This is a genomic window from Humibacillus xanthopallidus (genome assembly GCF_006716675.1).
Lineage (GTDB): Bacteria > Actinomycetota > Actinomycetes > Actinomycetales > Dermatophilaceae > Humibacillus > Humibacillus xanthopallidus_B.
Window position 1 is genome coordinate 1 of sequence record NZ_VFPM01000006.1, and the last position, 57235, is coordinate 57235.

51 protein-coding genes and 1 riboswitch (1 of these 52 cut by a window edge) are annotated in these 57235 nt (G+C 72.9%); of the genes, 20 read left to right on the forward strand and 31 right to left on the reverse strand.

Annotated elements, in window-relative coordinates; all coding sequences use genetic code 11:
• Positions 1 to 1005 (reverse strand): DUF429 domain-containing protein (locus tag FBY41_RS22615; protein ID WP_141847494.1); only part of this gene is annotated, 1005 nt, incomplete at its 3' end.
• 234 nt (positions 1006 to 1239) lie between these two features.
• Between FBY41_RS22615 and FBY41_RS22620 the strand changes: the two genes are divergently transcribed.
• From FBY41_RS22620 to FBY41_RS22630, 3 genes are read left to right on the forward strand one after another with little or no spacing between them, the layout of a single operon-like run.
• The gene (locus tag FBY41_RS22620) at positions 1240 to 2658 is read left to right on the forward strand and encodes a sigma 54-interacting transcriptional regulator (RefSeq protein ID WP_141847496.1); all 1419 of its coding nucleotides are present in this window, start codon (positions 1240 to 1242) and stop codon (positions 2656 to 2658) included.
• A 4-nt stretch (positions 2659 to 2662) separates the two neighbouring features.
• Positions 2663 to 4750, forward strand: coding sequence for a hypothetical protein (locus FBY41_RS22625; protein ID WP_141847498.1), 2088 nt, complete (start codon positions 2663 to 2665; stop codon positions 4748 to 4750).
• A 51-nt stretch (positions 4751 to 4801) separates the two neighbouring features.
• Positions 4802 to 5566: a GNAT family N-acetyltransferase gene (locus FBY41_RS22630; RefSeq protein ID WP_141847500.1), complete on the forward strand. Its 765-nt coding sequence runs from the start codon at positions 4802 to 4804 to the stop codon at positions 5564 to 5566.
• A 30-nt stretch (positions 5567 to 5596) separates the two neighbouring features.
• Here FBY41_RS22630 and FBY41_RS22635 read toward each other — a convergent pair whose 3' ends face one another.
• Together FBY41_RS22635 and FBY41_RS22640 are read right to left on the reverse strand one after the other, a co-directional pair.
• Positions 5597 to 6541, reverse strand: a complete 945-nt coding sequence (locus tag FBY41_RS22635; protein ID WP_141847502.1) for a phosphotransferase family protein — start codon at positions 6539 to 6541, stop codon at positions 5597 to 5599.
• A gap of 63 nt (positions 6542 to 6604) precedes the next feature.
• Entirely contained in the window at positions 6605 to 7537 is a 933-nt protein-coding gene (locus FBY41_RS22640) for a thermonuclease family protein (protein ID WP_141847504.1), read from the reverse strand.
• Positions 7538 to 7618: 81 nt separating this feature from the next.
• Between FBY41_RS22640 and FBY41_RS22645 the strand changes: the two genes are divergently transcribed.
• Positions 7619 to 7969, forward strand: coding sequence for an iron chaperone (locus FBY41_RS22645; protein ID WP_141847506.1), 351 nt, complete (start codon positions 7619 to 7621; stop codon positions 7967 to 7969).
• A gap of 4 nt (positions 7970 to 7973) precedes the next feature.
• On the opposite strand, the gene FBY41_RS22650 is transcribed toward FBY41_RS22645, so the two are convergent.
• The 7 genes from FBY41_RS22650 to FBY41_RS22680 form a co-directional block, all read right to left on the reverse strand.
• On the reverse strand, positions 7974 to 8255 hold the full coding sequence (locus FBY41_RS22650; protein WP_141847508.1) for a DUF427 domain-containing protein: 282 nt from the start codon (positions 8253 to 8255) through the stop codon (positions 7974 to 7976).
• Between the two features lie 106 nt (positions 8256 to 8361).
• Positions 8362 to 9405, reverse strand: coding sequence for an NAD(P)/FAD-dependent oxidoreductase (locus tag FBY41_RS22655; RefSeq protein ID WP_141847510.1), 1044 nt, complete (start codon positions 9403 to 9405; stop codon positions 8362 to 8364).
• A 228-nt stretch (positions 9406 to 9633) separates the two neighbouring features.
• Positions 9634 to 10767: a semialdehyde dehydrogenase gene (locus FBY41_RS22660; protein WP_260439983.1), complete on the reverse strand. Its 1134-nt coding sequence runs from the start codon at positions 10765 to 10767 to the stop codon at positions 9634 to 9636.
• Between the two features lie 196 nt (positions 10768 to 10963).
• Entirely contained in the window at positions 10964 to 11542 is a 579-nt protein-coding gene (locus FBY41_RS22665; RefSeq protein ID WP_141847512.1) for a dihydrofolate reductase family protein, read from the reverse strand.
• A 22-nt stretch (positions 11543 to 11564) separates the two neighbouring features.
• The gene (locus FBY41_RS22670; protein ID WP_141847514.1) at positions 11565 to 12665 is read right to left on the reverse strand and encodes a DNA glycosylase AlkZ-like family protein; all 1101 of its coding nucleotides are present in this window, start codon (positions 12663 to 12665) and stop codon (positions 11565 to 11567) included.
• A gap of 106 nt (positions 12666 to 12771) precedes the next feature.
• Positions 12772 to 13302: a YceI family protein gene (locus tag FBY41_RS22675; protein WP_141847516.1), complete on the reverse strand. Its 531-nt coding sequence runs from the start codon at positions 13300 to 13302 to the stop codon at positions 12772 to 12774.
• Positions 13299 to 13634 carry a hypothetical protein gene (locus tag FBY41_RS22680; protein ID WP_141847518.1) on the reverse strand — a complete coding sequence of 112 codons (336 nt, stop codon included), beginning with the start codon at positions 13632 to 13634 and terminating at the stop codon, positions 13299 to 13301. The genes FBY41_RS22675 and FBY41_RS22680 overlap by 4 nt, the downstream gene beginning before the upstream one ends.
• A gap of 162 nt (positions 13635 to 13796) precedes the next feature.
• On the opposite strand from FBY41_RS22680, the gene FBY41_RS24200 reads away from it, so the two are divergent.
• Both FBY41_RS24200 and FBY41_RS22690 read left to right on the forward strand, forming a co-directional pair.
• A complete protein-coding gene (locus tag FBY41_RS24200) occupies positions 13797 to 16685 on the forward strand; it encodes a helix-turn-helix transcriptional regulator (RefSeq protein ID WP_141847520.1) in 2889 nt (962 codons plus the stop codon).
• Positions 16686 to 16806: 121 nt separating this feature from the next.
• A complete protein-coding gene (locus tag FBY41_RS22690) occupies positions 16807 to 17181 on the forward strand; it encodes a YciI family protein (protein ID WP_141847522.1) in 375 nt (124 codons plus the stop codon).
• A gap of 20 nt (positions 17182 to 17201) precedes the next feature.
• On the opposite strand, the gene FBY41_RS22695 is transcribed toward FBY41_RS22690, so the two are convergent.
• Together FBY41_RS22695 and FBY41_RS22700 are read right to left on the reverse strand one after the other, a co-directional pair.
• Entirely contained in the window at positions 17202 to 18287 is a 1086-nt protein-coding gene (locus FBY41_RS22695) for a helix-turn-helix domain-containing protein (RefSeq protein WP_141847524.1), read from the reverse strand.
• 106 nt (positions 18288 to 18393) lie between these two features.
• Complete coding sequence (locus FBY41_RS22700; RefSeq protein ID WP_260439984.1) at positions 18394 to 19380, reverse strand: alpha/beta hydrolase; 987 nt, start codon at positions 19378 to 19380, stop codon at positions 18394 to 18396.
• Positions 19381 to 19536: 156 nt separating this feature from the next.
• Here FBY41_RS22700 and FBY41_RS22705 point away from each other — a divergent pair, with 156 nt between their 5' ends.
• Complete coding sequence (locus tag FBY41_RS22705) at positions 19537 to 20478, forward strand: TIGR03619 family F420-dependent LLM class oxidoreductase (protein ID WP_141847526.1); 942 nt, start codon at positions 19537 to 19539, stop codon at positions 20476 to 20478.
• A gap of 21 nt (positions 20479 to 20499) precedes the next feature.
• Here the strand turns inward: FBY41_RS22705 and FBY41_RS22710 are convergent, their stop codons facing one another.
• Positions 20500 to 20922 carry a hypothetical protein gene (locus FBY41_RS22710; RefSeq protein WP_141847528.1) on the reverse strand — a complete coding sequence of 141 codons (423 nt, stop codon included), beginning with the start codon at positions 20920 to 20922 and terminating at the stop codon, positions 20500 to 20502.
• Positions 20923 to 21129: 207 nt separating this feature from the next.
• Here FBY41_RS22710 and FBY41_RS22715 point away from each other — a divergent pair, with 207 nt between their 5' ends.
• The 3 genes from FBY41_RS22715 to FBY41_RS22725 all read left to right on the forward strand — a co-directional run bounded on the left by FBY41_RS22715 (position 21130) and on the right by FBY41_RS22725 (position 24060).
• On the forward strand, positions 21130 to 22692 hold the full coding sequence (locus tag FBY41_RS22715; protein ID WP_141847530.1) for an AMP-binding protein: 1563 nt from the start codon (positions 21130 to 21132) through the stop codon (positions 22690 to 22692).
• Positions 22693 to 22816: 124 nt separating this feature from the next.
• On the forward strand, positions 22817 to 23809 hold the full coding sequence (locus tag FBY41_RS22720; RefSeq protein WP_141847532.1) for an LLM class flavin-dependent oxidoreductase: 993 nt from the start codon (positions 22817 to 22819) through the stop codon (positions 23807 to 23809).
• A gap of 47 nt (positions 23810 to 23856) precedes the next feature.
• Positions 23857 to 24060, forward strand: coding sequence for a hypothetical protein (locus tag FBY41_RS22725; RefSeq protein WP_141847534.1), 204 nt, complete (start codon positions 23857 to 23859; stop codon positions 24058 to 24060).
• A 24-nt stretch (positions 24061 to 24084) separates the two neighbouring features.
• On the opposite strand, the gene FBY41_RS22730 is transcribed toward FBY41_RS22725, so the two are convergent.
• The 5 genes from FBY41_RS22730 to FBY41_RS22750 form a co-directional block, all read right to left on the reverse strand.
• A complete protein-coding gene (locus tag FBY41_RS22730) occupies positions 24085 to 25221 on the reverse strand; it encodes a VWA domain-containing protein (RefSeq protein ID WP_141847536.1) in 1137 nt (378 codons plus the stop codon).
• Positions 25222 to 26211 (reverse strand): VWA domain-containing protein, encoded by a 990-nt coding sequence (locus FBY41_RS22735; RefSeq protein WP_141847537.1) that lies wholly within the window; start codon positions 26209 to 26211, stop codon positions 25222 to 25224.
• A gap of 38 nt (positions 26212 to 26249) precedes the next feature.
• Positions 26250 to 27164 carry a DUF58 domain-containing protein gene (locus FBY41_RS22740; protein WP_141847539.1) on the reverse strand — a complete coding sequence of 305 codons (915 nt, stop codon included), beginning with the start codon at positions 27162 to 27164 and terminating at the stop codon, positions 26250 to 26252.
• A complete protein-coding gene (locus FBY41_RS22745; RefSeq protein WP_141847541.1) occupies positions 27143 to 28273 on the reverse strand; it encodes an AAA family ATPase in 1131 nt (376 codons plus the stop codon). Before FBY41_RS22745 ends, FBY41_RS22740 begins: the two co-directional genes overlap by 22 nt.
• Before the next feature lie 79 nt (positions 28274 to 28352).
• Positions 28353 to 29198, reverse strand: a complete 846-nt coding sequence (locus FBY41_RS22750; protein WP_141847543.1) for a S1C family serine protease — start codon at positions 29196 to 29198, stop codon at positions 28353 to 28355.
• Positions 29199 to 29502: 304 nt separating this feature from the next.
• Between FBY41_RS22750 and FBY41_RS22755 the strand changes: the two genes are divergently transcribed.
• Positions 29503 to 30381, forward strand: coding sequence for a CHAD domain-containing protein (locus FBY41_RS22755; RefSeq protein ID WP_141847546.1), 879 nt, complete (start codon positions 29503 to 29505; stop codon positions 30379 to 30381).
• Positions 30382 to 30427: 46 nt separating this feature from the next.
• On the opposite strand, the gene FBY41_RS22760 is transcribed toward FBY41_RS22755, so the two are convergent.
• The gene (locus FBY41_RS22760) at positions 30428 to 31927 is read right to left on the reverse strand and encodes a sulfatase family protein (protein WP_141847548.1); all 1500 of its coding nucleotides are present in this window, start codon (positions 31925 to 31927) and stop codon (positions 30428 to 30430) included.
• Between the two features lie 231 nt (positions 31928 to 32158).
• Here FBY41_RS22760 and FBY41_RS22765 point away from each other — a divergent pair, with 231 nt between their 5' ends.
• Entirely contained in the window at positions 32159 to 33142 is a 984-nt protein-coding gene (locus FBY41_RS22765; RefSeq protein ID WP_141847550.1) for a potassium channel family protein, read from the forward strand.
• A 3-nt stretch (positions 33143 to 33145) separates the two neighbouring features.
• On the opposite strand, the gene FBY41_RS22770 is transcribed toward FBY41_RS22765, so the two are convergent.
• On the reverse strand, positions 33146 to 34144 hold the full coding sequence (locus FBY41_RS22770) for a DUF389 domain-containing protein (protein WP_141847552.1): 999 nt from the start codon (positions 34142 to 34144) through the stop codon (positions 33146 to 33148).
• 76 nt (positions 34145 to 34220) lie between these two features.
• Between FBY41_RS22770 and FBY41_RS22775 the strand changes: the two genes are divergently transcribed.
• Positions 34221 to 34751 carry a GNAT family N-acetyltransferase gene (locus FBY41_RS22775; RefSeq protein WP_141847554.1) on the forward strand — a complete coding sequence of 177 codons (531 nt, stop codon included), beginning with the start codon at positions 34221 to 34223 and terminating at the stop codon, positions 34749 to 34751.
• A 144-nt stretch (positions 34752 to 34895) separates the two neighbouring features.
• On the opposite strand, the gene FBY41_RS22780 is transcribed toward FBY41_RS22775, so the two are convergent.
• Both FBY41_RS22780 and FBY41_RS22785 read right to left on the reverse strand, forming a co-directional pair.
• Complete coding sequence (locus tag FBY41_RS22780) at positions 34896 to 35966, reverse strand: alkene reductase (RefSeq protein WP_141847556.1); 1071 nt, start codon at positions 35964 to 35966, stop codon at positions 34896 to 34898.
• Between the two features lie 206 nt (positions 35967 to 36172).
• On the reverse strand, positions 36173 to 36493 hold the full coding sequence (locus FBY41_RS22785; protein ID WP_141847558.1) for a putative quinol monooxygenase: 321 nt from the start codon (positions 36491 to 36493) through the stop codon (positions 36173 to 36175).
• Between the two features lie 48 nt (positions 36494 to 36541).
• On the opposite strand from FBY41_RS22785, the gene FBY41_RS22790 reads away from it, so the two are divergent.
• Positions 36542 to 37678, forward strand: coding sequence for a DUF3500 domain-containing protein (locus FBY41_RS22790; protein WP_221629409.1), 1137 nt, complete (start codon positions 36542 to 36544; stop codon positions 37676 to 37678).
• Between the two features lie 72 nt (positions 37679 to 37750).
• On the opposite strand, the gene FBY41_RS22795 is transcribed toward FBY41_RS22790, so the two are convergent.
• The 4 genes from FBY41_RS22795 to FBY41_RS22810 all read right to left on the reverse strand — a co-directional run bounded on the left by FBY41_RS22795 (position 37751) and on the right by FBY41_RS22810 (position 41847).
• Complete coding sequence (locus FBY41_RS22795) at positions 37751 to 38647, reverse strand: CHAP domain-containing protein (RefSeq protein WP_141847560.1); 897 nt, start codon at positions 38645 to 38647, stop codon at positions 37751 to 37753.
• 3 nt (positions 38648 to 38650) lie between these two features.
• Positions 38651 to 38842: riboswitch (cyclic di-AMP (ydaO/yuaA leader) on the reverse strand.
• A gap of 374 nt (positions 38843 to 39216) precedes the next feature.
• A complete protein-coding gene (locus FBY41_RS22800; RefSeq protein WP_141847562.1) occupies positions 39217 to 39975 on the reverse strand; it encodes a class F sortase in 759 nt (252 codons plus the stop codon).
• Complete coding sequence (locus FBY41_RS22805) at positions 39975 to 40739, reverse strand: CHRD domain-containing protein (RefSeq protein WP_141847564.1); 765 nt, start codon at positions 40737 to 40739, stop codon at positions 39975 to 39977. Before FBY41_RS22805 ends, FBY41_RS22800 begins: the two co-directional genes overlap by 1 nt.
• Before the next feature lie 127 nt (positions 40740 to 40866).
• Positions 40867 to 41847, reverse strand: coding sequence for a pirin family protein (locus FBY41_RS22810; RefSeq protein ID WP_141847566.1), 981 nt, complete (start codon positions 41845 to 41847; stop codon positions 40867 to 40869).
• 217 nt (positions 41848 to 42064) lie between these two features.
• Here FBY41_RS22810 and FBY41_RS22815 point away from each other — a divergent pair, with 217 nt between their 5' ends.
• Positions 42065 to 45040: a S8 family peptidase gene (locus FBY41_RS22815; protein ID WP_221629410.1), complete on the forward strand. Its 2976-nt coding sequence runs from the start codon at positions 42065 to 42067 to the stop codon at positions 45038 to 45040.
• 174 nt (positions 45041 to 45214) lie between these two features.
• Complete coding sequence (locus tag FBY41_RS22820) at positions 45215 to 46525, forward strand: MFS transporter (RefSeq protein WP_221629411.1); 1311 nt, start codon at positions 45215 to 45217, stop codon at positions 46523 to 46525.
• 89 nt (positions 46526 to 46614) lie between these two features.
• Here FBY41_RS22820 and FBY41_RS22825 read toward each other — a convergent pair whose 3' ends face one another.
• The 3 genes from FBY41_RS22825 to FBY41_RS22835 form a co-directional block, all read right to left on the reverse strand.
• Positions 46615 to 48150, reverse strand: a complete 1536-nt coding sequence (locus FBY41_RS22825; protein WP_141847568.1) for a S8 family peptidase — start codon at positions 48148 to 48150, stop codon at positions 46615 to 46617.
• Positions 48151 to 48330: 180 nt separating this feature from the next.
• Complete coding sequence (locus FBY41_RS22830) at positions 48331 to 48948, reverse strand: hypothetical protein (RefSeq protein ID WP_141847570.1); 618 nt, start codon at positions 48946 to 48948, stop codon at positions 48331 to 48333.
• An 85-nt stretch (positions 48949 to 49033) separates the two neighbouring features.
• The gene (locus FBY41_RS22835; RefSeq protein ID WP_141847572.1) at positions 49034 to 49789 is read right to left on the reverse strand and encodes a hypothetical protein; all 756 of its coding nucleotides are present in this window, start codon (positions 49787 to 49789) and stop codon (positions 49034 to 49036) included.
• A gap of 241 nt (positions 49790 to 50030) precedes the next feature.
• On the opposite strand from FBY41_RS22835, the gene FBY41_RS22840 reads away from it, so the two are divergent.
• From FBY41_RS22840 to FBY41_RS22850, 3 genes are all read left to right on the forward strand, one after another.
• Entirely contained in the window at positions 50031 to 51296 is a 1266-nt protein-coding gene (locus FBY41_RS22840) for a transposase (protein WP_185749227.1), read from the forward strand.
• On the forward strand, positions 51293 to 53266 hold the full coding sequence (locus tag FBY41_RS22845; protein ID WP_141847576.1) for a bifunctional copper resistance protein CopD/cytochrome c oxidase assembly protein: 1974 nt from the start codon (positions 51293 to 51295) through the stop codon (positions 53264 to 53266). The genes FBY41_RS22840 and FBY41_RS22845 overlap by 4 nt, the downstream gene beginning before the upstream one ends.
• Before the next feature lie 250 nt (positions 53267 to 53516).
• Positions 53517 to 55268, forward strand: coding sequence for a hypothetical protein (locus FBY41_RS22850; protein WP_141847582.1), 1752 nt, complete (start codon positions 53517 to 53519; stop codon positions 55266 to 55268).
• A gap of 40 nt (positions 55269 to 55308) precedes the next feature.
• Here the strand turns inward: FBY41_RS22850 and FBY41_RS22855 are convergent, their stop codons facing one another.
• The gene (locus FBY41_RS22855) at positions 55309 to 55803 is read right to left on the reverse strand and encodes an SRPBCC family protein (RefSeq protein WP_141847584.1); all 495 of its coding nucleotides are present in this window, start codon (positions 55801 to 55803) and stop codon (positions 55309 to 55311) included.
• Between the two features lie 3 nt (positions 55804 to 55806).
• On the reverse strand, positions 55807 to 56208 hold the full coding sequence (locus tag FBY41_RS22860) for a cupin domain-containing protein (protein ID WP_141847586.1): 402 nt from the start codon (positions 56206 to 56208) through the stop codon (positions 55807 to 55809).
• Positions 56209 to 56416: 208 nt separating this feature from the next.
• Between FBY41_RS22860 and FBY41_RS22865 the strand changes: the two genes are divergently transcribed.
• Positions 56417 to 57235, forward strand: partial view of an FAD-dependent oxidoreductase gene (locus tag FBY41_RS22865; RefSeq protein ID WP_141847588.1) — the 5' portion only. 546 nt of this gene lie beyond the right edge of the window; only the first 819 of its 1365 coding nucleotides appear in the window; its start codon is at positions 56417 to 56419; its stop codon lies off the right edge, out of view.

Below are 57235 nucleotides of genomic sequence, written 5' to 3' on the forward strand. Positions count from 1 at the left end.
GCCGAGCGTGTGGCGGGCAGCCGTCCACGCGACTGCGCAGGCGTCGATGACGTCGTCGGCGGCATACCCCTGCCCCTCGAGAACCGAGGGGCGTGGGAGGCCCGCGGCGGCCAGCGCGGCGAGCCGCTCCGTGCGACCGTCCTCGGTCTTCTTGCCGGCGAGGATCGGGGCGCCGGCCATGGCGGCGAACGACACCTCGGGGTGCACCTCGAGCACCGTCACGGTCGGGCGCGTGCGCAGCCAGGTGTCGACCTCGATGATCTTGTCGCGCAGGGCAAAGGCCTGGGCGCCGACACCCTGACCGACGAGGTCACGGTTGACGGCGTCGGCCGCGAGCCGCGAGTCGGCGGCATACGCGGCTCGCGTGAGGGTGGCGAAGACCGACGACGACTTGCCGGGGATGGCCTTGCGCGCGAGCGCGTCGGCTTGGCGAGTCGTCTTGTCGGGCAGCCCGATCGGGATGTCGATGCCGACGACGACGATGCCGAGCGACTCACGGACCATCGACACGAGGTCGGCGATCGTCGGGGCGACGACGACGCGCGGACGCGGTGCGCCCGGTTCGAGCACCGCGCCGACCCAGCCCGCCTTGCAGCCGTCGACGCCGAGCACCGGGGCGGTGACATCGATCGGCTCCGGCCGGGAGGGCGAGCCAGCGCCGAGCGCTGCTGCCTTGGCGCTCGAGCCGCGCGAGGTCGCGACGGGGTAGCGCGCGGCGTTGCGGTCCGCCTTGCTCGTGAGAGCCGCGTCCAGGTCGAGATCGAGCACGTCGGCGAGGCGCAGCAGGTAGGTCATGACGTCGGCGAGCTCGTCTGCCACGTCCTGTCGCCGGTCGCCGGCCATCACGGCGCGTGCCTCGTCCGGCGTCAGCCACTGGAAGATCTCGACGAGCTCGGCGACCTCGACCGACAGTGCCATCGCGAGGTTCTTCGGGTCGTGGAACTGCCCCCAGTCGCGCTCGTCGGCGAAGTCGCGGATGCGTCGGCGCCACACCTCGGTGTCCATGCCGACACTCTCCCGCAGCCGCACCCCCGGGACCATCCGCACACTCCGGGGCCAGCTGCACACCCGGGAGCGACACGCACACCGGGTGCGAGGTGCGGCTGTCCCCGAGGCGTGCGTCACCCGGCCGGCCCCACACGGCCGGCCCCACCCAGCCCCTGCAGCCTTCAGGCCGCCAGGCGTCCACGGTGAGACAGACCCTTCGACACCGGACACATCCGGACGTAGCGTGAAGCGGTGAGTCACCCTCTCAGCGAGACGAACCAGGGCCAGGGCGCCCGACCGACGACCCTCCGCGGCCTCCGCGCCACGGGGCACCAGCACCGCAGCGTCAAGGCGGAGCTGCGCGACAACCTCCTCGCCCGCCTCCGCGCCGGTGAGGACGCCTTCCCCGGCATGGTCGGCTTCGACGAGACCGTGCTGCCCGAGCTCGAGGCCGCGCTGCTCGCCGGCCACGACCTCGTGCTCCTCGGCGAGCGCGGCCAGGGCAAGACCCGCCTCATGCGCACCCTCGGCGGCCTGCTCGACGAGTGGAGCCCCGTCGTCGAGGGCTGCGAGATCGGCGACGACCCGCACAGCCCGTCGTGCACCCGCTGCCGCCGCCTCGCCGCCGAGCTCGGCGAGGACCTGCCGATCACGTGGCGGCACCGCAGCGAGCGCTACACCGAGAAGCTCGCAACCCCCGATACGAGCGTCGGCGACCTCGTCGGCGACGTCGACCCGGTCAAGGTCGCGCAGGGACGCACCCTCGGTGACCCCGAGACCGTGCACTACGGCCTCGTGCCGCGATCCAACCGCGGCATCTTCGGCCTCAACGAGCTGCCCGACCTCGCAGAGCGCATCCAGGTCGCGCTCTTCAACGTGCTCGAGGAGCGCGACATCCAGATCCGCGGCTACTCGCTGCGGCTGCCCCTCGACCTGCTCCTCGTCGCGACCGCCAACCCCGAGGACTACACGAACCGCGGCCGCATCATCACCCCGCTCAAGGACCGCTTCGGCGCCGAGATCCGCACGCACTACCCGACCGAGGTGACCGACGAGGTCGCGCTCATCGCCCAGGAGGCCCAGCTCGTCGCCGACGTGCCGGAGCACCTGCTCGAGGTCGTCGCCCGCTTCACCCGGGGCCTGCGTGAGTCCAGCGCCGTCGACCAGCGCTCCGGCGTCTCCGCACGCTTCGCCATCGCCGCCGCCGAGGGCATCTCGGGCTCGGCGCTGCGCCGCGCCGCCCGGGCCAACGAGGCGTATGCCGTCGCGCGGGTCTGCGACGTCCCCACCGTCGTGCCCACCCTCCTCGGCAAGGTCGAGTTCGAGATGGGGGAGGAGGGCCGGGAGCGTGACGTGCTCGCCCACCTGCTCCGGCTCGCGATCGCAGAGACGTATCGCTCGCGCCTCGCGGGGCTCGACCTCACCGGCTTCACCGATCTCTTCGCCGAGGGCGCTGTCGTCGAGACCGGCGAGCTCGTGCCGGGCTCTGAGCTGCTCGCCCAGGTCGGTCCGGTGTCGGGCCTGTCGAAGGTGCTCGACCGGCTCGGCCACGCCGACGACGCGTCGCCCGGCCAGGTCGCTGCCGCCATCGAGTTCGTGCTCGAGGGCCTGCACCTGACGCGCCGCATCGACAAGGACTCGGTGGCCGGCCGCACCGTCTACGGAGCCTGACCCCATGACCCCGCGTGACGGCGACGACGTGCACGGGCGATACCGCTACTCGCCGTGGACCGGCGGCGCCGATCCGCTCGCCCCGCCCTTCGACGTGCGGTCCGCGCTCGATGAGGTCGGCCGTGACGTCATGGCCGGGGGCAGCCTGCGTGAGTCCCTGCGAGAGCTGCTGCGCCGCGGGATGGACGGTCGACGGGGGCTCGACGACCTCGCCGAGCGCGTCCGCCGGCTGCGCGAGGCCGCTCGCCGTCGCGGCGACCTCGGCGGCACGCTCGACCAGGTGCGCGCGATGCTCGACCAGGCCCTCGCCATGGAGCGCGACCAGCTCGCCGGCGAGGAGGGTGACGACGCCCGCCTCGCCGAGATGGACCTCGCGACGATCCCCGACGACGTCGCGGGGGCCGTGCGGGCGCTGAGCAGCCACGAGTGGCACTCGGCGGAGGCCAAGGCGACCTACGACGCGATTGCGCAGATGCTCCAGCGAGAGATCGTCGGGGCGCAGTTCGAGGGCATGAAGCAGGCGCTGTCGGGCAACGACCCCGAGGCGATGCAGCGGGTCAAGGACATGCTCGCCGACCTCAACGACCTCCTCGCGGCGCACGCCCGTGACGAGGACACGACCGACCGCTTCCGTGACTTCATGGACAAGCACGGCGACCTCTTCCCCGAGCAGCCCGAGACGGTCGACGAGCTCATCGACGCCCTCGCGCGCCGGCAGGCCGCCGCCGAGCGGCTCATGGCCTCGCTCTCGCCAGAGCAGCGCGAGCAGCTCGCCCAGCTCATGGCCGACGCCCTCGGCGACCCGGACCTCGCGTCCCAGATGTCACAGCTCGCCGACAACCTGCGGGCCCTGCGACCCGGTCTCGACCGGCGTGGGCCCGTGCAGCAGGGCCAGGGCGTCGAGTCGCTCGGCTGGGGGCAGGCTGTCGACGCGGTGGCCGAGCTCGCCGACCTCGAGCAGCTCCAGGAGCAGCTCGGGCAGGGCTACTTCGGCGCCACCCTCGACGACGTCGACGTCGAGCGGCTGGAGCAGTATCTCGGCGCCGACGCCGCCACCGACATGGAGGCGCTGCGTCAGCTGGAGCGGGAGCTCGAGCGGCAGGGCTTCGTCACCCGCGGCGACGACGGCCTGCGCCTCACGCCGCGCGCGATCCGGCGCCTCGGCGAGACCGCCCTGCGGCGCGTCTTCCAGCAGGTCGACGCCGCCAGCCGGGGCGACCACGACGACCGTGCCGCCGGCCAGGCAGACGAGCCGACCGGGCTCACCCGACAGTGGGAGTTCGGTGACGAGCTGCCCCTCGACACCGTGCGCACTGTCTCGAATGCCTTGCAGCGCAGCGCCCGTGCGCGTGGAACTGGGCACTGGACGGGGAGCGGGACGGCCGCCACCTCGTCGCGTGCCCACCTCCCGACGGGTCCCGGCGAGCCGGCATACGGGACGGGCGGGGTGGCATACGGGACGGGCGGGGTGGAGCTGCTCGTCGAGGACTTCGAGGTGGCCGAGACGGAGCGGCGGGCGCGGGCGGCGGTCGCGCTGTGCGTCGACATGTCGTTCTCGATGATGCAGGAGGGCCGCTGGGGGCCGATGAAGCAGACGGCGCTCGCGCTCTCGCACCTCGTGCAGACGCGCTACCGGCACGACGCGCTGCAGATCATCGGCTTCAACATCGCGGCACGCCGGCTCACGCCGGTCGAGCTCGCCGAGGCCGAGCCGGAGTGGGTGCAGGGCACGAACCTCCAGCACGCGCTCATGCTCGCCTCGCGCCACCTGCGCCGGCACCCCGACGCCGAGCCCGTCGTGCTCGTCGTCACGGACGGGGAGCCGACCGCGCACATCGAGACCGACGGCCACCCGACGTTCCACTGGCCGGCGACGCAGGCGACGCTGAGGGCGACCGTCGCCCAGGTCGACGAGCTGCGCAGGTCGGGGGCGCAGCTCAACGTCTTCATGCTCGGCGACGACCCGGGGCTCGCGCGGTTCGTCGACGCGGTCGCGCGCCGCGCCGGTGGGAGGGTCTTCACGCCGGACATCGCGCGGCTCGGGGAGTACGTCGTCGCCGACTACCTGCGCGCCCGCCGGGGCGGTCGCTGACCGCGCGGAAATCGGTCGCCCTGCCTGGGTTCCGGCTGTCATGGTGGCGCCATGGGGCAACCTCACGACGCGCGGCTGGACCGCATCGAGGCGTACTACGACTGCGTCCCGCGCGCCGTCGCCACGGTGGAGCAGGTCGGCCCCTTCACGCTCTTCGTCGCCGACGAGGGCACGGGGTGGCAGTTCTATGCGCGGCCCCGGCTCGGCGTCAGGCACACCTTCACCCCCGATGACGTATGCCGGGTGCTCGAGCGCCAGCGCGAGCTGGCCGTTCCGCTCGCCGTCGAATGGGTCGACGAGGTGACGCCGTCGCTCCTGCCGGCGGTGCGCGGCGCGGGTCACGAGCCGCACCGCTACCCGCTGCTCGTCATGCCGTCGGACGTCGAGGTCGCCGCGGACCCCCGAGCCCGCCCCCTGGAGCCGGCCGAGCCGCACCTGTCGCTGGCCCTCGGGTCTGTGTCGGCGGGGTTCGAGGGGCGCGACGAGGTGGAGCCCACGGATCCGGGCCGGCACCCGGAGATGATGGAGCGCGGCGACCTCGTCGTCGTGGCCTCGTTCGAGGGCAACCGACTCTGCGGGGCGGGGTCTGCCGCACCCCGCGGCGAGGTGGCCGAGCTCATGGCCATCGCCGTGCCTCCGGGCCATCGCGGGCGCGGTCACGGCACGGCCATCACGAGCAGCCTCGTCGCCGCCTGCCGCGAGCGGGGCGTCGAGGTGATCTTCCTCTCTGCCGGCTCCGACGCGGCGGCCGACATCTATCGCAGGGTGGGCTTCGTCGACGTCGGCACCGCCTGCGTGCTCGGCGTCGACGACTGAGCTGGTGCGACGCCTGCCAGCAGGCGGTGGTCAGCCGGCGCGGAGGAGAGCCTCCGCCAGGTAGGGCCGCAACCCCGCCGCCCAGCGGGCGCACGTCGCCGGCATCGTCGGCAGGCCGGGCGAGGCGGGCTGGGTCGACCGCGAGACGAACGCCATCGCCACGGCCGACGCGAGCGCGAGCAGGTCTGCGGGGTCACGGTCGCGCAGCACCCGATCGGCGGCCGCCTGCTCTGCCGTCGAGATCTCGCTGCCCGTCATCGAGCAGTCGAGCGCGAGCAACGCGTGGTCCATCCAGGCCGCCGAGCGACGCGCCTGACCCCAGTCGACGAGCACGGTCCGGTCGGGGGTCAGCAGGACGTTGTCGGCCCGGATGTCCCAGTGCACGACGGCGTCGCCCGCGATGAGGTCGGCCGCGCGCTCGGCGTGCCCGGCCAGCACGTCGTGGTGCACGGTCCACCACGGGTCGACAAGATCGAGCCGGGCGGCGAGCTCGCGCCACCGGGTGAGGAAGATCGGCGACGACTCCCGCGCGGCCGGCAGCCCCTCCACGTGCAACGCGTCGAGTGCTGGTCGCACGGTGGCCAGCGCCTCGGCGAAGCGGCGGAGGTCTGCGCTGCGCCACGGCGCAGGTGGGGGCGCGCCCGGCAGGTCCTCGATGAGCAGCACGACCCAGTCGCCGTCGTCGTGGCAGTCGAGCAGTCGCGGCAGGCTCGGGTGCTCGGGCAGCGCGGCCAGCACCCGGGCCTCGTCGCGCAGCAGGCTCGGCGTGTCGGGGTGGAGACCGACACCGCACCCCTTGACGAAGGCCGCCTCGCCCGAGGCCGTTCGCACGCGCGCGGCCGGGCCAGGTGACATGCCGCCCACACAGTCGACGACGTCGACGACGTCTCCACCGAGCCGGCTCTCGACCCACCGGTGCACGTGGGCCGGCGCATGCGCGTAGGGGATCCGCACACCCACCGCGTGACCGCTCATCCGCCGAGCATGCCGAGTGAGGGTCGTCACCTCAACCCGGTTGCCGCCGCTGGCAGCTCGGCGTCAGACCTTGGCCGGGCGGAAGCCGGCCGCCTCAGCGTCGCTCATCGTCGCGAAGCACTGCTCCGGGTTGGTGACCGTGTAGTACCGGTCGCCGGGCTCGTGGGCGATCATCGAGTCCTCGTTGCCCTTCACGGGCCGCGCCCGCGGGCACGGATGCTGGTCGCCCGCGAGCGGCCACGTCCCGGTCGAGCCGCCGCCTGATGTAGCCCCCGCCGTGCCGCCCGACGTGCCGCCCGATATGCCGCCCGCGCCAGGTTGCGCGCACGCGGCCTTCGGGCTCGCGGCGTCCGCCCTGACGTATGCCGTCTCGCGCGCATGCCTGCCGTAGCCGTCACGCGAGTCGTAGCGGGCCACCGCGAACCCCTGCTTGACCTGGCGCAGCCCTGCGTCCGCGCCGTTCACATCGACGTAGCGCAGGAGGCGCCCGTAGCGGTCGACGTCGTCGCGGGCGCCGGCCGTCAGCGTCACCCGCTGGCCGCCGATGATGCCGCGGAGGTTGCGCGTCGACTCGGTGAAGCCGCACTGGCCCGACTCCGGCGTGTCGATGCCGATGAGCCGGACCTTGTGGGTCACGCCGTCTCTCGACACCCAGATCGTGTCGCCGTCGACGACCTTCGTCACGGCCCAGGTGCGGGCGGCGGCGGCCTTCCGGTCAGCGGCCGCCTTCCTGGCCTGGGCCGCAGCAGCCTCGGACTCCTTGGCGGCAGCGGCCTCAGCAGCCTGAGCCTCCCTCGCCGCCGTGTCGCTGTCGGCCGTCGCCTCGCCAGCCGTCGACGGCGAGCCCCTGCCGGCGTCCACCCACACCGTCGTGCTGGCCGATGCGGTCGGCGACCCGGCCGGGTCGTCGCCCCGAGCCGTTGCGACGGTGCCCGCGAGGAGGAGCCCGGCCACGGCGATGAGGACGGCGTTGGTCGTGGTCTTGCGGGACGGCATACGGCTCCTGGTCGGACGGTCGTCGGGCGACGCGCTCCCGCGCGGCACCTCCCGGCAGCGTAGGTGGCGACAATGGGCCACATGACCACTTTCGCGAGCATCGACGACTACGTCGCGTCCTTCCCCGACGGGCCGCGCGAGATCCTCGAGCAGGTGCGTGACGCGATGCGCCGCGGCGCGCCCGGGTCGGAGGAGAAGATCCGCTACGGCATGCCGGCGCTGATGTTCCGCGACCGCTACGGGCTGCACTTCGCCGGGTGGAAGAAGCACGTCGGGCTCTATCCCGTCGCGGCCCTCGAGGGCGCGCTCGAGGAGCAGGTCGCGCCGTATCGAGCGGCCAAGGACACGGTCCAGTTCTTCTATGCCAAGCCGGTCCCCTACGACCTCATCGAGCAGGTCACGCTCGAGCTCGCGTCACGCCACGCAGACTGACGAGTCAGGCGGTGACGGTGACGCCGCGCCAGAAGGCGACGCGGCCGGCGACCTGGGCGGCCGCGCTCTTGGGGGTCTCGTAGAACCACGCTGCGTCACGGTTGGTCTTGCCGTCCACGACGAGAGAGAAGTACGACGCCTCGCCCTTCCACGGGCAGGTCGTGTGGGTGGTGCTCTCGACGAGCACGCTGTCGTCGACGGATTCGCGGGGGAAGTAGTGGTTGCCCTCGACCACCACCGTGTCGTCGCTCTCGGCGACGACTGTGCCGTTCCAGATCGCACGCACGCTCTGCTCCTCGTCGGTCGGTCCACGGGTGGGACGTCTGACAGGGCAACCCCATTGTCGGCGGATTCCTTCCAGCTCGCCCCCGCGGGGCCCAGGCGTGCCGGGCTCAGGCGGTTCGCGCCGTCGCCACGGCGGCGGCCGGCGCGTCGACGGGAGCCGACACGTGGGCCCTGCGGCTGTATGCCGCGCGGCGGGCGAAGTCGCCCACGACCTGGGCCGCCTTGCGCCGGCTCGGCATGAAGCGGAGGAAGAAGGTCAGCCGCAGCACCCACGCGACCCACCCGGTGAACGGGATCCCGTAGAGCTCGGAGATGGAGCGCCCGAGGCCGAAGGAGGCCGCCTGGCCGAGCCCTCGGTAGGCGAACGGCCGGGTCGCGCGGCCACGGATCGTCCGCGCGAGGTTGGCTCCGACGTGCTCGCCGGCCTTGATGGCCCACAGGGCGTTGGCCGGCACCGGCTCGCCTCGCGTCGGGTGCACGACGCACGCGGAATCGCCTGCGGCCCAGACTCCCTCGATGACGGAGAGGTCGGATCGCGTCACGAGCCGGCCGCGGGGGTCGCGGAGCGCGTCGAGCCCGGGCACCTGGACGGCCCGCTGGCCGATCGTCGCGATGACGGTGCTCACGGGCAGGTGGGTCCCGTCGGAGAGGTGTGCCGCGTGCTCCGTCACCGAGGCGAGGCGTACTCCCAGCCGCACACGCACGCCGAGGCGGGCGAGCTCGTCCTCGGCACGCGCGGCCAGGCGGGGCTGGGTCTCGCGCAGCTCGGGCAGGATCGCGGCGCCGGAGTGGACGAGCTCGACACGCACGCGCGACCCGCCGAGGTCGGCGACGGCCGCCGCCATCTCGACACCGGCCATGCCGCCGCCGGCGACGAGGACGGTGTGCCGGCGGCGGCCCTCGGTGCTGCGCCGCCTCGCGGACGCGCTCGGCGAGGACCGCGATGTCTCCGGGAGCCCGCAGGGTGAAGCCGTGCTCGGCGAGGCCGGGCACCGCGGCCGCCGGCTCGCGGCCCCCGGTGCCGACGACGAGCTCGTCGTAGTCGATGACGCGCTCGCCCGGCTCGCCGGTGACGGTGTAGCGAACGGTGCGCCGCTCGGCGTCGATGGCCGTCGCACGGCCGACGACGACGTGGGCGTGCGGCATCGCATCGACGAGAGGCGTGCGTGTGCGGTCGTAAGGGAGCAGGCCCGCGAGGACCTCGCCGGTGAAGCCGTGGAAGCTGTGCGCGTCGTCGGTGCTGATGACGACGACCTGCACCTCGCCCCGGCGGACGGCGGGTCCGGTGCGACGCATCAGGCCGGCATACGCGTGAAGGGTGACGTAGCCGCCGCCGAGCAGGACGACGCGGTGGCCCGCGACCGGGCGCCGGGCGCTCATCACGCCACCGCCAGGGTGCGGGTCGCGAGGTCGACGGGCCGCCCGAAGCTCGTCGGGGTGGCAGCGCGGAAGCCGAGGGGGGCGAGCTCGCCGGCCAGGCGACGGGTCTCGTCGACGAGCTCGAGCGACGGCACGCCGATCGAGAAGTGGCCGCGGTGGCCCGACAGGGCGAGCAGCGCGGTCTCGGCGAAGCAGGCGTAGGCACGGCCGTCGGGTAGCCCGATGGTGCCGCCGACGAGTCGCAGCGACGGGATCGACACGACCCCGCCGTCGACGACGAGCACGTCGGGCCGGGCCGCGAGCAGGTCGGGGGAGGTGTTGCGGGGCTGGGTCGCGTCGAGGACGACCGCACCGGGGCGCAGGTGGTGCGGCTCCAGCAGGGCGTCGGCCGAGGCCGTGAGCAGGATGACGAGGTCGGCGCCGGCGACGGCATCGATCGACGTGGCGGCGACGGTGGGCACGCGCCGCCCGACCTCGGCAGCCAGCGCCTCGAGGCGCCCCGCCGAGCGGGCGACCAGGGTCAACCGGCCGGCGGCACGGTCACGGGCGAGCAGCCGGGTGACGGCCGAGCCCACGCTGCCGGTCGCACCGACGACGGCGACGTGTGCGCTGCCCAGCCGGCCGACGTGCCCGAGGAGCATCCGCGCCTGGTCGTCGACGATGGCCGCGGTGAAGGCGTTGCCGTTCGTCACGCCGATGTCGGTGCGCCCGCGCAGCGACACGCCGCCGCCCGTGACCGTGGCGGTCAGTGCGCCGAGCCCCACTGTGCTGCACCCGAGTCCGCGGGCCTTGTCGACCGCGCGGTGCACCCGGTCGCGACCCTCACCGGGCTGGTCCAGCAGGTGCCGGGCGCCGAAGGGCACGAGCACGACGTGGCCGACCTGGGAGCCGCCGATGTGGATCGAGGCCATGGCGACCGGAGGGACGGGGAGGCGGCGCAGCGCCGTGTCGTAGGCCCGCTCGGGCACGTGACCGAGCGGCGACCAGACCCGCCCCATGTCCTCACGGAGGCGGGTTCGCGGGTGCACGGTGAAGGCGAACGTGCCCGGGCGCCAGGCCGGCGTCGGCGAGGTCGGGCCGGCGTGACCGGTGTGGCCGGCGGTGCGGGTGCTGGTGCGCGTGCGCGTGCTCACGGGATGCTCCTCAGGGCTGGGCTGTCGCTGGTCGGCGGGCCGCCGTCCCACGGGGGAGGAGCGGTGGGATCGACCGGAGTCGGCGCCGTTGCAGGAGCGGAGGAGCGCGCGGGAGGAGTGATACGCCGCGGAGCGGGCGGCACGGCATACGGGAGCGGATATGGGTATGCGTACCCAAGCCGCTCGTCCGGGTCGGTCAGTCGGCCCGGCGCGGACGGTAGACGAGCCAGAGGGCGCCGCCGGGTGTCGGGGTGGCGCTGTGCAGGGTGAGCCGCTGCAGGTCCTGCGCCCGCTCGAAGAGACGCCGCCCCGCGGGGTCGATCACCGGCGCGACGGCGAGGTGGAGCTCGTCGATCAGCCCCTCGGCGATCAGGGACTGGACCAGCTCGATGCTTCCGTGGACGCCGATGTCGTTGCCGGGCAGGGTCGTGAGGCGGCCGACGATGTCGGTGAGCGGGCCACCGACCGCCTCCACGTCACCCCATTCGCTCGTCAGCGGCGTCGACGTGACGACGTACTTCCTCACCCCGTTGATGAAGTCGGCGAAGGGCTGGACGTCGGAGGTCGGCCAGTAGCGCGACCACTCGTCGTACATGTGGCGGCCGAGGAGCACGGCGTCCTGCTGCTCGATGAGCGACTCCTCGCGGGCGATGAGCTCGTCGTCGAAGGTCGGCGGCTGCGGGTGGTCGGGGTCGACGTCGGGCGGGAAGAGCCGGTTCGGGTCGTCGACGGCACCGTCGAGCGAGGTGATGACGTAGGCGACGATCCTGCGCACGGCGGTCTCCTGGTGACGGGGTCTAGGGCGCGGCCGGGCCGCTGAGGGTGAGGCCGAGCCACGCCGCGAGGTCGGCGATCTCGCGGTGGACGGCGGTCGTGATCGCCTTCGTGAAGCGCACGTCCTCGTGGATGGCGTTGACGACGAGGGCGCCGGCCTTGCGGTCCGCCTGGGCGTCGAGCTTCCCGGCGAGCCGGTCGTGGTGGAGGATCGGCAGCGCGAAGTAGCCCCAGCGCCGCTGCTCCTTCGGCTTGTACATCTCGAGGATGTACTCGAAACCCCAGAGCTGCTCGACACGCCCGCGGTCGTGGATGAGCCGGTCGAAAGGGCTGAGCAGAGCGGTTCGTCCCGCGAACGTGCTCGGCACGTCGAGGTATGCCGGGTGGACGCGCCACGAGCCCGGCACGCCCTCGACCTCGGCGGGCTCACCGGCGTCACCGACGAAGGGGCCCTCGCCCGGCGTGACGGTGCCGGTGGCGCGGGCGATGCCGAGCGCGGCGAGGCGGCGCTCGTGGCGGTGGGCGACGGCCTCCTCGAGGGTGAGCCGTGGCAGGCCGGGCGGGTAGACCCGCTCGGGCAGGTCGAAGTAGCGCTGGCGCCCCTTGCGGCCCGCGATGGCGACGTCACCGCGCAGGACGAGGGCCTCGAGCATCTTGGTGATGTTGCGGTTGTTGGTCCAGCCGCTCGACGGCCACGGGACGACGCTCGTGTCGGGGATGTCGCGCGACAGCAGCGGCCCGTCGGCCTCGAGCTTCGCGAGGATGTCGCGGCGGAAGGAGGCGTTGGCCTCGAGCCATTCGGCCATGAAGGGGTGGGGCTCGGCCTCACGGACCTCGGCGAGGACGGCCGGGATGTCCTTGGGGCTGCGCACGTAGGCGACGGTCTCGACGAGGGAGCGGTCGTGCTCGATGGCCGTGGTGAGGTGGGCGGGGTCGTAGGTCTTGCCGAGCCGGCTCCAGAGCACGAGGTCGGCACTCGGCGCGATGGCGGCGGTCGGGTCGATCTGCAGGATGGTCAGCCGCTCGACGGTCGCGACGAGGTCGGTCGGGCGCGGCCGGTCGAGCAGCTGCGCGTGCACCGCGATGCGCCGCGCCGCCTCGACCGTGAGCTGGTGGACCACCATGCCGCCGACCCTAGCCACCGCCACCGACACGTGGCGGCCGCAGCGCCTGGCGCTCCGAACGCGCGGACTCGCGGGCCCCACCCTCCCGCGAGCCCGCCGCGCGGGCTCAGAGGCGCGTGAAGTCGAGGTCGACGTCGAGCTCGACGTCGCGTCCGATGACGAAGGTCGGCACCCGCATACCCAGGCCGGTGCGGTCGAGGTGTCCGGTCACGTGCATCCGCACGCGCTCGCCCTCGATCGTCATCGGCGTGACCTCGAGGTCGACGGGGCAGGTGGCGCCGCGGGCCGACAGGCGAGCGCGCACGGCCCATCCGCCGCCGCTCGTCGTGGTCGTCTCGGCCTCGACGACGATGCGTGGGTGGGACTCGGCGTCGAGGAAACGGCGACCCTGCACGTCGCGGTCGCGGCGGGCGTTGCCGGTCATGATGCCGGCCGCGTCGAGCTCGACCCTGGCGCTGACGACCTGCCCGGCGGCATCCGTCACGGCGTCACCCCCCGTCACGGGCAGACTGCCCCGGACGGTGTGGATGAGCTTGTCCCGGATGGCGAAGCGCGCCGTGCTCGCGGGCCCGCCGACGGTCCACCTCCCGGCGGGGACGGCGGTAGGTCGCAGGGCCTTGTCGGCCTGGCTGCTCATCGCGCACCTGCCGTCTCCGCGACGAACGCCTCGGCCACGGTGTAGCGCTCGGCCCGGGATGGCCCCGGCAGCAGCGCCGGGTCCTCGCCGGGGACGAGGTCGGACGTCATGATGAGCTCGGCCAGGGCATCGAGGGTGTCCTCGGACCCGGTGACGATGAGCAAGGCGCGTCCGCCGTCGGGCTGGCGCAGGTCGTAGCGCGCGACGATGTCGTCGCGGATGCGCGCGTGAGCCTCGATGAGCGGCGTGATGCGTTGCGAGTCGGCGAGCTCGGCGGCCGCGAGCAGCTCGGGCGACTGCGGTCCGTCGAAGATGACGAGCTGGGCGTGCATGGTGACTCCTCGGGTTGGCTGCCCCGGACCGGCCCCTCGGCGGCCCCGTCGGGCGATACGACCACCGTGCCGCTCGGGGTGCGGGTCGCGCGTCAGTGGAGACACGGAGGTCGCCACTGAAACCGGGCGACGTGCAGCGCTCCCGAGCGGGATACTCGCCTCGTGGTCGCGCTCGTCGGTCGCTCCGAACAGCTCGCCGTCATCGACGAGGCGCTCGCCGCCGCGGCGGCGGGCCGCGGCGGACTCGTGCTCGTGACGGGTGAGAGCGGCATCGGCAAGACGTCGCTTGCCGACGTCGCCCGGCGGCGGGCGGCGACCCTGGGCGTGCAGGTCGCTCACGGGTATGCCGTCGACGACCCGGGTGCGCCCGTGCTGTGGCCGTGGCGCCGGGTCGGCACGCGGATCCCGGAGCTGGAGGCGGTGCTCGCGACCGTGACCGTCCCCGACCTCGACGACGACGCGGTGCGTTTCGGTGTCAGCGAGGCCGTGGCCGAGGGGCTGCGGCGGGCCGCTGGCACGTCGGGGCTGCTGATCCTCCTCGAGGACCTGCACTGGGCCGACTCGCTGTCGGTGGCCCTGCTGCGACACGTCGCCCTCGACCTCGCGTCGTTCCCGGTGCTCGTCGTGGCGACGGCCCGGGACGACCCGTCGACGCCGTTCGGTCGTGCGCTGCCGGACCTGTTGCGAGGGAGCGCAGCCGAGTCGGTCGCGTTGCGGGGGCTGACCTCTCACGAGGTGGCGCAGTGGCTGGCGAGCGACGAGAGGACGGCGCCCTGGTGCCGGCTCGCCGACGACCTCGTGGGCCGGACCGACGGCAACCCGTTCTACATCCGCGTCCTGACGTCCGAGGCACCGCCGCCGTCGGGCAGCCTCGACGACGTGCTGGCCGAGCGGAGCCGGATGCGGGGCCTGCTCGTGGCGCCCTTCCTCCGGCTGACCGACGAGGCCCGGCACACCATCGCCACCGCAGCGCTGATGTCCGAGCGGCTCTCGCCGACTCTGCTGGCCGCGGCCGTGGGCCGGACGGTCCCGGTCGTCAGCGACCACATCGCCGCGGCCACCCGGGCGGGGCTGCTGCAGCACGGTCCGACGGGCCTGTCGTTCGTTCACGCACTCGTGCGCGACGCGGTCGTCGCCCACACCGACCCTCAGGAGCGAGCGACCGCCGAGGCCTCCATCGCCGCAGCGATGGAGGCGACCGGCGACGCGCTGCTCGCGGGCCCGAGCGCCGCTCACTGGGACCGGGCCGGCACGTCCGAGGCATCGACGCGCTGCCGGGACGGTGCGCGCGCCGCGGCAGCGCAGGCAGCCGCTGCTCGCGCCCACGAGGAGGCGGTGGCCTTCGCCCGGATGAGCCTGCGCCACGCGCGGCGCCTGGGTGCGGAGGGAGCGGACCTTGCCGAGCGGCTGGTCGAGCTGGCGCGCTACGAGTGGCTGGCCAACTTCGTGCCCGACGCAGTCGCCTCGTGCGTCGAGGCCGTCGACGTGGCGGAGGCGGCGGGGCGCCCGGACCTCATGGCGCGGGCTGCCCTCGTGCCGCAAGGGATCGGGTCCGTCGAGACCGCACAGGTCGCCGGCCGGCTCTGCCGACGCGCGTTGGCGCTCATCCCGGAAGACCGGCTGGCCGAGCGGTCCGGGCTGATGTGCCTCATGGCCGTGGCTGCTGCGGACGAGGCGGTCGACGAGAGCGCCGGACCGCTGTCGGCCGGCGCCCTTGACCTCGCTCGCCGATCGGGCTCGGCCCAGGCCGAGCTCGAGGCCATCGCCGCGCGCCACTACGTCCTGTCCTACCCGCAGGCGATCGAGGAGCGCACGGTGCTCGCCGGGCGCGCGGTCGAGCTGGGGCGCACCTCCAGCACGGCCATGGGCGGCCTCTGGGGACACCTGTGGCAGTGCGAGATCGCCCTGCAGCGTGGAGATCTCGGTGCACTGAACCGGTCGATCGAGGAGGTCGACCGCGTTGCGGCGCACCGTTCCTCACCGGTCGGGCGCTGGCACGCCCACCGTCTGCGCGCTGCCCTGGCAGCCCTGATCGGCGCCTTCGAGGAGGCGCGTAGGGAATCCGACGCAGGCCTGCAGATCGCGGAGCGCGTGGGTGACGCATCCATGGTCGGCATGTGCCATGCCCTCCGCATCCAGCTGGCCCTCCTGCGCGGGGACCCGAGTGACGTGCCCGAGGGGGCGCTACCGCTCATGGAGAGAGGCGCTCCTCCGATCCCGATCCTGCGCGCCTCGATCGCCCAGACCCTGGTGCTGGTGGGCGAGCGCGACCGGGCCGTGGCCGTCCTCGCGCCGTTGCGCGACCTGCCGGGTCGGATGCCGCTCGGCCCCCGATGGATGGGCACCATCGGCCAGATCGGCCTCACGGGAGCGGCAGTCGGTGACTCCGAGCTGGCGCATCGCTGCCATGCCCTGCTGGCCCCGGTCGCGCACTGGGGCTCCGCTGACGGTGGCGGGAGTCCCTTCGCCCACGGCTCGAACGAGTACCTCGTCGGCACGCTCGCGCTCGCCGCCGGCGACCTCGACGTGGCCGCTGGCCACTTCCGCCGCGCGATCGACGCCGACCTGCGCCTGGGCGCTCGTCCCTTCGTCGCCCTGTCGCGGCTGCGCTGGGCGCAGTGCCTGTCGGGCGGGGCGAGCCGGTCGCGCCTGTCGGCCCCGTCGGCCCCGTCGGCCCCGTCGGCCCCGTCGGCCCCGTCGGCCCCGACGGCCCCGACGGGCCCGACCACTGCATCCTCGTCGCCGTCCGTCCGTGCGTTGGCCGCGGCCGCGGCCGAGGAGCTCCGCGCCCTCGACATGCCGGGGCCGCTCGACGAGGCCACACGTCTCCTCGCTGCGCTCGCGCCGGACGGTGAGGCAGGCCGGCTCACGGCCCGTGAGCTCGAGGTGGCCCGGCTGGTCGCCGACGCACGGACCAACCAGCAGATTGCCGACGGTCTCTTCCTGTCGGTCCGCACGGTCGAGTCCCACGTGCGGAGCGCCCTCGCGAAGCTGGGCTTGCGCTCGCGAACCGAGCTGGCCCTCTGGGTGCGCACCGCAGCTGACCGCTGAGACCCGGTCCGAGGCGTGCGAAAAAGACCTGAGGTGGGTGTCGAAGAGCGCCACAGCCGGTCGACGTACGAGTGCGAGTACGAGTACGAAGGACACCGAAACAAGCAATAGGGAGAACGACATGCCGCGTTTCATGGGTTTTGTGAGGATGCAAGAGGGCATCGGCACGCCGCCGCAGTCACTGTTCGACGCGATGGACGTCCACATCGGCGAGCGGGCCGCCGCCGGCGTGTTCCTCGACGGGGGCGGTCTGTACGGCACGGAGGATGCCGTGAACTTCGTCGTCAGCGGCGGGGAGATCACACGGGTCGACGGTCCGTACGCCGAGTCGAAGGAGGTCATCGGCGGCTGGTCCCTGCTGCAGTACGACACTCTCGAGGAGGCCGTGGCCGACCAGCAGAAGTTCGCCGAGCTGCACGCCGAGCACTGGCCGGAGGTCACGGTGGTCTCCACCCTCCGCCAGATCTCCGAGGGCCCCGAGGCGCCCGGCGACTGAGCGCCGCCCGACGTCCCCGGTCAGCCGAAGCGCGCGTTCGCGGCGCGCCTGACGATGAGGGCGGTGTGCAGCCGCGCCCGTCCCCGTCCGGTGGCGGCGTCGAAGCCGAGGTGCCGCGGCAGGTCAGCCAGTCGGGCCTGCAGGGTCGAGTGGTGCAGGCCCGCCGCCCGCGCCACGGCTCGGACGCTCTCGGCGTCGGCGAGCGACGCCAGCGCCTCGAGCGACCAGCCGTGCGCGACGGCCCGCTCGACACCGGCCACGTCGGCCGGTGGGGACGACGCGTGGTCGGCGGCCTCGACCGCCTGTGCGAGCAGGCCGAGGTCCTCGATCCGCACCCACGGCTCGCGGTCGGTCGTCACGCGCAGCGCCAGCAGTGCCTCGGACCATGACCGCGACAGGTGGTCGACCGTGACCGGCGTGCCGACACCGCACCGGGCGGTCGGCACGCCGGTTGCAGCGGGATCGCCGCGCACCAGGCTGGCCGTCACGAGGCCGTATGCCGTCGCCATCCGCGCCGAGGCAAGCACGGCCCCCGCGGTGCTCGGGGTGCTCGCGGCCCCCGGGGTGCCGGGAGCCGACGCGCCGCCCGTGGCGACGACGGTGAGCAGGGTGCGCGGCTCGAGACCCAGTCGTGCGGCGGCTCGCTCACGGTCGGTGCGGGCCGAGCCCGGGTCGAGGAGCACCTCGAGCGACTGTCGTGCGACGCCGTCGCCGGCCGTGCCTGCACTGCTCACCAGGACCGAGTGGGCGAGGCGTTCGAGCACCATCGCGTCGTTGGCGTGCGCCGGTCCGGTGCGCTCGAGCCAGACGACGACACCGTCGCCGCCGTCTCGCTTGGGCCAGACGGCCGAATCGCCAGACGCCGCAGGCATGCCCGGCTCGCTGGGTGCCGCGGCGTCCGCGAGCCGAGCCCCCGACGGGTCGATGCGGATCGTCCTACCGCCTCGCGTGAGACCGGCGACGGTGCCTGACAGCAGCGCCGCTCCGCGCACCATCGTCTCGACGCCGACACGGCCCTCGACGAGGTGGTCGAAGTACGTGATGACCTTCAGCGTCTCGCTGGCCTCCGGGTCGAGGGAGGTCAGCCGGCCGACGAGCTCCTGCACCTGGCGTCCTTGGGGTGTGGGGTTCTCACCATCGTAGGTGCGCTCGCCACGAGGGGGGCCCCACGACGGTCAGCGACCCGTGGAGCCCGCCGGACGGCATACGCGATCAGACGTCGCCCAGCACGTGCCCGAGGATGCGGTCGAGCCAGCCCTGCTGGACCTCGAGCGAGACCCGCGCGAGGGTCGACGCGCCGCCGAGCATCTGGAAGCCGTGGAAGGCGCCGGGCCACACGTGCAGCTCGGCGACGCCGCCGTCGGCCCAGATCTGCGTGGCGTAGGCGATGTCCTCGTCGCGGAAGACCTCGGCCGAGCCCACGTCGATGAAGGCCGGCGGCAGGCCGGACAGGTCGGTGGCGCGCGAGGGCGCGGCATAGATCGACACGTCGTCGGTGCCACGCCGGTCGCCGAGGTAGGCGTCCCAGCCGGTGTCGTTGGAGCCGCGGTCCCAGACGCCGATCCCGACGTACTGGTGCGAGCTCACCGTCTCGTTGCGGTCGTCGAGCATCGGGCACATGAGCAGCTGCGCGAGCAGCGCCGGACCGCCACGGTCGCGGCAGAGGAGCGCGACGCCGGCGGAGAGCCCGCCACCCGCGCTGGCGCCCCCCACGACGACGCGACCGGCGTCGAAGCCGAGCTCGTCCGCCTGCGCGACGAACCACTGGAGTCCCGCGTAGCAGTCCTCGACGGGCACGGGGTCCGGGTGCTCGGGCGCCAGGCGGTACTCGACGCTGGCGACGACGGCGTCGTAGCGCTCGACCCACTCGACGCACGCCTCGACCCCGGTGAAGCGGTCGCCGATGATCATGCCGCCGCCGTGGATGTGGAAGACGGCCGGGCCGCCTGCGACGTGGTCGGTGCGGCGAAAGACCGACACGACGATCTCGGCCCCGTCGTAGCCCGGCACGGTGAACTCCTCGTGCGTGATGGGGCGACCCTCGAGCACCTGCTCCACCGGCACGGCGAGGGGCGCCTGCCTCATGAGCGGGATCATCTCGGGTGTCAGCGTCGGGGGCAGCTGCTCGCCGATGACGGAGAGGGCGGCTGCGAGCTCGGGGTCGTAGGGCGGGCGGCGAAGCGTGTCGGACGTCGTCACGGGGTCCTCCAGTGGTCGGGGCCACCTCGTCGTGGCCTGTTGCCATGGTCACCCGCCGGGCGGCCGAGCTCCACCGCCGCGACGACGCGATGTGGCGCGCTCGACCCGCCGCCTGCCGGTCTGGCCGCATCCCCAGCCGGCTGACACAGTGGGCGAATGGCCGGTGAGATGCCGCTGCTCGGCTTCGGACTGCCCGTCTCGGGCAGCTGGGCGACGCCCGAGACGATGCGTCGTGTCGCCCGCCGCGCCGAGGAGCTGGGGTATGCGTCGCTCTGGACCTTCCAGCGCGTGCTCTGGCCCGCTGACGGCAGTCTCGGACCCGCGCACCGCTCGGTGCTCGACCCTGTCGTGGCGCTCGCGCACGTCGCCGGGCACACGGAGCGCATCGGGCTCGGGACGGCGACGATCTGCGCGCCGTTCACCGCGCCGGCGCTGCTCGCCAAGACGATGGCCTCGCTCGACGTCGTGACGGGTGGCCGCCTGACGGTCGGGCTCGGCATCGGCTGGCTGCCGCAGGAGTATGCCGCCGCGGGGGTGCCGCTCGAGCGGCGCGGTGCGCGGATGGAGGAGTACCTCCGCTGCCTGCACGCGCTGTGGACGCAGGACCCCGTCGAGTTCGCGGGCGAGTTCTACACCGTGCCGAGATCGCACCTGGGGCCGCTGCCGGTGCAGCAGCCGCACCCTCCGGTGCTGCTCGGCGGGACGGCGGAGGCGGCGCTGCGCCGGGCGGGGCGACTCTCGCAGGGGTGGATCGGGTCGAGCACCCACGACCTCGCCGGGATCGGCCGCGACATCGAGATCGTGCGCGACGGGGCGCGGGCCGCCGGGCGTGACCCGGCGGCGCTGCGCACTCTCGTGCGGGTCGTCGTCGACCTGCACGACGCCGGGGCGGGGCCGGGGCGCCGGCCCTTCCACGGCAGCGTGGCGCAGGTGCACGACGACCTGCGGGCCCTGCGGGCGCAGGGCGTGACCGAGGTCTTCGTCGACCTCAACCTCTCACCACGGGTCGTCGGGGCCGGTGTCGACACTGCGGGGGCCACGGACTACGCGGAGCGTGTGCTCGACGAGCTCGCCCCAGCCGCATGGGATTCCGTCTAGCACGAGGGGTCGCGCGGCGTTCTAGGTCGCGGCCCAGCCGGTGACCTGGACGACCCGCAGCACGTGGACGCGGTCGAAGGGGCGGTCGCGGTACTGCTCGTAGCGCTCCGCCAGCAGGGCTGCGAGCCCCTCCTCGCGCTCGGCAGACGGGTGGGGCTCCCACACCAGCGAGGCCCGGACCCACCACAGCCGCGACCAGTACACGCGGTCCCAGTGCTCGACGAGCAGCGTTGCACGCGAGTCGGACTCGAGGTTGCGCTCACGTTGGAGCCGGCTCGACGACTTCGGCTTGACGCGGTCGACAGGGATGCCGACGGAGCCGTCGGCGTCGACGGCGAAGACGCACGGCACCGCGTCGACCCCGCGTGTGGCGTGCACGGTGCAGAGGATGCCGTGGTCGGCGGCGACGAGACGGGCCATCGCCTCGTCGGGGGCGAGCCTCATCGCCGGACCACGCATGCGAGTCGGGGGATGGCAGTCATGTGGTCCTCGATCGTGCCGGGGGAGACGCCACCAGCGTAGGACTCCACGGGGGGGCTCGGACGTCGCTCACGGCATACCGGACGGGGTGGGACCGACCTACGATGAGCACGTCCCGCGGTGCTCGGCAGGCCGCGGCCTCGTCGTCAGCGTCGACGCTTGGGAGGTCAGATGAACCCGGCCGTGTGGGTGGAGCGCCACGGGCGTCGTCGCCGGGACGAGCCCGCCATCGCCGAGGGCGAACGGGTGCACGCGACGTGGGGCGCCTGGGCGGCCCGCACGGCGAGCCTCGCCGGCGGCCTCCGGGGGGAGCTCGGCCTGGCGCCCGGCGACCGCGTCGCCATCGTCATGCGCAACCGGCCGGCATACCTCGAGGCGATGTATGCCGTGTGGCACGCCGGGCTGGTCGCCGTGCCCGTCAACGCGCGGCTGCACCCGCACGAGTTCGCCTACATCCTCGGGCACAGCCGGACGAGCGTCGTGCTGACCGACGAGGAGCACGCAGAGGACCTCGCGCCCCTCGTCGAGAGCGTCGACACGCTGCGCGAGGTGGTCGTCACTCCCGGGGATCGATGGGACCGGATCGCCTCTGCGGCAATGGTTCCCGTTGCCGACCTCGGCACCGACAGCCCGGCCTGGCTCTTCTACACGAGTGGCACCACGGGGCGCCCCAAGGGGGCGACGCTGACGGCGGGCAACCTGCTCATGGCCTCACTCAGCTACTTCGCCGACATCGACGCGGTCGCGCCGCAGGACGCGATCCTGCACGCGGCACCGCTGTCGCACGGGTCGGGGCTCTACGGCCTGCCGCACGTGGCACGCGGGGCGACGAGCGTGCTGCCGGAGAGCGGTGGCGTCGACCCGGCGGAGCTGGCGGCGCTGCTCGGTCGGTGGCCGGGCACGTCGTTCTTCGCGGCGCCGACGATGGTCAAGCGGCTCGCCGCGGACCCGGTGGTCGCGGAGGCCGCCCGGGCGCACCTCAAGACGATCATCTACGGCGGCGCGCCGATGTACCTCGCCGACCTCGAGGACGCGCTCGATGCGTTCGGTCCCAAGCTCGCCCAGATCTACGGGCAGGGCGAGACACCGATGACGATCACGGCGCTGTCGAAGGCCGACCACGCCGAGCGCGACCACCCGCGGTGGCGCGACAGGTTGCAGAGCGTGGGCTTCCCGCGCACGGACGTCGAGGTGGGCGTCGTGGACGGTGACGACGGGCCGGTCCCGGTGGGCGAGGTCGGGGAGGTCGTCGTGCGCGGCGCGGTCGTCATGGCCGGCTACTGGGATGCGCCCGAGGCGAGCGCCGAGACGCTGCGCGGCGGGTGGCTGCACACCGGCGACATGGGCAGCTTCGACGACGAGGGCTACCTCACGCTGCGCGACCGCGCGAAGGACCTCATCATCAGCGGGGGGATGAACATCTATCCGCGCGAGGTCGAGGAGGCGCTGCTCCACCACCCGGGTGTGCGGGCCGCAGCCGTCGTGGGGCGGGCCGACGAGGAGTGGGGGGAGTCGGTCGTCGCCTTCGTCGTGCCGATGGACGACGCCGCGCCGCCGACCCCAGAGGAGCTCGACCGGACGTGCCTCGAGCGCATCGCGCGCTACAAGCGACCCAAGGACTACCGCGTCGTCGACGCGCTGCCGACGAACAACTACGGCAAAGTGCTCAAACGGGAGCTGCGCGAGCAGCTGTCGGCGACCGACGCCGGCAAGGAACCGGGCTCGGGCGCCTGATCGCATTCCCCCGGGCCGTCTGCCGGGTTACATTCACCCCATCGGTTCGGCACGCGTACGTGCACCAACCCGAGGCGTGATCGACCGCTCCATCCATGACAACGGCGTCAGGAGGCTGTCCTTCATGAAACTCGCTCTCTACCTGCCCAACTTCCGCGACAAGGTGACGGTCAAGGAGCTCGAGGACCTCACGGCCCTCGCCGAGGACCTCGACTTCGACTCGGTGTGGACGCTCGACCGCATCGTCGTGCCGGAGGCCTCCGACCGCGGGGAGCTGCAGTACTCCTTCGGCATGATGGCCGAGTTCCCGAAGCAGCTGCCGGTGTCGTCTCGCGGAGAGTGGCTGCAGGGGTGGCCGCTCATCCCGTGGCTCGCGGCGAAGACGTCGAAGGTGCGCATCGGCATGAGCATCATCGACACGCCCTACCGCGCCCCCGGCGTGCTGGCTGCCGAGCTCGCGACCGTCGACCACCTGTCGGGTGGCCGGCTCAACGTCGGCGTCGGATCCGGCTGGATGCCAGAGGAGTTCGCGGCAGCGAGTGCGACGGACATCTTCCCGCGGCGGCACACGCACGTGCGCGAGACGATCGAGATCATGCAGGGCATCTGGACCAACGACCTCTTCGAGTACCACGGCGAGTTCGCCGACTTCGACCGCTGCGGGTTCGGGGCGAAGCCGGTGCAGAAGCCGCACCCGCCGATCTACTTCAGCGGCCTGCGCGACCCGAAGCGCTCGGCGCTGCGCATCTCGAAGTACAACCTCGCCGGGTGGATCGGCATCCAGGACCACTGGGACGAGCTCGCGGGCTGGCAGAAGGCGATCAAGGAGGAGCTCGACAAGCTCGACCAGGCCGACGCCCTGGCCCCGCTCGACCTGTGCTCGATGTACTGGTTCGTCATCACCGACGAGCCGAGCGACCAGACCTTCGCCGGCAAGGGCAGCAACATCCTCATCGGCACCAAGCAGCAGATCACCGACAACCTCAAGCGGCTGCGCGACGTCGGCCTGACGATGCCGCTCATCTGGCCGCCCTTCACCGACGTGCCGGTGTCCAAGACGCTCGACGACCTCAAGGTGCTCAAGGAGGAGATCCTGCCTGCGGTCGAAGCCGGCTGACGCGCGACCCCGTCCTTCACGGTCGACGTCGCGGCTAGGGTAGCGCCATGGCTGGTCAGGTGCAGTCGCCCTTCTGGGTCAAGGTCATCGCCACGTTCACCGGGTGCGCGTCGATCGGGGCTCTCGTCGGGCTCCTCGGCGGGGCTCTGACGCAGAACGTCGAGCGCGGGTTGGTCGTCGGCATCGTCGGCGGTCTCCTCGTCGCGCTCGGGCTCGTGGTGTTCAAGCCGGAGCGCATCCGCGGGGAGTGAGCACGACCGCTTGCCGTGCGCGGCTCAGCGCGTCGAGCGACGAAGCGAGATCGCCACGCCCCCCAGGAGGACGACTGCAGCCAGCATGGCCACCGCAGCGCTGAGGTCGATGTCCTGCTCGGCCACGGTGACGTGCTTGGGGAGGTCGGCGAGCACCTTCGTCAGTCCCTCGGCATCCGTCGCGGCGAAGTACTCGCCGCCCGTCCGCTGGGCGACGCCCTTGAGCGCTGCCTCGTCGACGACGAGGAAGTTGCGCCCACCCATCGACCCACCACCGAAGCCGGCGAGGTCGCGCGCCCGAGGCTGGAAGCCGCCGTACTGGTCGCGCGTGCACGCCATCTGCGTCGGGTTCGTCGTGCCGAAGCCGATCGGATAGACCCGCACCCCTCGCGCCGCCGCCTGGTCGGCAGCCGCGGCCGGCGTCACGCCGCGCGTGTTCGCACCGTCGGTCAGCAGCACGATGATCTCCGGGGCGACGCCGACCGTCCCGGCGGCCGCGCCACCGCCCGCCCCGGGCCCCGCCCCAGGCCCTGGCCCGGCACTCGGGGTGGGCGAGGGCTCGCCCAGCCCCGGCCCGTCCGTCGTCGGCTCGTCCACCGCGTCCGCGGGGGCGACGTTCGGGTCCACCTCGGCGATCGCGTCGATGGACCGCAGGATCGCCGCCCCGATCGTCGTCCCGCGGCCGGTCGTCACCGCGTCGAGCGCCGCCAGCAGCTCGTCGCGGTCCACGGTCGGGGCCACCGCCAGCTGCGCGAACCCGGAGAAGACGACGAGCCCCACCTTCGTCTCGTCGTCCTGCCCCTGCACGAACGACCGCACCGCAGCCTGCGCCGCCGCGAGCCGGTTGGGCGTCACGTCCGTCGCGCACATCGATCCCGACACGTCGAGCGCGAGGATCACCGTCGCGCTCGACGTCGGCACCTCGGCGCGCACCGTCGGCCGCGCACTCGCCAGCCCCAGCAGACCCAGGGCGCACAGCACCAACGCGACCGGCACGTGCCGCCGCCACGAGGACGATCCGGCCCCCGCCGCCCGCAGCAGCGCGACGTTCGAGAAGCGCACCGCCTGCCGCCGCCGACGTCGAAGCTGCCATACATAGACCCCGAGCAGCACCGGCACGAAGAGCACCGTGACGAGCAACAGGGGCACCCCGAACGACACTCAGACCACCCGCCCCTGGCGGAGCACCGACAGCGTCGCACCGCCCAGCAGGAGCAGCGCCGCCAGCGCCGCCACCCACGACGTCACCTCGTGCGGCACCGTCCGCGTCGTCCACTGCAGCTCGATGGCGTCATAGACCGCCGCCAGCGACGCAGCGTCAGACGCCCGCCGGTACGTCCCGCCGGTGGTCTCCGCAGCGGCCCGCAGCGGCGCCTCGTCGAGGGCGGTCGCCATGCTGAAGCCGTCCACGACGATCGTCGTCCCGGCGGGCGTTCCCAGGCCGATCGGCTCGATCCGCACGCCCGCCGCCGACGCGAGCTCGGCCACTGCGGCCGGCCCGGCGTCCGTCGTGTCCTCGCCGTCGGTGAGCAGCACGATCGCGGTGCCGCCGTGGTAGCCGATCGGCGTCTCGTCGGCGGTCCCCTTCTCGGCGTCGCCCGGCGCCTTGACCGGCTTGCCGACGATCGCGCTCAGCCCGCCGAGGATCCCGTCGGCGAGCGAGGTGTCACCGGCAGGCTTGAGGCGCGCCACCGCCGCGAGCACCGCGGCACGGTCCTCCGTCGGCCGCTGCGTCACGAGGCCCGTCCCGCCGAAGGCCACGACCGCGATGCGCACCGAGGACGGCTGCTTCGCGACGAAGGCGCGCGCGGCCGCCTTCGCCGCCTCGAGCCGCGACGGCTTGACGTCCGTCGCCGCCATGCTGTTCGACACGTCGAAGGCGAGCACGACGGTGCCCTCCCGGCGCGGTTCCGCGACCGAGGCCACCGGTCGCGTCAGCGACAGCACCATGACGCCCAGGGCGGCGATGAGCAGGGCCGGCCCGAGGTGGCGCCACCGCCCTCGCGGCGCGGGGATGACGAGACCCTGCGCCGCCAGCTGGCGACGGCGCCCCTCCTGCACCCGCAGCACCCGGCGGTAGCCGGCGGCGAGCAGCGGCACGACGAGCAGCCCCACCAGCGCCCACGGCCACGTCAGCGACAGCTCGCTCATGTCCGGCTCCTCATGCCCGGCTCCTCATGCCCGGCCCCTCATCGCCGTCTCCGACGCCGCAGCTCGGAGATCCGCATGAGCGACCGCACGAGGTCGTCGTCCGTGCGCACCGCATAGAGGTCGACGCCCGCCCGCCGCGCCCGCGCCTCGAGGTCGGCCTGCCGCGCCTGCGCCGCCGCCGCGAGCCGCGCCCGGAACGCGACGTCGCTCGTGTCGACGAAGATCTGCTCACCCGTCTCGACGTCCTCGACGTAGACCCCGCCCGCGTCGGGGAGCTCGCTCTCGCGCGGGTCGGTGACCTGGATCGCGACGACCTCGTGGCGCCGCGCCAGCCGCCCGAGCGGAGCCTCCCACCCGTCGGCCGTGATGAAGTCCGAGACGACGAGCACGAGCGAGCGCCGCTTCGCGATGCCGTATGCCGCCGCGAGCATCGTCCCGAGGTCCGTGACGGATCCCGACGGGGCGCGGTCACCGGCCCGCGACGTTCGACGGGCCAGGAGGTCGTGGGCGATGCGGAGCACCTGGTTGCGGCCCGACCCGGGCGCGATCACCGTGTCGACCCCGGTGTCGAGCACGATCGCGCCGACGCGGCTGCCGCCTCGAGTCAGCACGTGGGCGAGTGTCGTCGCCACCTCGGCGAGCACGAGGTCCTTCTGCCGGTCGACCGGTCCGAAGCCCATCGACGCCGAGTGGTCGAGCAGCAGCCACGCGGTCAGCTCGCGGTCCTCGACGAACTCGCGCACGTAGGGCTCGTCGAGACGCGCCGTCACGTTCCACTCGATGTGGCGCAGGTCGTCGCCCGGCACGTACTCGCGCAGGTCGGTGAAGTCGATCCCCGACCCGCGGAAGAAGGTGCGATAGTCGCCCTGGAGCCGCCCGTCGAGCCGCCGCACCACCCTCCACTCGAGGCGGCGCAGCAGGCTCTCGGCGCTCAGCCCGGCGGTCGCGCCCACGTCACGTCACCGCCACCGACATCGCCACCGGCGCCGCCACTCGCACCGACGCCGCCCCCACCTGCGCTGCCACCCGCGCCGGCACCGAAGCCGCCCGGTCCGGCCGCACCCCGGACGCCTCCCGACCGCTCCCGCAGCGGAGCCGTCGGCACGGGCACCGCCTCGAGGATCGGGGTCAGCAGGTCGTCCGCCGACAGGTCCTCTGCAAGAGCCTCGTAGGACAGCACGATCCGGTGGCGCAGCACGTCGCGGGCGAGGTCGCGCACGTCGCCCGGCAGCACGTAGTCCCGCCCGCGAAGGTACGCCAGCGCCCGCCCCGCGAGCACGAGGTTGATCGACGCCCGCGGGCTCGCGCCATACGTCAGCAGCCGGGCGAGGTCTCCGCGCCCCGCGCTCGCGGGGTCGCGCGTCGCGGTGGCCAGCCGGACGGCATACTCGATGACCGCGGGGTCGACGTAGACGGCGTCCGCCTCGCGCTGGAAGTCGCGCAGCATGTCGGGGTCGAGCACCTTCACCGTCGCGACCGCGGACGCGATCTGACGTTCGACGACGACGAACTCCTCTGCGGCAGAGGGGTATCCGATGAGCACCTTGAGCATGAAGCGGTCGACCTGCGCCTCGGGCAACGCATACGTCCCCTCCGACTCGATGGGGTTCTGCGTCGCCATGACGAGGAACGGGTCCGGCGCCGGGTAGGTCTCGCGCCCGATCGTCACCTGCCGCTCCTGCATGACCTCGAGCAGCGCGCTCTGCACCTTCGCCGGCGCGCGGTTGATCTCGTCGGCGAGCACGAGGTTGGCGAAGACCGGCCCCAGCGAGACCTGGAACTCGCCGTCCTTCTGGTTGTAGATCCGCGTGCCGACGAGGTCGGCTGGCACGAGGTCGGGAGTGAACTGGATGCGCTGGAAGTCGCCGCCGATCGCCTGCGCGAGCGTCCTGATCGCCATCGTCTTCGCGAGCCCCGGCACGCCCTCGACGAGCAGGTGCCCGCGGGCGAGCAGCGCGACGAGCATGCGCTCGACGAGCACGTCCTGCCCGACGATCGTCCGCTTCACCTCGTAGAGCGCCTGCTCGAGGGCGTGACGCCCGGTGGGTGCGTTGCCGTCCATGCCGTCCTCCTGCGTGACTCCGCCTGCCGATCGTGCTGATCCCGTATGCCGTGTGCTGCGCCCGCGTCCCGGCGCGGACTCACCGTGGCGGGCTCCCCGCTGCCCCACCCGCCGTCGCGATCGGGACCGCGAAGCCGATGCCGACGAAGAGGCTCTGGTCGGTGGGGTTGGCCAGGCCCGTGACGATGCCGACGACCTGCCCCGCCCGGTTGAGCAGCGGGCCGCCGGAGTTGCCGGGGTTGACCGCGGCGTCGAACTGGATGAGGTGCTCGAGCTTGCGGGTCCCCTCGACGGTGACCGTCCGGTCGAGCGCCGACACGATGCCGGCGGAGAGCGAGTCGGTGAGACCGAGCGGGTGGCCGACGGCAAAGACCGGCGCCCCGACCTGCACCGCGCCGCCGAGCACCGCAGGCACGACGGTGTCGGGCAGGCGGTGCGGGCGCAAGGTGGCGATGTCACTCGCCCGGGTGCTCTCGATGACGTCGGCCCCTGCGTTGGTGCCGTCGCTGAAGGAGATGGTGATCGACTCGGCGCCGTCGACGACGTGCAGCGCCGTGAGGACGGTGCCGTCGGCGTTGACGACGACGCCCGCACCCGTGCCGGAGCGGTCACCGGCCAGCCGCGTCGTGATGAGCACGAGCGAGGGCTCGATCGCGGCGTGTGCGAGGGTCGCGTCAGCCGGTCTGACGGCGTCCTGCTCGGCCCGGCGTTCGATGCCCGCCTGAACGTCCGCCGCGACATCGGCCCGGGTCAGCGTCGCGGGAGGTGCCGGGCGGGTCAGCGCGTAGGAGATCGCGAGCACGCCCACCGCGAGGACCGCCAGCGAGGTCCACCACAGCCGAGCCGGGACCCGGCGCACCCGGGAGACGACCCGGCGCAGCCGGGCGACGAGCCGACGTGGGCCCCCGGGGTCTCGCGAGCGCATTGGGCTCGGGGACGTCGGTGAGCCCGGAGACGTGGGTGAGCCCGGAGACGTGGGTGAGCCCGGGGAGGGTGGGGAGCCGGACCCGGTGAGCGGGGCTGGAGGGGCAGGCGCACGTGGGTCCGAGGCGCCGCCCGACGGGGCGGCACCGGGCTCCTGCGGAGCGGTGACGCGTGCCACCTTTTCGACTCTACGTTCCCTCGGGCCCGAGCGGCAGTGGTCCGAAAAGGTCCGCCCCTGCAGCGCGCGCTCCCGGGCGACACGCTCGGGCCGTGACTCAGCCCCCCGCTTCCTATACAACTAGGGGGTGCCGACTGCCGCGACCCTGCTTCACGACCGGCTCGTCGAGCAGCAACGCGCCCTCGTCGAGGCGGAGGCTGCGGTCCGCCGTGGCGAGCCCGAGGGCATCCACGACCTGCGCGTGGCCATGCGCCGCATCCGCTCCGCCCTCGCGAGCTTCCGGCCCATCGTCGACGCCGACGTCACCGACCCGCTGCGCGACGAGCTGCAGTGGGCCGCCGGCCGGCTCGGTGAGGCGCGCGATGCCGAGGTCGTCGCCGAACGCATCGTGACCCTGCTCGACGAGGTCGCCGCCGACACCCCACCCGAGGTGCTGGCCCGCCTGCGCGACCGCGTGCACGCCGACGCCGCCGCTGTGCGCGACGTCGCCGTGGAGACTCTCGACAGCGAGCGGTATGCCGCCGCCCTCGTCCTGCTCGACGCCGTCGTCGCGCGCCCGCCCTTCACCGACGCCGCGCAGGACAAGGCGCGTCCGCTCGCCCGGCGACGGCTGCGCCGCGAGGCGGACCGGGTGCTCCGCCTCGCCGAGGAGGCGTGGGCCACGACCGATCCCGAGGAGCACGCCGCCCAGCTGCACGACGTACGCAAGCGCGCCAAGCGGCTGCGCTATGCGGCCGAGGCGTGTGAGCTCGTCCTCGGCGACCGTGCGACGAAGGTCGCCGGAGCGGCCGAGCAGATCCAAACGACGCTCGGCACCCACCACGACGAGATCGTCACCCGCGCGGCGCTGCGCCGCATCGCCGAGGCCGACGACGGCGACGAGGCAGGTGCCTTCCTTCTCGGGCGTCTCGATGCCCTCGAAGAGTTGGCCGAGGCGCGCGTCGAGCGCCAGGCTGCCAAGGACATCGCGAAGCTCGAGCGCGTCGCCGCCAAGCAGCTCGGCTGACCGGACTCCTGCACCCGACTCCTACGCCGGACTCCTGCACCCGCTCCTACCTGACGGAGCCGGCCTCGCGGACGAGCCGTGGCACGGGCTGCTCCGGATGCGGCTCGTCGCCGAGCTCCCTCTGCGCCAGCCACATCCGGGCCTCGAGCTCGTCGCGAACCGCCGCGTGAGCCGGGTCGTCGGCGACGTTGACGAGCTCCTCGGGGTCCGCCTCGAGATCGTAGAGCTCCCACTCCTGCGCGAAGCGGCGGTCCGAGCAGCCGGGCAGCCCGAGCCCGTCGTTGTAGAAGAAGATCAGGGTGTGCCGGTGCGTGCGGTAGCCGTAGTGGGCGCCGACCTGGTGGCTGCGGTCGTCGTGCATCCAGTAGCGGTAGTAGAAGCCCTCCATCTCGCGGTCCCGGTTGCTCTGTGTCGCAACGGGATCCGTGAGATCGCGCCAGAACGACCTCCCCTGCATCCGAGGTGGCACCTCGACGCCCGCTGCCTCGAGGAGGGTCGGTGCGATGTCGACGTTCGTCACGATGCGGTCGAGCGCCTGCCCCGCGTTGATCGCGCGCGGGTAGGACAGCACGAAGGGCATCCGGATCGACTCCTCGTACATGAAGCGCTTGTCGAACCAGCCGTGGTCACCGAGGAAGAAGCCCTGGTCGGAGGCGTAGACGACGATCGTGTCGTCGAGCTCGCCGCGGTCCAAGAGCCAGGAGGTGAGCCGGCCGACGTTGTCGTCGACGGAGGCGACGCACGCGAGGTAGTCCTCCATGTAGCGCTGGTACTTCCAGAGCGCCTCCTCGTCGGCTGAGAGTCCTTGCGGCACAGGCTGCTTGAGATCCTCCGCGGTGAGGTGGTCGGCGATCCGCATCGCGGCGCGCCGGGCGGTGTCGGAGCGACCGGCGAGGTCGTCGGTGAACGTCGCGGGCACGGGGATCGGCGTGCCTCCGAGAGGCCCGTCGGCGGCATACAGCCCGTCGTGGGCTGCGTCGGGCTCCCACGGACGGTGGGGGGCCTTGTGCCACACGAGCACGCACCACGGGGCGTCGCTGCCGGAGTCGCCGAGCGACTCCACCCAGTCGATGGCGAGGTCGGTGATGAGGTCGGTCGCGTAGCCGGGCTCGACGCGCAGCCCGTCAGGCGAGAGGAAGCGCGGGTCGTGGTACTCGCCCTGGTCGATGAGGGCATCCCATCGGTCGAAGCCCTGCGGGTCGTGCTCGATGCCGTCCGTGGAGCCCTGGCCCATGTGCCACTTGCCGACGAAGGCCGTGCGGTAGCCCGCCTCGCGCAGCGCCGAGACGAAGGTCGGCTGCGAGGCGTCGATGAAGGTGTCGAGCGTCGTCACGCCGTTGACGTGGCTGTAGGTGCCGGTGAGGATCGAGGCCCGGCTCGGCGCGCACAGCGAGTTCGTCGCGAAGAGGTTGTCGAGCCGCGCTCCCGCGGTCGCGATGGCGTCGATGTGCGGAGTGCGGTTGACGACCGAGCCGTAGGTGCCGATGGCGTGGGCGGCGTGGTCGTCGCTCAGCAGGAAGATGATGTTGGGCCGGCGCACAGTCATGGGGTGGCTCCCTCCGGTGGGTGGGAGCCACGCTAGACGCCACGCCGGTCCGCGAGCGAGGTATGCCGTGGGGCCGGACTCCCTGCGTCTGCGGGGGACCGGCGCGACAGATCACAGACGGAGCGGGGCCAACCTGCCAGCGGTGCGGGCAGCGCGCCCCTATCCTTCGAGGCGAGGACCCTTCGACTTGGCGGGGTCATCGGCCGTCAGGCGCACCGAGGAGGACACGCGATGGTGGAGGAGGAGGGTGCCGGCGCACCGGAGCGCTCCAGCCGCGTGGGGTCGGGCGACCGTGGGGTCAGGAGGGAGCGGATCTTCACCGATCCTCCGAGGATGCTCGACCGCTTCGAGCTCGTGCTGCTCTTCGTCCTCGCGACCATCGCCGTGCAGGGGCTCGTCGACGTGCGCGGATCGGTCGTCGCCGAGCTCTTCACGCACGCGATCACCGGTCTCGCGCTCATCGCAGCCGTGCGCGCATCCGGCTCACGTCGCCGGTGGCGTCGCGCGGCCGACGTGCTCGTGATCGTCGTGCTCGTGGTCAGTGTCGCGACGCTGACATGGAGGCGCGACGAAGGCAGTCTCGCCGTGCCGCCTGAGACGACGTGGCTGCTCGCCGCTGCGATCACACCGGTGCTCATCGCCCGCCGCGTGCTCCAGCACACCGTCGTGACGCTGCAGACGATCATGGGTTCGGTCGCGGCCTACCTGCAGATCTCCGTGGCCTACGCCTTCCTCTTCCAGACCATCGACGCCTTCACGGCGTCGCAGCCCTTCTTCGGCGAAGAGGTGTCGACGACGGTCTACATGTACTTCAGCCTCGTCACCATCTCCACGGTCGGCTTCGGCGACTTCGTCGCGGTCACGAGCTTCGGCCGGCTCACCGCCGGGAGCGAGGCCGTGGTCGGGCAGGTCTTCCTCGTGACGTTCGTCGCCCTCATCGTGTCGCGCTTCGCGGCCACCATGCCGCGGTCCGCGTTGAGCAGGAGGGCGGACGGCAGGCCCGGTGAGGTGACTCCCGCGCGCACCCTCGGCCAGGACATGAGTGCCCGCCAAGCTGAACCGCCCCCGCCTCCGGACCCTGATGACGGCCCTGACGACAGCCGTGATGAACGCCCTGACCACGGCCCCGACGACGGCCCTGACAACGGCCCTGACGACGGCCCTGACGACGGCCCTGGTCCGGACCGGGGCAGAGGCATCGGCGCGCCCGACTGACGCTCAGGTCGTCGTGCCGGCCTCGATGCGCTCCCCGACGGAGCGCTCGACGACGATGTCGATGTTGGCGGGCAGCACGGCACTGAGATCTGTCATGAGGCTCGTGACGGGGGGCAGGTCGCCCGGTGCGGACAGGCGGATGATGGCCGTGAAGCCCTGGTTGTCGACCCCGACGACCTCTGCTCCGGGCACCGCCGCGATCCATCGTTGCGACGCCTTGGTGACCCGGTCGACCATCTGGGCGTAGGCGTAGCCGAGCGCGGTGTTGACGACGATCGGGATGATGACGAGCAGGACGAGCACGCCGAAGGTGACCTGCGTGGACCGTCGTGACCGGCCGGCCCGCTTGCCGGCCTCCGTCGTGTAGCCGAGGCTCGTGAAGACGAGACTCCCGGCGAAGACGAGGGCGAGGAAGTTCGAGAGGAAGAGCACGAGCGCGCCGAAGGCGAGGCCGAGCTGGCCCTCACCCAGGCAGATGCCGACGACACCGAGCGGGGGCACGAGCGAGATCGAGATGGCCACGCCCGGCAGGATCGCGGCGACGTCACGTCGCGCCAGGGCGATCGCGCCGGCGAGACCGGTGGCGAGCGCCGCCATGAGGTCTACGAGACGCGGGCTCGTGCGGCCGGCGATCTGGCTGTTCTCGAGGAGCACGGTCGTGCTCGGCACGATGAGGGAGAAGAGCAGGCCGATGGCGATGACGGCGAGCGCGCCGAGGACGACGAACTTCACGCCGCCGGTCTTCTCGCGCTTCACGAGGGCGAGGGCGGTGCCCATGATCGGCGTCGAGAGCGGGGCGATGATCATCGCGCCGATGACGGTCGCCGTGGAGTCGGCGATGATGCCCGCGCAGGCGATGCATGAGGCGAGCACGAGCATCGTCCAGAAGGCAGAGCGCTTGGCCCGGACGTCGCCCTCGTTGAGGTCGAGGTCGGAGGTCAGCTCGTCGAGGGTCCGCCGCTGGTTCTCCGGAAGCACCCGTGCCCGCAGTCCGATGTCCATGGCGACAGTGTGTCGAAGCACGGCCCGTGTGGCAGGCGGTTCACGCGATGGCGCCGGGTCGTCCTAGCATCCGGGAATGCCCGATCGCCGGATCCGTGACGCCACCGCCGCCGACGCGGCTGCGTGCGCGGCCATCTACGCCCCCTACGTCACCGACACCGCCGTCACCTTCGAGTCGGAGGCGCCGAGCGTGGCGGACATGGCGCTGCGCATCGAGGGCGCCCAGCGACGCCACGCCTGGCTCGTGCTCGAGGAGGACGACGCCGTCGTCGGCTACGCGTATGCGGGGCCGTTCAAGGAGCGCGCCGCCTACCGCTGGTCGTGCGAGGTGTCGGTCTACCTCGCACCCACCCGTCACGGCACCGGTGGCGGCCGGGCGCTCTACGAGGCCCTGCTCGCACGGCTGGCCGACCGCGGCTACCGGATGGCGGCCGCCGGCATGACCCAGCCGAACGAGCCGAGCGCCCGCCTGCACGCGGCGCTGGGCTTCGAGCCGGTCGGCACCTTCCGCGCCGTCGGCTGGAAGCACGGGGCCTGGCGTGACGTCACCTGGGTCCAGCGACCCCTCGGCGACGCCACCGCCGCCCCGGCAGCCGAGCCGACCTGACGCATCCGACGCCCGACCACTCGGCAGACAGCAAGACGTCGAGTGCCCACTTCCCGACAAGGAACTGGGCACTCGACTGGTGGGCAACTGGGCACTCGACGAGGGGGGAGTGTCGAGTGCCCAGTTCTCCGCGCGTGTGACGTGTCAGGTGAGGGTGGGGTAGTCCGTGTAGCCCTCGGCGCCGCCGCCGTAGAAGGTGGCCTGGTTGGGCTCGTTGAGCGGTGCGCCCTCGCGCCACCGGCGCACGAGGTCGGGGTTGGCGAGGAACTCCCGCCCGACCGCGACGAGGTCGCCGAGGTCGCGCTCGAGGATGTCCTCGACGTCGGCGAGCTGCGTCACCGAGCCGAAGCCGGTGTTGAGGATGACCGGGCCCTCGAACCGCTTGCGCAGGTTGCGCACGAGGTCGGACTCCGGGTCGCCGAGGATGCTGAGGTAGGCGAGGCCGAGGGGCGCGATGCCCTCGACGAGCGCCTCGTACGTCGCGGCGGTGTCGGCCTCGTCCTGCTCGAGCACGCCTTGGATGTTGTGGGCCGGCGAGATGCGGATGCCGACGCGGTCGGCGCCGATCGCCTCGGCGACGGCCGTGGTGATCTCGATCGTCAGGCGCGCCCGGTTCTCGGGCGAGCCGCCGTAGGCGTCGGTGCGCTGGTTGCTCGACGGCGCGAGGAACTGGTGCGGGAGGTAGCCGTTGGCCGCGTGGACCTCGACACCGTCGAGGCCCGCAGCGACGGCCTGGCGGGCGGCGTGCACGAACTCGGCGATGAGAGAGGGGATCTCGTCGGTCTCGAGTGCGCGGGGCGTGACGAAGTCCTGCTGCCCGCTCGGGGTGACGATCTGGCCCGGGGCAGCGATGGCGCTCGGGGCGACGCTCTCGAGGCCACCCTTGTTGTCGGGGTGGGCGATGCGGCCGGCGTGCATGAGCTGCACGACGACGTGGCCGCCACCGGCATGCACGGCGTCCGCGACGAGGCGCCAGCCGGCGACCTGCTCGTCGGAGTGGATGCCGGGGGTGTCGAGATAGCCCTGGCCGACAGCGCTCGGCTGCGTTCCCTCGGTGATGATGAGGCCGGCGCTCGCGCGCTGGCCGTAGTACGTCGCGTTGAGCTCGGTCGGCGCCTGGCCCTCGCCCGCGCGGTTGCGCGTCAGGGGGGCCATGACGAACCGCTGGGGGAGGTCCCAGCGGCCGATGCGGATGCTCTCGAAGGCCTTGGACACGGGCCAGCTCCTTGGGGGTCGGAAGTTCTTGGTGATGCTTCAACTACCCAAAGGACAAGCGACGGCCACGGCCACGCATTCCCGCACCGTCCGCGAGGTGGGCCCGAGGTGGGCCGAGATCGGCGCGGGATGGGCGCGTGACGGGCGGGACGGCATACGGCCGTGGGCTCGAGAGGGACGCGACGGCGCGGGCGAGGAGGATGTGCTCAGGCGATGCGGCGCACCCGGTTGACGGTGAGGCCGTTCTCGTCGAGCAGGTCGCCCATCGTGTTGGCGAAGTCGACGAGGTGCGGCGCCGCGAGGTGGGCGTCGAGGTGATCGCCGGAGTGCCAGTTCTCGTAGAACGCGAAGAACCGCGGGTCCTCGACCCCCTGGTGGAGGTCGTAGTTGACGTAGCCCTCCTCCTGGCTCGTCGGCTCGATGAGTGCCTCGAGTGCCGCCCGCAGCTCGTCGGTCTTGCCCTCGGCCGCACGCATGTAGGCGATGACGGTCAGCAGGTCGCGGTTGTCGTCGGTCGGTGTGCTCACGGGTCCTCCTGGTGGACGCGTCTGTGGTCATCCGCGACGCTAGGTCATGTGACCACCCGCCGCCAGACCGCCCTGGAGATGGCCGAGGCCGCGAGTGCCTGGCTGGGCGCCCTCTCTGCCGAGCAGCGAGCCGTCGCGCACGGGGATGTTCCGGACCACGACGACCCGCTCGACGCCGAGCGCCGTCGGTGGTTCTACACCCCGACCGACCACGGCGGCCTCACGGTGCACGAGCAGCGACCCGCGCAGCAGCGGGCCGCGATGAAGCTCGTCGCCACCGGGCTGTCGATGGCGGGCTACGTTACCGTCGCGACCACGATGGGCCTGGAGAACGTGCTCGACCGGGTCGAGGGGTTCGTGACCCGCTTCGACCGTGAGCGCGGGCGCGACCCGGGGCTCTACTACCTGCGCGTCTTCGGCGAGCCGGGCGGCGACGCCCCGTGGGGGTGGCGCTTCGGCGGGCACCACGTCTCGCTCAACAACCTCGTGGTCGGCGGCGAGCTCGTCGCGACGACGCCGTGCTTCATGGGTGCCGACCCGGCGTCGGCGCCGCTGCTCGGTGGCGCGGTGAGCCGGCCGCTCGCCCGTGTCGAGGACCTCGGCCGTGAGCTGGTGCGGTCCCTGGCGCCTGACCTCCGTGCGCGGGCCGTCCTGCTCGACAAGGCGCCCTCGGACTTCGTCACGGCAAACCGCACCGTCGTGTCCGAGGGCGACCAGGTGATCCCGCTCGCGGGCATCTGGCGCGACGAGCGCTTCCGGGACGACACCGAGCAGGCCACGCTCCAGGCACTCAGCGACGCCATCGACGAGCGCGCGGGTCTCACCCCTGAGGACCACCGGACCGTGGAGTACACGACCACGCCCAAGGGGGTCGCGGGCGCCGACCTCGACGGCTCGCAGCGCGAGCTGCTGCTCGCCCTGCTCGGCACGTACTTCGACCGGGTGCCGGAGAGCGTCTCGCCCCTCGCGGCCTACGACGACCGGGCGCTCGACGGCGTCCACTTCGCCTGGGCCGGGGCGACGGAGGCGGGTCAGCCGCACTACTACCGGCTGCAGGGCCCCCGGCTGCTCATCGAGTGGGACAACACCCAGCGCGGCGCCAACCACGCCCACTCGGTCTGGCGCGATCCCGAGGCCGACTTCGGGCTCGACGTGCTGGCCCGGCACCGAACCCGGCACCACTGAGCGTCCGGAGGACGACGAAAGGGCGGGGGATGCCTGGCATCCCCCGCCCTTCGCGAGAACGTCCGCGTCAGATCACGGAGCGTAGATGTACTTCATGCCCGGACCGTCGGTCAGGGTGCGCGTGTTGTAGTTGTACGGGCCGGCCAGGGCGTTCATCTCGATGATGGTGACCTGGTTGCCGCTGACGCGCGTCACCCAGGCGACGTGGCCGACGCTGGAGGAGCCGTGTACGCCGGGCTCCATGACGAGGATCGAGCGCGTGCGGGGGGTGCCGCTCACGGTGTAGCCGGCAGCGGCGGCGCCGGTGTCCCAGACCATCGCGTTGCCGGTCCAGCCGCCGGGGTAGTAGCCCTCGGACTGGTACCACTTCGCGAGCGCGCCCCACGTGCACTGGCCGGCAGTCGCCCAGTTGCGCGAGGCGCGGGTGCCCGAGGAGGCGCTCGGCGTGGAGGTGTTGGTCGTCGACTTCGTCGCCGAGGTGCTCGAGGTGAGCGAGCGACGGGTCAGGTCACGCGACGCCTTGGCGGCGGCGGCCTTGCGGGCGGCGGCAGCCTTGGCCGCTGCGCGCTCGGTCTTGACCTGGATGTCCTCGATGACGACCGGCTTGCTCGGGCCCTTGCGAGCCGCGATCGCGGCCTGCGGCTGGGCGGAGAAGCCGATGGTGGCGAGGGCAGAGGCCGCCGCGGGAGCCGCGGTGGTGGCCGGGCCGACAACGGCGGGGGAGGCCTCGGTGGCCGCCTGGGGGCCAGTGCCGATGTTGGCGACGTTGGCCGCGGCCGGGCTCGAGCCGCTCACGGTCTCGGCGCTCGCCGAGCCCGCGAAGCTGGCCACGAGGCCACCGGTGGCCGCGACGACGGCCGCGCCCTTCATCGCGGGCTGAGCCGACTCGCGGGCGAGAAGCTTGAGTTCGTTCAGGGGGTTGTGACGCCCGGGCGCACGGTGGCGTCCGCGGATGTTCTCGTTGCTCACACTTGTACCTCTCCGCGCCTACGAAGTTAGCTGTCGGGTTCGGGCGGGGAGGTTGATGCCCGGTTCTCGCCCCGTTCGCGGTGTACGCGATCGGGGTAAGAACTTCACCCCAAGGGAGTCCGAAATCGTTGCGTCGGACCCCCGGAGAAACCTGTGGTTCCTCCGCTCCTGTCACAAGGTCTGCTGTGCCCCGCGAGGTGGTGACAGGACTAGGCGGTCCACCTCACGAGTGTCCGAGCCGGATGGCCAGACGAGGGAACGATAGACGAGTCAACGGCCCAATGTCACGCCACGGTAACGGCGACGCGCGGAGTTCGACCTCGATGTCGCTTTTCTCCCGCATGACCAGCGCTTTGCCAACGCTTTACTGAGACGCAGGTCACAGCGCGACCCCGGGTGTGGCGCGGGCGCGCCGTGAGCCGATGCGGTATGCCGTCCGGCTCGCTCGGGGGTGACGCGCGGCAGCTCCCCTCCTGCCGCCGCGCGCCACCGGTCCGTGGGGCGCCAGGCCGGTGCTGTCCGTCCTGGGCCGTGCGGGGCTGTCCTGTGCCCTCCGGTGCTGTGGGCTGCTAGCGGGTGCCCGTGAGGTGGCCGAAGACGACGACGTTGTCGCGGTACTCGTTCCGGCTGTCCACCGGGCCACCGCAGGTGACGAGACGGATCTCGCTCCGCGTGAAGTCGCCCTTGTAGACGAGGTCGGTCGGGAACTCGGCCTTCGGGTACGCCTTGACGCGGTCGACGGTGAAGACCGCCGTCGTGCGGTCCGTGCGGGTGATATCGACGGTGTCACCGGGTCGCACCTTGCCGAGGTTCCAGAAGATGCCCTTGCGGCCATCCGGCGAGTCGACGTGGGCGCCGAGGACGGCAGGACCGAGCTGCCCCGGCGTGGGACCGGCCTGGTAGAGACCGACCTCGTTCTCGGTGCCCGGCACCGAGAGGGTGCCGTTCCGCTGCACGGCCAGGTCGACGAAGGTCGAGGACGTGAGCCCGATGGCGGGGATCGCGATCCTTGTCGGCTGCGAGGCAGGAAGGAAGTCGCCGAAGGAAGGCTGGTCTGCTAGTGCTGCAGAGGGAGTCGATGACGAATTCGCTTGGCCCTGTGAGCTGTTCGACGAAGCACCGTCGGGCATGCTGGGTGACTGACCCACTGACGTGGCCGATGCGGCCACGGAAGCGGGCGGCGAGTCATGCCGGCCGTCACCGCGGAAGCCCAGGGAGAGGGCGACCGCAGCGACGACGAGCAGGACCACCGTGGGCACCGCGGCGACGATGACGCCGCGGCGGCCGCTCCCTGACGTACCGGTGGTGCTCGTCGGGCTGGAGCTCATCAGCCCCGGGCGCGCTGACGACGCGCGGCAACGGCTCCGGAGCCTGCTGCGGCGACGAGGGCGACCCCGCCGACCGCGAGGAGCATGCCGTTCGTGTTCGTCGTACCTGCCATGCCGCCACCGGTGTGCATGCCGCCGGTGGGGGCGGCGACGAGCACGCCACAGAGAGCGGGGTCGGTCGCCTCGGTGGGAAGGCTCGGGTCGAGGTCGCTCTTGGTGCTGCCGGAGTACTTCCCGTCCTTGTTGTAGTCGACACCGTGGATCACGATGGCTGCCTCACCGGAGGCGACCTCCGTGGCGACGGCCGGGGTGACGGTGATGCTGCCGCGCTCGTAGCTGATCTTCCCGCCGGGAGCGGTGTCGAAACGGTCGACCGCGAGACCGCTCTTGGGGCTCGTGTCACCCGTCTTGGTCAGCGACACGACGATGTCGCCGTAGGCCGGGCCGCCCTCGGTCGTGTTGAGGTGGTGGTCGCCGTTCGTGTCGTCGCCGAGGGTGGGGCACTCGTGGCGGGCGGTCTCTCCGTAGTGGATGTGAGCGGCATGGGGCTGGTCGGGGAGGAGGCCGGTCGCGGCCATCTCGACCTTGATCTGGGTGCCGGAGACCGTGACCTGGGCGGTGCCGCTGCCCTGCACTCCGTTGCCGGCGACGGGCTTGAGGTTGGCGCTGACCCAGGAGTCGGCGGCGAACGCGGGGCCGACGGCGAGAGCCATCGCGGCGGCGGCGGCGATGCTGGCGCCTGCGATTCGGGTGGTGATGCGCATGGGTGTCCTCCTTGAGGCAGGAGACGAGCCGTCGCGCGACCGCTGCTTGATCACGGCAATGACGGGGGTCCGGTGACCATCTCCACCAGGGGCTTCGGAGCCCGACAGCGCACGGATTGGACCAGCGTCAGCCGCGCGAGCGGAGGCGGAGGTTCGGAAGCTCGGGGGCCGGCAGTGTCGTGGCCCAGGCCTGCGGGAACGGCCCGTAGTCGCCGTGCTCGCCGCCGCCGCGCGTCTCACGGGCCTGTTGCCAGCGCTCGCGGAAGTCGACGATCTCGTCGTGGCTGCGCCCGATGAAGTTCCACCACATGACGATCTGCTCGCCCAGCGGTGCGCCGCCGAGGAGCAGCAGCCGGGTCGGCTCGTCGCCCGCCTCCACGGTGATCGATGACGCGCCGGTGGGGACGAAGACGATCTCGCCGGGCTTCGCAGTGGCAGGGCCCACGCTGACCGTGCCTGTGTCGCAGAGGAGCCCGTGCTCGTGACCCGCGTCGACCCCGATGTCGAGCGACGCACCGGCAGCGAGGGTCACCTCCGCCCCGACGAGCTCGGTGTGCATCGACACCGGCGACACCTGGCCTAAGAGGCTACCGAGGAAGACGAGCACCCGGGCGCCGTCGACCTCGACGACCGGCGGGGCGTAGTGCTCGAAGCCGGGCTCGGCGAAGCGGTGGGCCTCGGGCAGCGCGACCCACAGCTGCGCCCCGTGGAGCGTCGTGGTCGCCGGGGTGGAGTACTCGGAATGCGCGATTCCCCGACCGGCCGTCATGAGGTTCACCTCGCCGGGTCGGACAATGGCGTGCGCGCCCGTCGTGTCCCGGTGTTCGATTTCTCCGGAGAACAGCCACGAGACGGTTTGCAGCCCCGTGTGCGGATGGCCCGGCACGACCATTCCCCCGGTGGCAGTGACGTCGGCGGGGCCGTAATGGTCGACGAAGCACCACGCCCCGATGAGCGAGCGGTCGCGGTGCGGCAGGCTGCGTCGCACGAGCATGGCCCGTGGACCGCCGAGCGGCACGTCGCGGCTGGGCAGCACGACCGGTCCGTGGCGGCCGTCCTCTCGTCCGTCGCAGGTCACCTCGGTGGGGTGGCGGTCCGGGTTGCTCACTCTTGCGAGGGTAGTCGCCGGCCCCTCCCGCAGCAGGACGACGTCGCCGTCGCCCCGGGCGCCCGGGTCCGAGCCGCCGTCGCTCCACAAGAACGTCAGCCATTTCGGCGGCGGAGACGACAATTCAGGCGCCTATCCGATTCACCGCGCGCATTCTTCGAGGCGCACCTAGCATCGAGCCATTATTGGTCGGGGGAAGACAGGGGAAGGTCAGTACATGTCTTTGACGCACCGACGGGGGCGCTCGGCGTTCGCCGTCAGCTCGATCGCGACGGCTTCGGTCGTTGCCGCGATGGCGGCGGTCCCGCTCTCGCTCGTCTTCCCGGGGGCTGCCACCGCAGCCGGCTCGGGCACCCAGGGCTACATCGTCCAGATCGCCGCTGCTCCGCTCGCCAGCTACGCAGGCGGCACGAAGGGCCTGGCTGCGACGAAGCCCCAGGCCGGCAAGAAGGTCGACACGACCGGACCCGCCGCCCGCGCCTATGAGGCCCACCTCAAGACAGCTCGTGAGGACGCCATGCGCTCGGCTGGTGTGACGCCCTCGCGCGCGACCAAGACCTACGACGTGGCCTTCAGCGGCTTCACCGCCTCGCTGACCGCCGACGAGGCCGCGAGACTCGAGAAGACCCCGGGCGTGCTCAACGTCTGGAAGGACGAGATGCGCACGGCCGACACGGTGTCGACCCCGACCTTCCTCGGCCTCGAGGGCGCGACCGGCGTCTGGCAGCAGAAGTTCGGCGGCAGCGACCACGCCGGCGAGGGCATGATCATCGGGGTCATCGACTCGGGCATCTGGCCCGAGAGCGCCTCGTTCGCCCCGCTGTCCGAGCCCCGCCCCGACGCCGCGACGATCGCGTCGAAGTGGAAGGGCACGTGTCAGGCCGGCGTCGCGGCCAACGCCGCACCCGTCACCTGCAACAACAAGCTCATCGGCGCCCGCTACTACGACACCGGCGCGACGGTGCTGCCCTTCGAGTTCCGCTCCCCTCGTGACTACGACGGACACGGCAGCCACACGGCCTCGACGGCCGGCGGCAACCACGGCGTCCCCGCCAGCATCAACGGCGCCCCGGTCGGCGAGATCAGCGGCATGGCCCCGCAGGCTCGCATCGCGGCCTACAAGGCGCTGTGGACCACGACGACCGGCACGGCGTCCGGCTCGACGTCCAACCTCGTCGCCGCCATCGACGACGCGGTCGCCGACGGCGTCGACGTCATCAACTACTCGATCTCCGGCTCGAGCACGTACGTCGTGACCCCCGACGAGCTCGCCTTCCTCGGTGCGGCCGACGCCGGCGTCTTCGTGGCGACCTCGGCCGGCAACAGCGGTGACACCGTCGGTGCCTCGAGCGTCGCCCACAACTCCCCGTGGACGATGACGGTCGCGGCGAGCACGCACGACCGCGGCGTCAGCAAGACGCTCACGCTCGGCAACGGCGCCACCTACCAGGGTCTCGGTGTCGGCGCGGGCGTCGGTCCGGCCCCGCTCGTCGTCTCGTCGGCGGTCGGCCTCGCCGGCGCCAACGCGACGGAGGTCACGCTCTGCTACCCCGGCACGCTCGACCCGGCCAAGGTCACCGGCAAGATCGTCGTCTGTGACCGCGGCGTCATCGACCGCGTCGCCAAGAGCGCGGCGGTCAAGCAGGCCGGCGGCGTCGGCATGGTCCTCGCCAACACGTCCTCGGCCCAGTCGCTCAACGCCGACTTCCACTCCGTGCCCTCGATCCACGTCAACAGCACGACCGGCGCGGCCACCAAGGCCTACGTCGCGTCCGCCGGAGCATCGGCGACGGCGACCATCTCGGCGGTCGACCCGTCGCCGATGCGCGCGCCCGAGATGGCCGGCTTCTCGTCCTACGGACCGGCCATCGCCGGTGGCGGCGACCTGCTCAAGCCCGACATCACCGCTCCGGGGGTCGACGTCATCGCGGCGGTCTCGCCGGCTGGTGACTCGGGCGGCAACTCGTTCAACGCGCTCTCGGGCACGTCGATGTCGAGCCCGCACATCGCCGGCATCGCAGCGCTCGTCATGCAGGCGCACCCGACGTGGTCGCCGATGTGGGTCAAGTCGGCCCTCATGACGACGGCCACGACCCTCGACAACCAGGGCAAGCCGATCCAGCGCTCCGGCACGGACGCGACCCCGCTCGACTACGGCTCCGGCCACGTCCGTCCGGCGGAGGCGTTCAACCCCGGTGTGGTCTTCGACTCGGACGTGAACGACTGGATTGCCTACGGCTGCTCGATCGGCCAGATCCAGCTCATCACGCAGGCTGGATACTGCGACACCCTGCCCGCGATGGACCCGAGCGACCTCAACTACCCGAGCATCGCCGTGGGTCAGCTCGCCGGTCAGCAGACGGTCACCCGCACGCTGACCAACGTCGAGAGCCGCGCGTCCCAGTACGACCTGTCCGTCGACGCTCCCGCGGGCTTCACGGCCTCGGTCAGCCCGTCGAAGGTCACCATCCCGCCGGGTCAGTCGCGATCCTTCACGGTCACGCTGACCCGCACGACGGCGCCCTTCGGCACGTGGGCCTTCGGCTCGCTCACCGCCTCGGGCAACCGCGGCCAGACGGCCCAGAGCCCGATCGCCGTCAAGCCCGTCGCCGCCGCGGCCCCGGCCGAGGTGACGATCCCGCAGAGCGGTGGCTCGCTCACCGTGACCCCGGGCTTCAGCGGCACCCTGTCGACCTCGGTCAAGGGGCTCGCCGCGGGTGACGTGCAGACCGTGCCCACCACGAAGCCGGTCGACACGACCGCGACGGTGGTCATCCCGGCCGGCACGACCGTCGCGCGCTTCGCGACCTACGACGCCGACTACCCGGCCGGCACCGACGTCGACATCACCGTGCGTCGAGGCGCCACCGTCGTCGGCACGAGCGCCGGAGGCACGGCCGAGGAGTCGGTGACCCTGACCAACCCGGTCGCCGCCACCTACACCGTGACGATCGACTACTTCGACGGCGCGCCGGCCACCCTGCCGGTCAAGCTCGTGTCGTATGCCGTCCCGAGCAGTGCCGCTGGCAACCTCACCGTGAACCCCGCCAGCCAGGCGGTCACGGGGGGTCAGCCCGCGACCTTCCAGCTCGTGACGTCCGGCCTCACGGCCGGCACCCGCTACCTCGGCCGGGTCGACTTCTCCGACGGCACGTCGGACGTCGCCCGCACCTTGGTCGCCGTCAGTCCCTGACGTCACCAACGCACACCAGCGCCAACGCATCAACAGCACCAACGCATCAACGCATCAACAGCAGCTGCACGACGGCGGGGCCGGCCCAGAAGGGTCGGCCCCGCCGCCGCGTCTGCAGGGCAGAAGGGGGTCTGAAAGGTCCGTCGGGTCCGGCCGAGTTGTAGGTTGGCCGCCGTGACAGACCCCCAGGCGACCGGCCGCAGCACCCCCGGCGCGACAGCCCCGGCCATCACCAGGGGCTGGTCCGCCTGGCGGGTCGTCTGGTGGTTCGGCTTCGTCAGCCTCGCGGCCGACATGGTCTACGAGGGTGCTCGCTCGGTCTACGGCCCGCTGCTCGCCTCCCTCGGTGCGACGGCCACGGTCGTCGGGCTCGTCACCGGCGCGGGCGAGGCGATGGCGCTCGTCCTCCGGCTCGTCTTCGGACCCCTCGCCGACCGGACCGGCCGCTACTGGAGCCTCACCGTCCTCGGCTACGGCATGACGGCCGTGTGCGTGCCACTCCTCGCCGTGACTCCCTTCGTCGGCGCGGCCGGACTCGTGCTGGCGTCGGTCCTCATCCTGCTCGAGCGCGCGGGCAAGGCGGTGCGCAGCCCCTCGAAGTCGGCCCTGCTCGCCCACGTCGCGACGGCGGTGGGCCGGGGCCGTGGCTTCGGCGTGCACAAGGCGCTCGACCAGGTCGGCGCCCTCGCCGGCCCGCTGCTCGTCGCCGCCGTCATCGCGGCGGCCGGGGGTGCGATCTGGCCCGCGATGGCCGTCCTCGCCATCCCGGGCGCTGCGGCGATGCTCCTGCTCGCCGTGATCCGCTCCCGGGTGCCGGACCCCTCCGTCTATGACGGCACCGCAGCCTCGCCGGAATCACCTGCAACACAAGCGAAGTCACAGGGCCGCGGCCTCCGCGGGTGGTTCGCCGATGCCGTCGGCGCCCACCTGCCGCGCACCTTCTTCGGCTACGCGCTCGCCGCGGGCCTGACGACCGGTGGCCTCGTGACCTTCGGCATCATCGGCTTCCACCTCACCGTGGCCGGGCTCGTCCCCGTGGCAGGCGTTCCCCTCGTGTATGCCGCCGCGATGGGTGTCGAGGCCCTCGCCGCCCTCGGCGTCGGCCTCGTCTACGACCGCCACGGGGCCGCCGTCCTCTATGCCGTGCCGGTGCTCGTCGCGCTCGTGCCCCCGCTGGCGCTCGCGGGTGAGCTCTGGGTCGTGCTCGTCGGCGTCGCGGTCTGGGCGCTGGCCTACGGCGTGCAGGACTCGACGGTCAAGGCGCTGGTGGCGGAGGTCGTCGAGGCGCCGAGGCGGGCGACGGCATACGGCGTCTTCGCCGGGATCCAGGGGGCCTTCGCCATCGTCGGTGGCGTCTCGGCGGGCTGGCTCTACGAGCGGTCGCTCACGGCTCTCATCGTCGTCGTCGCGCTCACCCAGCTCGTGGCCCTCGTCCTGCTCGTGCGCACCATCGGCTCCCTGCGCCGCCGCCCCACCCCTGCCTGACCCCGTCCTCACAGCCGAGTGGCCCCGTCGTCAGGTGACGACGGGGCCACTCGCGTGGTGGTGATCGCGCAGCGGTGGCGCGGCGAGCCTCAGCTCACGGCGTGGAGCGCGTCGACGACACCCTCGCCGAAGAAGCTGTTGTCCTCGACCGGTCCGACGCACACCGGGCCCGCCGTCGCCGTGCCGCAGGCCTTGTCGTCGGCCTGCTGTCGCAGCTTCTCGATCATCTGGGCCGGCGTCCACGTCGGGTGCACCGACTTCATGAGGGCGAGCACACCGGCGACGTGCGGGGACGCCATGGAGGTGCCGCTCTTCGTGCCGTAGCCGTTGTCACGCACGATCGTCGAGAGGATCGACGAACCGGGCGCTGCGACGTCGATCTTGCCGAGGCCGCGGTTGCTGAACGCCGACAGCCGGCTGTCCATCGTGCCGGCCGGGAAGCGCTGCATCGAGCTGACCGTCACGACACCGTCGAGCTCGGTCGGGATGTCCTCGCAGCCGCTGTTGAGCGTGCGGGTGACGTAACCGGCGGGGGTCGGCTGGTCGTCGGGGCTCGTCGTGTCCTTGAACGACGACTTGTCGGCGAGGTCGTGCGCCGAGTTGCCGGCGGCGGCCGCGTGGACGACACCTTGCGTCGTCGACCAGGTGACGGCGCGGCGCACGGCCTCCTTGGCGGCGTACTGGTCGGGCTGGTCCTCGCAGTAGAACTCGAACGGGTCGACGTAGTAGCTGTTGTTCGTCACGTCCATGTGCTTGAGCCCGGCCTCGACGAAGCCGCACACGGCGTACTCCGGGTAGATGAAGCCGTCGTCGTTGACGACCTTGACCGAGGCGAGCCGCACGTTGGGGGCGACGCCGACGATGCCGACCTTGTTGCGCGCGGCCGCGACGGTGCCGGCGACGTGGGTGCCGTGGTCGCTCGTCGTCGGCTCCCAGCCGGTCGTGCTGGGCCGTCCGGCATCGCTGCAGTTGACCGAGTTCGCGACGTCGAGGTTCTTCGCGAGGTCGGGGTGGTCGGCATCGATGCCGCTGTCGAGCACGCCGACGAGGACGTTTCGTGAGCCGTCGGTGATCGCGTGGGCCTGGTCGGCCTTGATCATCTTCATGTCCCACTGCTCTGCCTCGCGCGGGTCGGTCCCGTCGGCGGGGGTTGCATCGGCCTCGACGTCACCGTTCCACGCCTTCTTGGCGCCCTTCATGTAGTCGGCGGCGCCGCGGCCCCAGGAGGCGCCGACGGCCTCGGGGGTGCCCTCCGTGACGGCGACCGTGCGGCTGGCACCGACCGACTCGACGGCGTTGCCGCCCTTCGCGACCACGTCGGCGCGGAACGTCGACACCTTCGAGTGCGCGACGACGACGCCGATCTGCGGCCACGACTGCACGACGACGCCACCGGCGGCCTCGACCGCGGCCTCGACGACCAGCGTCTGCCCGGGATTGGCGATGCGCGCGTTGACGATGTAGCTCATGAGCAGCCCGTCCGGCGTGCGGATCTCGACGGGCGTCGACACGGGCTCGGCAGTGGTGGCGGCAGACGCCGCCTGGCCGCCGCAGACGGCTGCAGTGGCCAGTGCGACGGCGGCCACCGCGATGGTGCCGCGACGGCGGATGAAGGCGTTCGGCATGGGTCTACTCCAGGGTGTGTGAGCGGTCCGTGCGCGGCAGGGTCACCGCACCCTGCCCATCCTTGGTCACGAGGGGCCGGCGCGCGCGTCAAACCATCCGCCCAGTTTCATCGGCCTACGAATACCGGGTCACCCACACCGGTCGGCCCGGGCGGCCCGGGCGGCCCGTGCGGCGCCGGCTCAGGCTGCTGGCCGACGCTCCTGCACCGGACGGGTGAGCGGGGCGAGCGCGATGAGCAGGACGAGGGCTCCGAGCGGCTCGAGACCGAGCGGCAGGGCGAGCAGCGCACCCGCACCACCGGCGAGCGCGAGGGAACCGGACGGCATACGCCCCTCGGCGGTGTGCACGACGAGGGCGAGGCCGAGCGCGAGAGCCGTCACCACGGCCCCACCCGTGGTGAGCCCCGAGGGCAGCGGGTCGACGAGCCAGCCGGTCGACCGGAGGACCCACACGGCGGCGGCAGCCCCGGCGCCGAAGGCACTCAGAAGGGCCACGGGCACGGCGATCTCCGACCGCCCGCTGCGCGCCGCGAGCATGCCGGCGAGAGAGGCGAACCCCGCAACAGCAAGCACGAGTATGCCGCCCGCGACGATCGCGAGCACGCTGCCCTGCGTCTCGGTCGGGTCGGCGGCGCCGATGCCGTCCACCCACGCGAGGATGCCGTGGGTGAAGAGGAGGAGGGGTGCGACGAGGGCGAGCTGCGGCACACGGTCCGCCGCCACAGCGGGGTGCCGCGAGGCGACGGGGGAGTCGACGCGCGCAGCGGTGGCTCGGGTCGGGAGGGTGCTCGTCGTCATGTCTCCAGCGTGGCGACCCGGGGCGCCGGTGCCCATCGGGGTCGACCCGGAGCGACCCCCGAGTCACCCCTGAGCCGAGCGGCGATCAGGCGGGCAGGTTGCAGGGCACCGCCTGTCCCTGCTGCGCGACGGCGCTCCACGGCGGCAGGGTGGCGAGGCCCTTCTGCCAGAGAACGCGCCACGCCGCCTCGGCCGCAGCAGGGGTCATGCCGCCCGCCTTGAAGTGCGACTGGTCCTTGAGGTGGGTCTCCCACGGAGCGATCGCGACGCGCGCCTTGGCGAGCACACCGTCGACGGTCTTCATCGAGGCCGCGCACTGGCGCACGGCGTCGGCCTTGGGGCCGGCGGCCGCGGCGTCGACCGCGCACGTGTCCTGGGAGGCAGCGAGCGCCTTGTCGGCGTTGCGGAAGGCCACGATGTTCTCCGCCGCCTGCTCCGTCGTCTTGGGCCACGCGGCCTTGGCCTGCGCGAGCGTGATCTTTCCCGCCTGCAGGTCGTTCATGATCTTGAGGTGTGCGTCCCACTGGCGCAGCGAGCGGTAGGCGTCGTTGCGCGCGGCGGCCTGGGTCTTCCAGGCCGCGCGGCACGACGCGACGGCGGCGGCCAGCGGGTCGGCCTCCGAGGTGGGCGGCGCCGTCGTCTCGGGGACGGAGGTCGTCGGGAGCGAGGTCGACGGCGCCGGGCTGCTCGTCGCGCCGGCGATCGCGGAGGGGGACCCCGTCGGCTCGCTCGAGGTGAGCAGCCCCTTGCCGAACCACACCGCGGCACCGATCACCGCGATCGCGAGCACGCCGATGACAGCAGGGACGAGCCATCCCCGCCCTCGCTGTGCCTCTTTCATCTCACGCCGCGTCTGCGGTTGTTGGCCCATTGGCGCCCCTCGCTGCTCACCGTCGCGCAGGCGTCACGGCCCCCACCGCCCTGCATGACTCGCTCCACGATATCCGCAGGAGGTGAGTGGTGTGACCGATCTGCGGCCTTGATCCGGGTGCAGTCCGTGGTCACTCCCGATGCGTATGCCGGTTTCGGCGCTATCCTCCGAGCGAGTCCAGATGGGTCCTGGTGGCTGTGAGTCTCGGGGAGTGGGGCTGGTGATCGCCATGGGCGTGCTGCCTTCCGGCGACGAGCCCGCGTCCGCGGGTCGCGCTGGGCGCTCGCCACGCCGCTACGACGACTCCTTCCGGCGGTATGCCGTCAAGCGGGCCAACGAGCCCGACGCCCGGCTCTCCGACGTGGCGAGTGAGCTCGGGGTCAGTGCCAGCACCCTGCGTCGCTGGGTGCGGACCGCCGGTGCGGGTGAGGTGGGAACGACCGTCGTGGAAGGTGGTGGGGCCGCGGATGGCGACCAGGGCGTCTCCACGCGCGGGCCTGCGCCCGCCGAGTCGCTGCCCACGCCCGCCGCGTCGCCGCCTGCGTCCGCCGAGCCGCCGCCTGCGCCCGCCGAGTCGCTTCCCAGGCCCGCCGCGTCGCCGCCCGCGCCCGCCGGGTCGGCGACCGCGTCGCCGATCTCTGCCTCGTCGCCCCACCCGCCGGTGACCTCTGCGGCGCCCCTTCAGGTGCCGCTGCCGGCCGGCCCGTCCGGTTCACCGACCGCAGCGTCGGCGAGTTCACTGTCCGAGGCGGCGGCGAGCACGGCAAAGGCGACTGGTCATGACGAGCGCCACGTGCTCGCCATGCTCGATGCCATCCTCGAGATGTTCCCCCGCCCAGGAGGGCTGCCGCTCGAGGCCGACCTCTCGGAGCCGGGCCCGGAAGCGCACCGCCAGGTCGAGGCGCCGGCCGACCGCATCCCGTTGCACCCGGGCGACGACATCTTCCCGGCGCTGTCGTCGCTCCTGCCGGCCTACCGGTTCCCGATCATCCTCACCGGGCTCGTCGCCGCGCTGTGGGTGTCGACGATCGTGCCGGCCACCTACGAGCTGCGCCCCGTCGCGCAGTCGCTCCACGTGCTCTCCCTCGTCGTCGCCTTCGGCGCGGTGCTCGTCATCGACTGGCACGGCCTCCTCTGGCTCGCCGGCCGCCGTGGCCTGACTGAGTCGACCCGCCTCGCCGCCGGGGCGGGCCCGCTCATCTGGGGCGGGCTCGCCGGCCTCATCGCGACGGGCGCTCTCCTGCACCCGAACCTTCACTCGCCCCTGACCGTCACGAAGCTCGTGCTCGTGCTGGCCGTCGCGTGGAACGGTGCCGCGATGTCAGCCCTGCGGCGGCGCATGGCCCAGCTGCCGGCATACGTCAAGCCGGTCGACCTGCCCCGTCGCGACTGGCGCCTCATGATGACGGCGACCGTCATCTCGCAGGTCGGCTGGTGGGGGGCGATCATCATCGGCTTCGTGAACTCGTCGCGATGACGAGTCCCTCGCACCGGCAGCGCGGGCTGTCACCGTCGCTCACACCGTGGGTCGCGGTGCTCACCGGTGTGCTCGCGTGCGTCGTCGCCGCCTGGTCGACCGGGGCGATGGACCCTCTCGTCTTCGTCGAGGACGCCGGACCCCTCGTGCGATGGTCGGTGCCGGTCGTGCGGGTCGGTCACGACGTGGCAGCGGCCGTGACCCTGGGCGCCCTCCTCTTCGCGGCGTCGCTCGTGCCCGACTCCGGGCCGCCCCGCCGGGGCGGCAGCGGCCCCGACGGCTCTGCGGCCACGGCGCCGGCCATGCGGCTCGCGACGGTCGCCGGTGTCGGGTGGACGCTCACCGCGCTCGCCGGGGTGGTGCTGACCTTCGCCGATGCTGCCGGCCTGCCCCTGACGAGCCCGGCCCTCGGCGCCCAGCTGGCGAGCCTCGTCTGGCAGATCGACGCGACCCGCGTCGGTCTCATCAGCGCCGCCTGCGCCCTCGTCGTCACCAGCGGAGCGGCGCTCGCCCGGAGCCGGGCGGCCGCGGCATGGCTCGCGGCGATCGCTGTTGTGGGCATCGTCGTGCTCGGGCTGGCCAGTCACACCGGCACCTCCGATGACCACGAGACCTCCGTCAACGCGATGGGCCTGCACCTCATCGGGGCCACGACGTGGGTCGGTGGGCTCATCGTCCTCGTCACGCTGCACCGCACCTTCGCGCGCCACCTCGCCGTCGTCGCGGGCCGCTACTCGACCCTCGCCCTGTGGTCCTATGTCGCCGTCGGCGCGTCGGGGGTCCTCGCCACGACGACCCGGCTCGGTGCATGGTCCGACCTCGGCACGCCCTACGGCCTGCTCATCGTCGCCAAGCTCGTCCTCTTCGTCGTGCTCGGCGCGGCCGGGTGGTGGCACCGCCGCTCGACCATCGCCGAGCTCGGCGCCGGGCCGCGGGGTCGTCCGTTCCTGCGGCTCGCCGTGGCCGAGGTGGCGCTCATGGGGATGGCCTTCGGCATCGCAACCGCCCTCGGTCGCAGCGCCCCACCGGTGCCCGAGGACTTCCCGGACCCGACCCCGACCCTGCTGACCACCGGCTTCCCCGCGCCGCCCGACCCCACCACCACCGCGTGGTGGGAGGTGTGGCGCGCCGACTGGCTCGTGCTCGGTGCCGTGATCGTCGCCCTCGGCCTGTATGCGGGTGGCGTCGTTGCCGCTCGCCTGGCCTCCGCGCAGGCCCGCCGCGCGTCCCGTGAGGCACCCGAGTCGGCAGGTCCCAGCGCACGGTCGGCGGCTGCCGAGATCCGGTGGCCGCGGGGACGCTCGGCGGCCTGGGTGCTCGGCTGGCTGCTCCTCGCCTGGGCGACCGGGGGCCCGCTCGGGGTCTATGCGCGGGTGTCGATCTCGTGGCACCTCGCCCTGCTGCTCGTCCTCGTCTTCGTCGTGGCTCCGCTCATCGTGGCCGGCGCCCCCGTCACCCTGGCCGAGCGGGCGCTCGCCGCCCGCGACGACGGCACCCTCGGACCGCGCGAGCTCGTCGTCGCGGTGACGCGCTCCCGAGCCGCGGCGTGGGTGCTCCGACCCGTCGTGGCGACGGTGCTCCTGCTCGTGACGCTCGTGGTCCTCACCGGCACCGGGATGCTCGAGCTCGCCCTCACCACCCACCCCGGCCACCTGACGATGCTCGGCGGATCGCTCCTCGCCGGGGTCATCTGGTCGGCTTCGATCCTCGCGCCCACGGCTGCGGTGCCCCGCCAGGCGCTGGTCTGCCTCGGAGTCGTCGTCGCGGCAGCCTTCGCGGCGGCGCTGTGGCTCGCCCGCACGTCGGTGCTGCTCGCTGGAGACGTGTTCGCCCGGCTCGACCTGCCGTGGCTCACCGCGCTCGCCGCCGAGCAGGCCAGGGCCGGGGCCGTCACGCTCTTCGTCGTCGTGCCGGCCTGCGCTGTACTCGCCCTCGTCGTCAGCCTCCGGGCCCGCCGTCGCGTGCACTGAGCCGTCACTGACCCGGGCCTCAAACCCCGCCCGGCTCACCGACCCCCACGCCGCCCACGCTCACGCCACGTGGGGCAGCGGCCGGGCCGGACGGCATACCGGCGGGTCCTTGCGGGGCTCACGGGACGAAGGGCGCGTTACGCTGCCAACACGCTGTGTGGACGGGGTCAGCCGGGCCGCGCCACGCCGCGGCTGATGCGCGATGATGCCCGCGGGGGTGGGCCACGAGGCGTGGCGAGGGGACCTGCCGTTGACCATTCGATTCAACCCGCCGCCGGGGTGGCCGGCGCCGCCGGCGACCTGGCTGCCGAGCGACGACTGGCTGCCCGACCCCGCGTGGCCCGCGCCGCCCGACGGCTGGTCGTGGTGGACCGTCACCGCGCGCCCGGCAAACCCCGCCGGTCCGCAGGTGACCGTCCGCTCGGGGCGCCCGTCGTTCCCGGTCGCGACCCGCGCCGCGCAGTCGACGGTGTCGCTCGCCGCCCTCTTCCCGGAGCGCGCCCGCGAGGGCGCGTCCTACGGCACCGGCCAGACGGGGTATGCCGCCGAGCGGGCCCCCGCGCCCGCAATGCGTACCAAGGCGGGCCGGGAGTACTACGTGCCGGCGTCGGCCCGCGCGGAGTCGATGCTCGACGAGTCGGGGCCGCACCATCTCGCCACGGGGGCGCTCGACGAGGGAACGGTCGCGCACGCCGCAGCAGACGTCGCTGCGGCGAGCGACGAAGCGGCTGCAGCGCCTCCGGGCATCCGGCTGTCCCCGCTCCTGCGGCTCGTCCGCGACGGTTCCGGTGTGCGGGCGCAGTTCAAGGTCGGCGGACCGGCCGCGCTCGCGCTGTCGGAGGTGCTCGCGCCCGCGGTCGAGGCCGCCGTCGGCCGCTCCGACCCGGGGAGCGCCGGTACTGCTCGTGGCAGTGCCGGAGGGGGTGATGGCGCGCGCGCGGGGTCGGGCACGGGCACGGGTTCCGGCTCCGGAACGGGCGCCGGGCGGCGCGGCTTCTTCCGGTGGCGTGGCGCGCGCGGCGGGAGCGGTGGCTCGGCGGGCGGAGGGGGCCCGGTCAACACGCCGGTCGTGGGAGTCGAGATCGCGAGCCTGACCAAGCGCGCCCTCGACGCCCGCCGCGACCAGGACCTCGATGCGGCGCTCGCTGTCGAGCGCGACCTGCTGTCGCTGCACCGGCGGTCGTTCCCCTCGATCCGTCGACCGGTCGTTCCTCCGCTGCCACCCCTCGATCCGGACGAGGAGGCCGCCGTCCGGCAGCGCTGCCTCGAGTCCGCGCTGGGCGGTGTCGAGCGGCCTTCGCGGGGAGAGCTCGCCGCGGCGAGGGCGTCGTCGGCGGAGCCGGCCGAGAAGCTCCTGCAGGCGAGTCGGGTGGCACGGGACCTGCACTCGCAGCGGCGTCAGGCGCTCGCCGATGCCGCCTGGTTGCTGCTCTCGGCCCACGACCCGGCAACGGTGGTCGCGGTCGTCGACGAGGCGCTTCGCCTCAGCCGTGCCGACCTCACCTGCCTCGACGCCGGCACCGACGCGACGACGAATCGTGCCTACGTGACGGTGCTGCTGCGCTTCGCGCCGATGGTCGTCGTCGCCGACGAGGTCGTGGAGGGCAGCAACGGGCGCCGGTCTCGCCGGCCGCGCACACCGCGCGAGCGCCAGCAGGTGTATGCCGCCGGGCTGGCCTCCGCAGTGCTCGCGGCCACCAAGCAGGTCGACAGTGTCGCGCCGGGTGCGGACGACGTGAACGTCGTCGTGGTGCGCCCGACGCGCAACAACGCCGGTGTCGAGCCGATCTACGTCGGCACGTTCGACCGCGAGGACGTGGCGCTGCGTCACCCGGAGGCCGACCCGCTGCCGCTGCTCGTTGCCTCGGCTGCACCGGACGGCATACGGCTGCTCGGGCCGGACCGCGAGGTCACCGCGCTCGACCCGGCCCGCGACGTCGACCGCTCGCTGCACGAGATCGTCGCGGCCTGCCGGTCTGCGCTGAACCCGGCGACGCGCTGACGCCCGGGCGCGGCTGGGACAGAGCTGGGTCAAGGGTGGTTCAGGGGCGGACGAGGCGGGTCAGGGCGAAGCGCGCGACCGGGGCGTAGCCGACGACGAGCGGAGGGGGCCCGATGATCGTGAGGTCGGTGCGGCATCCGCCGCCGTCGGGGGTGACCGAGTGCTCGAGGGTCAGCTCCGCGAGCACGGCCCGCACCCGCCAGGTCCACGTCATCGCCGCCTCGTCGACCGCCAGCACCTCGAAGGGCACGTGCACACCGACCGGCCCGATGACGACGCCACGCAGGCCGGGCGCGATGCGACGCGGCGCCGGGTCGGTGCCGGGAGTGGGTGGGGAGGGCTCAGCCTCGTCGAGCGCCTCCTGCTCGCCGTCCGTGTCGTCGTACGCGTCGGGGGAGACCCCCACGTCGTGCACCGGTCCGGTGTCGACCCGCTGGATCTGGGGCGACCACTGCGTCCAGGCGTCGAGGTCCGCGTAGCGCTCCCACGCCGTCGCGGGATCGGCGTCGCCGGTGACGTGGAGCGAGAGCTGCACTGCTCAGCCCTCCGCAGGCGCGGGGCCGTCGACGTTGACGGTCGGTGTGCCCGACCCGCAACGCACGATGACGGCGCGCGACGTCTCGTCACCGGGGTTGGACTCGCGGTGCACCGCTCCCGCCGGCACCCGGAGGAAGTCACCGGGCCCGGCCTCGACGACGTGCTCGCCGCCCGGTCCCGACTCGAGGCGCATCCGGCCCGAGACGATGTAGAGGGTCGTGTCGTGGTCGCCGTGGTGGTGCCAGCCGGTGACGGCCCCCGACTCCGTGTCGACCGTGCCCGACCACATCGCCTCGGTGTGCAGGGCGACCTGCCGGCTCATGCCCGGGGTCGGGTCGGCGGGGGTCAGCGCATCGGCGGCGACGCGGGTGCACGGCTGGGCCGGGTCAGGGCTCTCGGTCATGACCCCATCCAACCCCCCGCGGCGGGTCCGTGGGCGGGCCGACACCACCGAGCCCAATCGAAAGAGCACTTCGTCGGCCGGGGAGTGCGCGCGGGAGTGCGCCGGCTGATGACGGACTGCTCTGTCGATCGAGGGTCAGGGGGGCGCCGTCCCCCTAGCCTTGGCAGACAGGTCCATCCCACGACTCCGGGGAGATGAGGTGGCGGACATGGCAGCGCAGCACCAGGGGCGGGTCGTCGTCGTGGGCGGCAGCCTGGCCGGGCTGCTCTCGGCACGCGCGCTGGCCCCTCATGCCGAGTCGGTCGTCGTCCTCGAGCGCGACCAGCTGCCCGAGACCGCGACGCCGCGTGGGCGCGTGCCGCAGGGCCGCCACCTGCACCTGCTCCTGTCGGCGGGTCTCGACCTGCTGCGTGACTGGTTCCCCGGCATCGAGGAGGAGCTCGAGAGCCGCGGGGCCGTCCGTGTCGACGGCACGGGGGCGTGGGTCCACCAGGGTGGCGCCTACCGGGCCCGCGGCGACTGGGGTCGTCCGGGCCTCTCCCAGACTCGCCCGCTGCTGGAGCAGGTGGTGCGCTCGCGGGTCGCGGCCCTGCCCGGGGTCTCCATGGAGCAGGGCGTGACCGTGACGCAGGTGATGCGCTCCGCGCGCCACGTGACGGGGGTCGTCGCCGACGGTCGGGAGCGGCCCGCCGACCTCGTCGTCGACTGCTCCGGTCGCAGCTCGCGCTTCGCCCACGACCTCGCGCAGGCGCACGTCCTCGAGCCCCCGGTGACTCGCGTCGGCATCGACATCGGCTACACGTCCTTCACGATGCGCCGCACGCCCGGCGACTTCGAGGGCCACTTCCTCGTCTGCTTCGACAACCCCGGCTCCTTCCGTGCGGGCGCCGTGCTTCCCGTCGAGGGCGGCCGGTGGCAGGTGACCCTCGCGGGTGTCCACGGCGACGTGCCGCCCGCCACCGACGACGGCATCGCCGCCTTCGCGGCCAGCTTGCCGTCGCCTGCCGTCGGCCAGCTCATCGAGCGG

Coding starts and splice junctions, on each gene's coding strand:
- FBY41_RS22860 (WP_141847586.1), bottom strand. CDS start 56,208: ATGACCGAGAGCCCTGACCCGGCCCAGCCGTGCACCCGCGTCGCCGCC.
- FBY41_RS22725 (WP_141847534.1), top strand. CDS start 23,857: ATGGCTGGTCAGGTGCAGTCGCCCTTCTGGGTCAAGGTCATCGCCACG.
- FBY41_RS22760 (WP_141847548.1), bottom strand. CDS start 31,927: ATGACTGTGCGCCGGCCCAACATCATCTTCCTGCTGAGCGACGACCAC.
- FBY41_RS22710 (WP_141847528.1), bottom strand. CDS start 20,922: ATGAGGCTCGCCCCCGACGAGGCGATGGCCCGTCTCGTCGCCGCCGAC.
- FBY41_RS22640 (WP_141847504.1), bottom strand. CDS start 7,537: ATGCCGTCCCGCAAGACCACGACCAACGCCGTCCTCATCGCCGTGGCC.
- FBY41_RS22830 (WP_141847570.1), bottom strand. CDS start 48,948: ATGACGACGAGCACCCTCCCGACCCGAGCCACCGCTGCGCGCGTCGAC.
- FBY41_RS22805 (WP_141847564.1), bottom strand. CDS start 40,739: ATGCGCATCACCACCCGAATCGCAGGCGCCAGCATCGCCGCCGCCGCC.
- FBY41_RS22705 (WP_141847526.1), top strand. CDS start 19,537: ATGGCCGGTGAGATGCCGCTGCTCGGCTTCGGACTGCCCGTCTCGGGC.
- FBY41_RS22655 (WP_141847510.1), bottom strand. CDS start 9,405: ATGCGATGCCGCACGCCCACGTCGTCGTCGGCCGTGCGACGGCCATCG.
- FBY41_RS22735 (WP_141847537.1), bottom strand. CDS start 26,211: ATGAGCGAGCTGTCGCTGACGTGGCCGTGGGCGCTGGTGGGGCTGCTC.
- FBY41_RS22645 (WP_141847506.1), top strand. CDS start 7,619: ATGACCACTTTCGCGAGCATCGACGACTACGTCGCGTCCTTCCCCGAC.
- FBY41_RS22825 (WP_141847568.1), bottom strand. CDS start 48,150: ATGCCGAACGCCTTCATCCGCCGTCGCGGCACCATCGCGGTGGCCGCC.
- FBY41_RS22845 (WP_141847576.1), top strand. CDS start 51,293: ATGACGAGTCCCTCGCACCGGCAGCGCGGGCTGTCACCGTCGCTCACA.
- FBY41_RS22675 (WP_141847516.1), bottom strand. CDS start 13,302: ATGAGCAGCCAGGCCGACAAGGCCCTGCGACCTACCGCCGTCCCCGCC.
- FBY41_RS22670 (WP_141847514.1), bottom strand. CDS start 12,665: ATGGTGGTCCACCAGCTCACGGTCGAGGCGGCGCGGCGCATCGCGGTG.
- FBY41_RS22815 (WP_221629410.1), top strand. CDS start 42,065: ATGTCTTTGACGCACCGACGGGGGCGCTCGGCGTTCGCCGTCAGCTCG.
- FBY41_RS22800 (WP_141847562.1), bottom strand. CDS start 39,975: ATGAGCTCCAGCCCGACGAGCACCACCGGTACGTCAGGGAGCGGCCGC.
- FBY41_RS22835 (WP_141847572.1), bottom strand. CDS start 49,789: ATGAAAGAGGCACAGCGAGGGCGGGGATGGCTCGTCCCTGCTGTCATC.
- FBY41_RS22720 (WP_141847532.1), top strand. CDS start 22,817: ATGAAACTCGCTCTCTACCTGCCCAACTTCCGCGACAAGGTGACGGTC.
- FBY41_RS22625 (WP_141847498.1), top strand. CDS start 2,663: ATGACCCCGCGTGACGGCGACGACGTGCACGGGCGATACCGCTACTCG.
- FBY41_RS22630 (WP_141847500.1), top strand. CDS start 4,802: ATGGGGCAACCTCACGACGCGCGGCTGGACCGCATCGAGGCGTACTAC.
- FBY41_RS22680 (WP_141847518.1), bottom strand. CDS start 13,634: ATGCACGCCCAGCTCGTCATCTTCGACGGACCGCAGTCGCCCGAGCTG.
- FBY41_RS22715 (WP_141847530.1), top strand. CDS start 21,130: ATGAACCCGGCCGTGTGGGTGGAGCGCCACGGGCGTCGTCGCCGGGAC.
- FBY41_RS22635 (WP_141847502.1), bottom strand. CDS start 6,541: ATGAGCGGTCACGCGGTGGGTGTGCGGATCCCCTACGCGCATGCGCCG.
- FBY41_RS22770 (WP_141847552.1), bottom strand. CDS start 34,144: ATGGACATCGGACTGCGGGCACGGGTGCTTCCGGAGAACCAGCGGCGG.
- FBY41_RS22745 (WP_141847541.1), bottom strand. CDS start 28,273: ATGGACGGCAACGCACCCACCGGGCGTCACGCCCTCGAGCAGGCGCTC.
- FBY41_RS22765 (WP_141847550.1), top strand. CDS start 32,159: ATGGTGGAGGAGGAGGGTGCCGGCGCACCGGAGCGCTCCAGCCGCGTG.
- FBY41_RS22750 (WP_141847543.1), bottom strand. CDS start 29,198: ATGCGCTCGCGAGACCCCGGGGGCCCACGTCGGCTCGTCGCCCGGCTG.
- FBY41_RS22775 (WP_141847554.1), top strand. CDS start 34,221: ATGCCCGATCGCCGGATCCGTGACGCCACCGCCGCCGACGCGGCTGCG.
- FBY41_RS22690 (WP_141847522.1), top strand. CDS start 16,807: ATGCCGCGTTTCATGGGTTTTGTGAGGATGCAAGAGGGCATCGGCACG.